Below are 57,671 nucleotides of genomic sequence, written 5' to 3' on the forward strand. Positions count from 1 at the left end.
TGAAGTTCGAGCCGCGCACGATGTGCGTAACGTCCTGAAGCTCCAGCCCGAAGCGGGTGTCCGGCTTGTCCACGCCGTAGCGGGCCATGGCGTCGTCATAGCTCATGCGCGGGAAGGGGGTGGCGATCTCGCGGTCCAGCGCATCGCGGAACACGCGGGCCATCAGGCCTTCGGCCATGGCCATCACCTGTTCCTCGTCCACGAAGCTCATCTCGATATCGATCTGGGTGAACTCCAACTGACGGTCGGCGCGCATGTCCTCGTCGCGGAAGCAGCGGACGATCTGGTAGTAGCGCTCCATGCCCGACATCATCAGAAGCTGCTTGAACAACTGCGGCGACTGCGGCAGGGCGTAGAACTGGCCCTGATTCAGGCGGCTGGGCACCAGGAAGTCGCGCGCGCCTTCCGGCGTGGACTTTGTGAGGTAGGGCGTTTCGATTTCCAGAAAGCCCAGCTCGTCCAGGTAACGGCGGGTGGCCTGGGCGGCCTTGTGGCGCACGATGAAGTTGTTGGCCATGCGCGGGCGGCGCAGGTCGAGGTAGCGGTACTGCAGGCGCAGGTTTTCGCTGGCCTCGGTGCGGTCCTCGATGACGAAGGCGGGCGTTCTGGAGGTGTTCAGCAGCTTCCATTCGGAAACGTACACCTCGATCTCGCCGGTCTTCATGCCGGGGTTGGTCATGCCCTCGGGACGGGGCCGCACCGTGCCGCGAATGGCCAGCACGTATTCAGAGCGGATGACGTGCGCGCGCTCATGCGCGGCGGGATTGACGTCGGGGCTGAACACGATCTGGGTAAGGCCCTGGCGGTCGCGCAGGTCCACGAAAATGAGGCCGCCGTGGTCGCGGCGGTACTGCACCCAGCCCATCAGGCAGACTTCGGCCCCGGTGTCGGCGGCGGTCAGCGTGCAGCAGTCGTGGCTGCGCACCCAGTCGCCCAGGGGTTCGATGTACTGCTGGTGTTCCTGTTGGACGTCAAGTTTCTGATCGCTCATGAACGGTTCCTTTGGATGTTTCCCGAGGATGACAAGTCGGAAAGGGACGGAAACGGGGTAAGAAGAGTACCGGGGAGGGGACCCTTTGGAAAGGGTCTCCCTCCCCGGACCCCTCCCCCCCAAACTTTTCAAAAGGGTAGCGACAGATGCTGTCGGCAACCACGCTAGACGTGGTTCACGGCCTCACCCTGCGGCACGCTGTTCTGTTCGCCGCTGTCCATGTCCTTGATGACCACGGTGCCGTTGGCCATCTCGTCGCCGCCCAGCAGCAGGGTCTTGCGCGCGCCGGTACGACCGGCCTGGCGCATCTGGCCCTTGATGCCGCGCGCGGCAAAGGACACCTCGCCCGCCTTGCCCGCCGCGCGCAGTTCCTGCGCCAGCAACATGGCCGCGTCCGCGGCCGCAGGGTCCAGCACGGCAATGTAGAAATCGGGCCGCTTCTTTTCCAGCGCGGGCAGCATCAGGGCCAGGCGTTCCATGCCGCAGGCAAAGCCCACGCCGGGCACGTCCGGGCCGCCAAGTTGCGCCACGAGGCCGTCATACCGCCCGCCGCCCGCCACCGACGACTGCGCGCCGATGGAGCCGGACACCACCTCGAAGGTGGTGCGGTTGTAATAGTCCAGCCCGCGCACCAGGCGCGGGGTGAGCACGTAGTCCAGCCGCGCGGCATCGAACACGCGCAGCACCGTATCGAAGTGGCTGCGGCATTCCGGACAGTTGTGGTCGATGATGCGCGGGGCGTCGGCAGTCAGCTCGCGGCAGGTGGGCACCTTGCAGTCCAGCACCCGCAGCGGGTTGGTGTCGATGCGGCGGCGGCAGTCCTCGCACAGGGCTTCGCGGTCGATGGAATCCAGAAAGTCGCGCAGCGCGGCCCGGTACACCGGGCGGCATTCGCGGCAGCCCAGCGAGTTCACCTGCAACGAAAGGTCGGTCAGGCCCAGCGCGCGCAGGAAGGTCATGAGCATCAGCACCAGTTCGGCGTCGGCCTGCGGTTCCTGCGGGCCAAGGCATTCGCAGTTGATCTGGTGGAACTGGCGCATGCGGCCCTTTTGCGGGCGCTCGTAGCGGAACATGGGGCCGGTGGTGAACAGCTTGGAAACCGGCTCCTGCGCATGGCGGCCCGCATCGATGAAGGCGCGCATGACGCCCGCCGTGGCTTCCGGACGCAGGGTCAGCGAACGGCCCTTGCGGTCGGGGAAGGTGTACATTTCCTTCTGCACCACGTCGGTCTCGGTGCCGATGGAGCGGCAGAACAGTTCGGTGCGCTCCAGCAGCGGGGTGCGCAGCTCGGCGTAGCCGTAGCGGCCGAACACCTCGCGCGCGGTGTTCTCCATGAAGGTGAACACGTCGCTGTCGGGGCTGAACATGTCGGCAAACCCCTTGATGGTGCCCACCTTGTCGCCCGTAACCTTTTGTGCGGTCTTGTCGGAATTGTTGGTGCTCATGGCTCGCTTCCGGATGCAGGCTTGCGCGGCAGGGGGCATGCGCACGGCACGCCGCGCCCCGCCGGTGCGGAAACAGCCATGGATAGTCCAATGGGCGGGTATTGTCAAAATCGTCGAATATCACGCGCGGGGAAGAGTGCGAGGACGGGGCGCCAACGGGGTGCCGATCGCAACGCGGCTGCCGCCCCCTGGAACCCCTGTTTTCGACGTCAGTCACGATGCAGGGGCGCGCGGCTGTGCGTGGACTGTAATCATGGCGAGAGGGCAGGGAGGAGACGGGAGCGGGTCGTAGCCGTGCCCAGGCTATTCCCCGTGCTTGCGGCGGCAGGAAAAGCCGTCCGTGGCGGGCTGGCGACCGGGCGCCAGGCGGGAGACGGCGGCCTTGCCCGTGCGCAGCATCAGCGGGGTAACCGGCATGCGTTGACCGAAATCCATGCGCATGGCCACGTACGCGCCGAATGGCGAAAGGCTGATCCAGCCGTTGAGCATCTCGAACAGGCGCGATTCGCGCCAGGTGCAGGCCGGGCCGTGCAGCACCGAGCGCATGGTGATGGAGCAGGCCACCCCGGTGCCGCGCACCAGCGTGTACATGGAGGGCACGCTGAACCAGCGGGCCTGCCGCAGCAGGGAGCTGCGCAGCCCCGGCACCGGCAGGCCGTGCGTGGGGTAGTAGGGCGAAATGCGGTTCAGGAATCCCACCAGCACCCCGCGCGAGGCCACCCGGAATGCCTCCGCCAGCGCCGCCGCAGGGTCGGGCATGAATTCCAGGCTGGTCAGCAGGGCCACGTAGTCGAAGGCGTCGTCGTCAAAGGGCAGGTGGTCCGCCACGCCAAGGTGAAAGTCCGCCCGGCAGTTCAGGCGCTCGCGCGCAGCCTCCAGCATGGCCTCGCTGCTGTCCAGCCCCGTGACGTCGAACCCCGCCCCCCAGAACGATTCCAGAAATACCCCAGGACCGCAGCCCACCTCCAGCAGGGTGTGCCCGCGCCGGGGCCAGCCCGACACCAGATGGTGCAGCAGCCGCTGCTCGTGCCGTACCGCAAACGCGCCCATGGGCGTTTCCAGCCACTGCATGTAGCTCCGCACCGTGTCCGCGTCCCACCGTTGGTTCATGCGCCTCCCCATTGCTTCCGGCATCCGGTTTGGGCGCAGCATACGCCAAGACCCCCCGCGCGAAAAGGGTGTGGGGCGGAGGGAGGAGATGGGGAGAGGAGGAAGGAATCGGGGGTGGGGAAACCCACTTTTCCAAAAGTGGGTTTCCCCGCCCCCGGACCCCCACCCCTTCCCACAAAACGTTTCAATTGGGGACTCAATGGGATTTCGCAAGACTTATCCGCAATGCGTATCCCGCCCCAATTAAAAAGTTTGGGAGGTAGGGGGTCCGGGGGAAGGAACCTTTTTCAAAAGGTTCCTTCCCCCGGTTGGTCTTCAATTATTCTATCTTGCTACGCGCTGCCCCGCACCCGTGCGGCAGCGGCCACGAGGTGGGCGAGGCTGGCGCGGGTTTCTGGCCAGTCGCGGGTTTTCAGGCCGCAGTCGGGGTTGGCCCACAGGCGGTCCAGGGGCAGGACGCGGGTGGCCGCGCGGAGCAGGGTTTCCATTTCGTCTATGGAGGGCACGCGCGGGCTGTGGATGTCGTACACGCCGGGCCCGACCTCATTGGGGTAGGCGTGGGTGGCGAAGACATCCAGCAGTTCCATGCGGCTGCGGCTGGCTTCCAGGCTGATGACATCGGCGTCCAGGGCGGCCACGTGGTCGATGATGTCGTGGAAGTCGCAGTAGCACATGTGGGTATGGATCTGGGTGGCGTCCTGCACGCCGGACGAAGCCAGGCGGAACGCGCCCACGGCGGCGTCGAGATAGGCGGCGTGGGCGGCGCGGCGCAGGGGCAGGCCCTCGCGCAGGGCCGGTTCGTCGATCTGGATGACGCCGATGCCGGCAGCCTCGAGGTCGGCCACCTCGTCGCGTATGGCGAGGGCGAGCTGGCGGAATACGGTGGCGCGGGACACGTCGTCGCGCACGAAGCTCCAGCAGGCGATGGTGACCGGGCCGGTGAGCATGCCCTTGACCGGTTTGTCGGTAAGCGACTGGGCATGGGTGATCCAGCGCACGGTCATGGGGCCGGGACGCGAGACGTCGCCGTAGAGCAGGGGCGGCTTGACGCAGCGGGTGCCGTAGCTCTGCACCCAGCCGTTGGCGGTGATGCAGAACCCGCGCAATTGCTCGCCGAAGTATTCCACCATGTCGTTGCGTTCCGGCTCGCCATGCACCAGTACGTCCAGCCCCAGGGCTTCCTGCTCGCGGATGGCGACGGCAATGGCCTCGCGCATGGCGGCATCGTACTGGGCTTCGGTGATCTGGCCGGTGCGCAGCTTGCGGCGCTGCGCGCGGATGTCGGCGGTCTGGGGGAACGAGCCGATGGTGGTGGTGGGCAGCACGGGCAGACGCAACGCGGCGCGCTGGGCGGCGATGCGGGCGGTGTAGGGCGTGGCGCGCCAGCCCATTTCTGGGGTGACGGTACCCGTGCGGACCGCAACGGCGGGGTCGTGGATGGCCGGGCTTGCGGCGCGGGCTGCCAGCGCGGCCCGGTTGCGGGCAAGGGCGGCGGCGGTTTCCGGCGCGTCGGCGCGGCCATTCAGGTCGCACATGTCGGCCACCAGACGCACCTCGGCGCATTTCTGTCTGGCAAAGGCCAGCCACTGTGCCACTTCCGGGTCCAGCCCGGTTTCCGCGTCAAGGTCCACGGGGGTGTGCAGCAGCGAGCAGGAAGGGGCCACCCACACCCGGTCCGGGCCAAGGGCGGCCACAGCGGCGCGCACCGGCGCGGCGGCCTTGTCCGCGTCCGCACGCCACACGTTGCGGCCATTGATGACGCCAAGGGAAAGCGCAATGCCGGATTGCGCCACGGATTGAGGCAGGCCGGAGTCGGCGGGCTGCCGTGCTGCGGTGCGGGTCAGGATGTCCAGCGCCGGGGCCAGGTCTTCCGGCCCGCGCACCAGATCCAGATGCAGCACGTCCACAGGGAGGGACAGTGCCGTTGCCAGATTGTCGCCCACCGGGGCGAAGTAGCTGGCCAGCAGCAGGGTGGCGTCCGGCGCGGCCATGCGCAACCGGGCGTAGGCGGGCACGAAGCGCGAGCGGATGTCGTCCGGCAGATCCAGCGACACGATGGGTTCGTCCAACTGGATCATCGGGCAACGGGCGGCCACCTGCCGCAGCAGCGCGCCGTAGGCGTCGAGCAGGGCGGGCAGCAGCGACCAGCGGGTGCCGCCGTCCACGCGCTTGGACAGCCACAGGAAGGTCATGGGGCCGGGCAGCACCGCCTTGGGGGTGAAGCCTGCGGCCTGCGCCTCGTCGATCTGGGCCAGCAGGGGGGCGGCATCGGCCGCAAAGGTGGTGTCTGCGTCCAGTTCCGGAACCAGGTAATGGTAGTTGGTGTCGAACCACTTGGTCATTTCCAGCGGGGCCACGGGGTGGTCGCCGCCCTGGCCGCGCGCCATGCGGAACATCAGGTCGATGTCGCGCGGGGCATCTCCGTCGCGAAAGCGCGAGGGCACCACGCCCAGCAGCAGGGCGGCGTCCAGAATGTGGTCGTACAGGGCAAAGTCGCCCACGGGCGCGACGTCGATGCCCGCATCGCGCTGGAGGGTCCAGTTGCGCAGGCGGATGGCGCGCGCGGCGTCCTCCAGTTGCTGCCGCGTGGCAGCGCCTTTCCAGTAGTCCTCGACGGCTTTTTTCAGTTCACGGTTGCCGCCGATGCGCGGAAAACCAAGGATGTGAGTACGCATTTCCACCTCCGGAATGCGTGAAGACAGGTGAGAGCGATTCGCGAGCGCGCGCCCGGGTAACGGGCGGACGCATGCCGGGGTCCGGTTCGCGCGGCCTTGGGCTGTGTGCGGAGGGGACGTCTTCCGACTGACGGGCGGTAGGTGAAAGGCTTCGTAACCACGCGAGCGCCCTTGCGAGGGGCATCGCGCGGTACGGAGCCATGGCCCGCGCCCTTCCCGCAGGGCCATGCTCCGGCTGCCGTCGCCCTTGCGGGCGAGGCGGCCGCGATGGCCGAACGGTGGACGCGGGCGGCATGCCCGAACACGGCAGCGCGCCTGTACCGGATTCGCACCGGTTTCCGTTTCCCTTCCACGTCCGAGCATGCAGCGGTCTGCGTTGCTCGGGGATGATAACATCACTAAATCAGCAAATACTGATATAGTGATGTCGTGTCAAGCGTGGGAAGGGACTTTGTCAGCAGATTGCTCTTTGCCGCCACAGGCTGTTGAGAACTCCACATCGCACGAAGGGAAGGACTCCGTTGGAAAAGGAGCCTCTTCCCCGGCCTCCTCCAAAAAATGTTCTGTTGTGTTCATTGGATAGTGCGCAGCCATAAAATATGGGGTTCCAAGGGGCGGCGGCCGCGTTGCGATCGCCAGCCGTAAGGCTCGCAAGCTCGCCTAACGGCTGCCGTCCTTGGCCGCCGGAGGCGTTCAAAAAACAGACGTTGTGGATAAGCTGAAACGGCCCGCCGCACCGGGTGGTGCGACGGGCCGTCAATGAATGCAGCGGAGTGCGGGCGTTTCGGCGGGCTACTTGCGGTACATGGCCCCGGTGGCCGCGCTGGTCACCTGGCGGGCATAGCGGCGCAGCAGGGGCGAGGTGACCGGCTTTTCCAGCGGCACGAAGGTTTCGCGCCGGGCGGCCAGTTCCGCCTCGTCCACCAGCAGGTCCAGCCTGCGGGCGGGGATGTCAATGAGGATACGGTCGCCTTCCTTGACCAGCCCGATGTTGCCGCCGTCGGCGGCTTCCGGCGAAACGTGGCCGATGGCCGCGCCGCGCGTGCCGCCGCTGAAGCGGCCGTCGGTGATCAGGGCCACGTCTGCGCCCAGGCCCATGCCCGCGATGGCGGCGGTGGGCGAAAGCATCTCGCGCATGCCGGGGCCGCCGCGCGGCCCTTCGTAGCGGATTATGATGGCGTCGCCCTTGCTGATCTTGCCGCCCATGATGGCGGCGTGGGCTTCGCCCTCGGAATCGAACACCCGGGCCACGGCCTCGCGCACCATCATTTCCGGCGCCACGGCAGACTGCTTGACCACCGCGCCCTGCGGGGCCAGCGAACCCTTGAGGATGGCGATGCCACCCTGTGCCGAATACGGAGCGTCAACGGAATGTATTACGTCGTGATTGAGCACGCGCGCGTTCAGCTCGGCCAGGTTTTCGGCCAGGGTCTTGCCGGTGACGGTCATGACCGAGGTGTCCACCAGCCCCTTCCTGGTCAGTTCCGCCATCACCGCCGGGATGCCGCCTGCGGCGTGCAGGTCCTGGATGTGGTGGTGCCCGGCGGGGGAGAGCTTGCACAGGTTGGGGGTCTTGCGGCTGACCTCGTCGAAGATGTCCAGCGTCAGGTCCAGCCCGGCCTCGCCGAACACGGCGGGCAGGTGCAGCACCGTGTTGGTGGAGCCGCCAAGGGCCATGTCCACGGCCACGGCGTTAGCCACCGCGCGCGGGGTGACGATGGAGCGCGGGGTGATGTTCTTTTCCAGCAGTTCCATCACCTTCATGCCCGCGTGCTTGGCCAGGCGCACGCGCGCCGCCGTCACCGCCGGGATGGTGCCGTTGCCCGGCAGGGCAAGGCCCATGGTTTCGGCCATGCAGTTCATGGTGTTGGCCGTGAACATGCCCGCGCACGAACCGCAGCCGGGGCAGGCCGTTTCGGTCATCTCGTCCAGTTCGGCCATGGTCATGTCGCCGCGCTGCACGCGGCCCACGGCCTCGAACACGCTGATCAGGTCGGTGCGGCCCGCCAGCGTGCCGCCCGCCAGCATGGGGCCGCCGCTGACCATGATGGACGGAATGTCCAGCCGCAGCATGGCCATGAGCATGCCGGGCACCGACTTGTCACAGTTGGGAATGAACACCAGCGCGTCGAACGGGTGCGCCGTGGCCATGATCTCGATGGAATCGGCAATGATTTCGCGCGACGGCAGCGAAAAATGCATGCCCTCGTGGTTCATGGCCAAACCATCACAGACCGCAATGGCCGGAAATTCCATGGGCGTGCCGCCCGCCGCGCGCACCCCGGCCTTTACCGCCGTGGCAATGGTGTGCAGGTGCACGTGGCCGGGCACCACCTCGTTGGCAGAGTTTACCACGCCCACCAGAGGGCGTTCGATCTCCTCGCGCGTCAGCCCCAGGGCATGCAGCAGCGAACGGTGCGGGGCCTTCTCCAATCCATGGGTCATCTTTTTGCTGCGCATTGTCTGCGTCCTCATTGTGTCGGAATTAGGGATGCGGAGAGCGCGGGGGAGAGGGAGAAAACTTTTGAAAAAGTTTTCTCCCTCTCCTCCGCACCCCCTCTCTCTCTTTCAAAACTTTTTATCACAGGGGATGCTGGCGGCGCGGATTGGTGTGGCGACCGCCGTCAGCTTGCGAGGTGGTGTCCGCAAGACTGTCATTACCCCTAATAAAACGTTTTGGGGAGAAGGGGATGGGGGTTTGGGGGAAGGGGAGGAACCTCTTTTGGAAAAGAGGTTCCTCCCCTTCCCCCAATCTCCATCGGTAAATACGTATCCCTACCGGCTGCGGACGGCAATCCAACTGCCCAGAATGCCCATGAGCACGGGCACGGCCAGCAGCAGGGCGGCCTGGTCCGGCGGGGGCAGGCGCAGTTCCAGCAGCAGGGGCGGTACGTTGAGCGCGGTGCGGAAGCGCCAGTGCACAACAAGCAGCAGCAGGCTGGCCAGCCCCCCGCCCAGCAGCCCCTGCAACGCACCCGCCACCACCAGGGGCAGGCGGATGTACCAGTTGCGCGCGCCCACCAGTTGCAGGATCTCGATTTCTTCCCGCCGGGTGGACAGGGTGAGCCGTACGGTGTTGCCCACCACCAGCGCCAGCACCACGCCCAGAAAGCCCACGGTGGGCCAGATCACGAAGCGGCTGGCCGAGCGCCACGCCTTGCCCAACTCGTCGCGCAGGGGCGAAGCGGCCACCCGTTCAACGCCGGGCATGGCCTTGAGAAAGGACTGGGTGTCGGCGGACCACTTTTCGGGGTCGGCCTCGCGCGGGGCAAAGGTCAGCAGGGCCGTGGGCGGCAGGGGGCTTTTGCCGGACAGAAAGCCCATGTCCGGTTCGTTGCCCGACCCGCCGGTGCCGGTTTCGCTCATGCGCCGGGCCAGGGCATCCAGTGCCTCGTCGGGGCTGTAGGTTTCCAGGCTGGCCAGCCAGGGCATGTGGCGCAGCTCTTCCCACTGGCCGCGCACGTGGGCCATGTCCGTACCGGGGCGCCAGTACACCTGGTACACCGTTTCCCCGCGCGAGGCGCTGAGTTCGGCGTCCACCGTGGCCAGGGCCATCAGGAACAGCCCGGACAGAAAGACCACCAGCGTCACCGCCGCCATGGACAGCAGCTGCGCCCACGGGTGCAGGAACAGGTCGGCCACGCCGCGGCCCAGCAGGCGAAAGAGCGTGCGCATCACAGTGACAGCCTGCCGTCAGGATCGCCGGGCGTATCAGGGCCTTCGGAGCCGCTGCCGCCGTTGCCCGAATTGCCGGAGCTGCCGGAACCGCCGGGAATGCCCGGCGCGTCCAGTCCGCAGGGGTCCACGCCGCCGCGTCTTCCGCCGTCATCACCCAGATGCAGGCCGCCGTCGGCGCAACGGAATACCTCGCCCCCCGGCCAGTTGGCATGGGTGATCATGCCGTCCTCCAGCCGCAGCAGGCGCGCGTCCGGGTGGCGGCGGATGAGTTCCGGGCTGTGCGTGGCCAGCACCACCGTGGTGCCGTAGGCGTGAAACTGCATGAAGATGTCCATGAGCCGCAGTGACAGTTCCGGGTCCAGGTTGCCGGTGGGTTCGTCGGCCAGCAGCACCTGCGGGTTGACCACGATGGACCGGGCCACGGCCACCCGCTGCTGCTCGCCGCCGGAAAGTTCGCCGCCGGGCGTGTCCAGCCGGTTTTCCAGACCCAGCGCGCGCACCACGGCGCGCACCCGCCGCCCGATGTGCTGCGGCGCAAGGCCGCGCACTTCCAGCGGCAGGGCCACGTTGGCGTACACGCTGCGCTCCGGCAGGATCTTGAAATCCTGGAACACCACGCTCACCTGCCGCCGCAGCATCGGTACGGTGCGCCCGGAAAGGCGCGTCAGGTCGAAGCCCGCCACCGAAACCGCGCCGCGCTGCACCGGCAATGCCCCGTGCAACAGACGCAGCAGGGTTGTCTTGCCCGCGCCGGACGGCCCGGAAAGAAACAGGAATTCGCCCTTTTCCAGCGAAAAGGACACGTTCTTCAGGGCCCAGTGGGTGCCGAAGGAATGGGACAGGTGGCTGATCTTGAGCATGCTGGCCGCATCAAAGCAAAGCCCGCGCGACATTGCAAGGGGCAAGGGGCAAGGGGGAGGCAAGAGGGGGGCGGCGTGGCCGGGCAAGAAAACACGGGGGAGAGGAGGGGCGCTTTTACGGCAGCCGTTAGGTGAGCGCAACGCGCGAACCTTACGGATGGCGATCGCATAGCGAAAAGCGCCCCTCCTCTCCCCCGTACCCCCTCACCACCCCGCAAAACTTTTCATTATCAGGGAGTAGCCCGCCAATAGAAAGTTTTGGAAGATGGAGGTCCGGAGGAAGAAACCTTTTCCAAAAGGTTTCTTCCTCCGGTTATTCTTGCCTGATTTTCCCTACCCGCACTTGGTGAACCCGCAGCCGGGGCAGATGTAGCAGCCTTCCTGGAACACCAGGTCTTCGCCGCAATCGGGGCAGCGCTGCTTGTCCAGTTCGTTCACCGGGCCGTGGGGGGGCAGTTCGCCCTTCAGGTAGCGGTTTTCCAGCACCCACGAGATGGCGTCGGGGATGGACAGCAAGAGGCCCTTCTTCTGGAACACCGGGTGCTCGCCGCCAATGCCCTTGAGCTGCTGGACGATGTCGCGCACTTCCACGCCGGAGCGCAGGGCCAGCGACACCAGGCGGCCGATGGCTTCTGCCTTGGCGGTGATGGACCGGCCCGACTTGCCGATGGTGGCGAACACCTCGAAGGGCTTGCCGTTGGCTTCGTTGACGGTCAGGTACATGGCCCCAAGGCCGGTGGGCACCTTCTGGGTGAAGCCGTAGACGATGTCCGGGCGCTGGCGCACGGCGCTCTTGTGGTCGCCGTCGTCCTTGCCGTCGTCCTTCTTTTCGCCCTCGCCGGTGCACAGCACCTGCACGGACTTGCAGCCGTCGCGGTACACGGTGACGCCCTTGCAGCCCTGCTCGTAGGCCATCCAGTAGATGGCCCGGATATCGTCGATGCTGGCCGAGTTGGGCAGGTTCACGGTCTTGGACACGGCGTTGTCGGTGTACTTCTGGAAGGCGGCCTGCATGCGCAGGTGCCACACCGGGGCGATGTCCATGGCGGTCACGTACACCCGGCGCAGGTCTTCGGGCAGGTGGTCCATGGCCTGGATGGAGCCCTTTTCGGCCACGGCTTCCATCAGCTTCTTGCTGTGGCTGCCGGTGTCGCGCAGGGCCGCCTCGAAGTGGGGGTTCACCTCCACCAGCCGCTCGCCGTCCATGACGTTGCGCGAGAAGCACAGCGCGAACAGCGGCTCGATGCCCGACGAGCATCCGGCGATGATGGACAGGGTACCGGTGGGCGCGATGGTGGTCACCGTGGCGTTGCGGTAGGGACCCATGTCGCGTTCGGCAAAGGTCGATTCCGCATAGGCCGGGAAGGGCCCGCGTTCCTTGGCCAGCACCTTGGAGGCGGCGCGGCCCTCGTCCTGCACGAACTGCATCATCCGCTCGCCAAGGCCGATGGCCTCCTGGCTGTCGTAGGGAATGCCCAATTGGTACAGCAGGTCGGCCCAGCCCATGACACCGAGGCCGATCTTGCGGTTGCGGTGCACGGTTTCGGTGATGCGCTCCAGCGGAAAGCGCGAGGCGTCGATGACGTTGTCCAGAAAGCGCACGCCCAGATGGATGACCCGCTTCAGTTCCGCCCAGTCGATGGCCTTTTCCGGCGAGGGGTGCGGCAGGCCGGCGTCCTTGGCCGGAGAGGCCGTGGGGGCGGAGGCGGTGCCGGGCACGAAGAACGCGGAAAGGTTGATGGACCCCAGGTTGCACGCCTCGTAGGGCAGCAGCGGCTGTTCGCCGCAGGGGTTGGTGGATTCGATCTCGCCCTGCTTCGGCGTGGGGTTGTCGCGGTTGATGCGGTCCAGGAACACGATGCCCGGATCGCCGCTTTCCCACGCCTTCTGCACCAGCATCTCGAAGACCTTGCGGGCCTTCAGCCGTTCGCGCACCTGGCCGGAATGCGGGGCCACGAGGTCGTATTCCTCGTCGGCTTCCACGGCCTTCATGAAGGCTTCGGTCAGCCCCACGGACAGGTTGAAGTTGTTGAATTCGCCGTCGCGCTCTTTCGCGCGGATGAACTCGATGATGTCCGGATGGTCGATGCGCAGGATGCCCATGTTGGCCCCGCGCCGCGTGCCGCCCTGCTTGATCTGCTCGGTGGCGGTGTTGAAGATGCGCAGGAAGGACACCGGGCCGGAGGCCACCCCGCCGGTGGAACCCACGCGCGCCTCCTTGGGGCGCAGGCGCGAAAAGGAAAAGCCCGTGCCGCCGCCGGACTTGTGGATCATGGCGGCGTGCTTCACGGCGTCGAAGATTTCCTCAATGGAATCGCCCACGGGCAGCACGAAGCAGGCGGAAAGCTGGCCCAGGTCAGTGCCCGCGTTCATCAGGGTGGGCGAGTTGGGCAGGAACTTCCAGCCGGTCATCAGGTCGTAGAATTCGCGGGCCAGCGCGTCCGCCTTGTAGGGCGACTTCTTGTACTTGCCTTCTTCGGCGGCGATGGCCCCGGCAATGCGCCAGAACAGCGTGCGCGCGTCCTCGAAGGGCTGACCGTCGGGGCCCTTGCGGTAGTACCGCTTGGCCAGCACGATCTTTGCGTTGGTGTTCAGGGCCACATCGGGCAGGGCCTCGGGCATGGGGGGCGGGGTGGGCAGGGGCTGGTTCGCGGGGGATGTCATGTGGCTGTTTTCCGGTGATATTTTTATAATGTGTTGAATTGCAATGTGATTTTTGTCGTGAGCGCAGTTGTGACCAATCCGTGGTGTAACCCGGCCCGGCGGGAAAATCCAGACTCTAGATTTTTTCCACAGTCAGTGTGCGGAATCGGCAAGGTGGCGTGGGCACAGGGCGGACGCATGGAACGACGGAATGATGTCATTTCGTAATACGGCATAATGCGCCGGAATCACGTGCGGAAAAAAGATGCGCGAAATGCCGGGTGGGGAAAACGTAGATGACTTTTGGTTAGGAGTTCTTTGGAGGGCGGCTCTTTAGGGGGATACAGTCTGCGTATATGTCTATGCTTTGGATCGTGGAAGGAGAGCAATATGCGTTATAGACCAATGACTCTGTTCCAGTCTGCAATATACATGTACATTCTGTGAAACTCGCTAGGTAGCAACATTCTATTGTGTGCAATAAAGTTTCTTGCTTTTTCAAGCTCATCCATCCTTTGTTTTAACCAGTGTTGCGAGGGGATGAGGTCCTCAAAGTGCTTCCAATTCTCCAAAATTATTGATGATAAATGTCCAAAGTCTATAAAGCCGAGGATGTCGGCTTTCTCGCCTTCAAGCCATGAATCTGTAAATGCAGATTTTTGGCGTGATTCCGCATAGCTTTTAACATTTCTAGGCAATTTGTCTGCCCAGTTCGGCCCTTCTTTTTCTTCTAGCCGTTCTCTGATTAAGGAGCGAACTTCGTTTTCAAAGCAATGCAGAACAGCATATAGTCTAGCCATCTCGATAGCGTTGTTTCTCCTGCTAACTCCAAAGGGTGTCAACGCCTCAGAGAGTAATCTTTCTTCAGCTTGTCCTTGATCTGCTCCGACCTGTATGCCAGCAGATTGAAATTTGTTTGCTTCGGATTCAAACATGACGCCGCGAAACATAAAATCTCGCAAGTCTTTCAGTGGATTAATCAATGAGATGCTCCTTCAGTGATTTGAATATAGCGTTAAAAACCTCGATGTCTTTGGTGGCAGGAAGATGTATTTGAATGTTGTAGTGTAGGCTTGGGCGAGTATGTTGTCGCGTGCTTTGATCTGTTGTCGTTATTGATGTTGATTTTGTAGATGATTCTTCATGGGGTATCTGCGTGTTGTCATGCTTTTTATCAGATGTAGGAGAGAGGTCTGCAAGGTCAAGGAGGGCATAGAATGTGCTTGCCATTAATTTTGCTGTGTGTGGGCTGGTGTTGTGGGTGCTCTTGAACTTTCCTTCTATAAGCTCTCTGTCTGTCGCTTTTGGCGTTTGTTTAATTGTAAACAGATCTCCATAAGCCTCCTTGAGGGCGTCCGCCATGATTCGTTTTGATTGAGCTGTGTTGCGGTATTCATGGTAGCGAGACGTTGGTGACCCATCTGCGGAAAGAAAGCCTAAAGCTTTAAGTAGCGGAATTACCGCTCTATAGTTTGAAGAATTGTATCCCCAGTCCTTGAGGTGCTGGTTAGTAAACTTGTCGGGCGCAGCCCCTTCAGAGATACGAGTGAAAAGTTCAGGAAGTTGGCCATAAACTTGGACGTATGCGTTCGTGAGTGCCATTTTCCTCTCAACTTTTTTAGATATTATGTAGGGTCTGTTGAGTGCCTGTATGATTTTTGGGTGCGTTGGACTGGTTACACCTGGTCGCGTACCCGCTGCCGCCGGTCGGCGATGACCCTGCCCAGCCAGTCGCGCAACTGGTCCAGGTCCTGCTGGTGAATCTTTTCCGAAGAATCCAGCAGCAGGCGCAGGGTGTCCACATCCTTGCGGATGGCCCCCACCTCGCCCTCGGCGGAGCGGGCAAGGTCGGCCAGAAGGTCCATGGCCGACTGCCGGGCCGCAAGTGTGGACAGGGCGGCGGCAATGGTGTCCAGGGCGCGGGTCTGGTGTTCGATGAGTGCGTACAGCGCGTGCCCCGGTTCCACGCCGCCAACGGGGACGGGCGGGACGGCGGGGGCGTCGTCGGGCACGGGTACCGGCTGTACCGGCTGGGGCGCGGTGCTTGCGGTGGCGCGTGTTGCGGAAGTGCCGTCCGCAGCCCCGGCCCTGCCGGGGGCGGATTGCACGGCGGCATTGCGGGGAAAGCGCCGGGCCAGGATGGCCTCTACCGCGCTGGCGGTGCGGGCGGTGTGCATGGCCTCGATGATGGCCTCGATGATGGTCAGGGTCTCCACGCGGTAGCGGCGGCGGCGCCCGTCGCCCACGGTGGGCATGAATGCCGCGAAGCGCTTGCAGTAGTAGCGCGCGGTGGATTCCGGCAGGGAAAGGCGACGGGCGATGTCGGCGATGGTCAGCAGGCCGTCGTCGGACGGCGGCGCGGACTGTGCGGTATCGCTCGGTGAGGGGCTCGGCATGGTGTGCTCCCGTGGCGTTGTGGCGGATGCGCTGCCCCGGGCGTGCGCATTGCCTGTTGCTCTGGGGCCGTGTGCATCTTTTCTCCTATACGCAATGCGAACCAAGCGCAACAGAACGGGGGGCGGCAGGGGAAAACCGCGTGCTTCCTTGGTTTGCGGGCCGTGAAACGATTGACAAGAAAACGCGGTCACTGCATAGGGTGGGACATGCTGACCGTGGTTCGGTTACGGGGGGAAATCCGCATAGCGCAAGGAGGACATCCTGATGTTGACCAAGGCTGAATTTGTTGCCGCCCTCAAAGAGGCGCTGCCCGATGTGTTCGTGACCAAGGTGAGCGCCGAAAAGGCGTATGACGCGTTCTGCCGCGTGCTCGCCGATGGCGTTGCCAACGGCGCAGGCGTGCGTCTGCCCGGCGTGGGCGCGTTCTCGGTCACCGAGCGGGCCGCCCGCACGGGCCGGAACCCCCAGACCGGTCAGAGCATTTCCATTCCGGCCCGCAAGGCCGTGAAGTTCATGGCCGCCAAGACCCTTGTCGACGGCCTGAACAAGTAGCATTCACGCGTCCGGACGCGAACGGCCGCATCCTTCGGGGTGCGGCCGTTTTCTTTTGGGCATGTGCCGTGCCGCGCGGGGTGTCCGGTTGCGGATCAGGGCATGCCCGGTGCGGGCGGGTCCGCCGGGCGCAGGATGCGCCGCGCGGCAATGAAGGCCCGTTGCCAGTAGTGCACGGTCAGGCTTTCCTCGCGCACGGTGCCGCCGGGCTTGGGGCTGTGCACGAACTGCCCGCCGCCGGTGTAGATGGCCGTGTGCAGGCCAAGCGGGCCGGACCCGGTGCGGAACACGATGATGTCGGCGGGGCGCAGTTCGTTGCCGGGGGGTACCGGGCTGCCGCAGGCGGCCTGTTCCTCGGTGGTGCGGGGCAGGTTCACCCCGTGTTGGTGGAAGGTCCACCACACGAAGCCGGAGCAGTCGAACCCTTCGGCCGGGGTGCGGCCACCGTTGCGGTAGGGCACGCCCAGGGCGGAGCGGGCGGTGCTTACCAGTGCCTGTGACGGCGCGGACGGAGCCTGCTGGCGGACCTGCGACGGGGCTTCCGGCTCCATGATGATCTGCTGCTTGCCCGCGCAGCCCGCAAGTGCCACAACGGACAGCAGCACAAGAGCCAGCGTGGTTCGTCGGATCGTGGTCCGGTTGGCGATGGAAACACCAGGGACCTGGCCGGGGCGGCGGGCGCAATGCGCCGTGCCGCGCGTTCCGCTATGTTGCGGAGTGGCGGTGGTCGTGACGGTGCGGTGCGCGCGTCGATGCATGCCGACGGAGTGTGCGAAGCGCATGGCCGTGCAGTAGCATGAAATCCTGAAAATGCCCATGCATGCGGAGGGGTGATGGCCGACGGGAAGCGGAACGCGCGCGGTGAATGCCGTGACGGCGCCGGGACGGGCCACCGAGCGGACCGGCGGGAGTCACCGGACATGGCGCCAGGCTCCTTTTCTGCCGGGGGTGGTGGCGGCGCCGGGCAGGACGACGGCAGCCGGACCGGGGTCGCACCCTTTCCCCTGTGCGATCTGCTGCCCCTGATGGAGGCTGCGGGCCGGACCATCCTGCACTGGTGCGGCGGGGCCGCTCCGCGCATCCGCCGCAAGGCCGACGATTCTCCGGTCACCGAGGCGGACGAGGCTTCGCAGGCCGTGCTGGCCCAGGGGCTGGCCCGGCTGCGGCCAGGCCTGCCCGTGCTGTCCGAGGAAGGGCGCATTCCCCCGCATGCCGTGCGGGCGGGATGGCCGCGTTTTCTGCTGGTGGACCCGCTGGACGGCACGCGCGGTTTTCTGAACGGCGAAGGGGACTTCGCGGTGTGCATGGCCCTGGTGGAGCACGGCGTGCCCACGGCGGGCATCCTGCATTTTCCCGCGTTGGGGGTGACCTGGTACGGTGGGCGCGGCTGCGGTGCGTGGCGGGTGGAGCATGGCGGCCCGCCGGAGCCGGTGCGCGCCGCCCGCACCTTTCCGCAACGCGCAACAGTGATGCAGGGGCGGGTGCGCCGCACTCCACGGCTGGACGCCTATCTGGCCGCGCACGCGGACATCCGCTCGGCGGCGTTTCCGGGGCGTCCCGGATCACCCGCGCCGGTGCCCATGCCGTCAGACACGGCAATGCAGGACAGGCTGCGCGCCGGGCTGTTTCCACACCGGCGCATGCAGGCGGGCGGGCCCCTGAAATTCTGCCTGGTGGCGGAGGGGGTGGCGCACGTCTTTCCGTGCATGCACCCCACCTGGGAATGGGATACCGCGCCGGGGCAGGCGCTGCTGGAAGGGGCGGGCGGTACGGTCACCCTGCTGGACGGCACGCCGCTGACCTACAACAAGCCGGATATGCGCAACGGGTTCATTCTGGCCGTGGGACCTTCAGACCGTGCGGCGGACGCGCGCGGTGAAAGGCAGGACGCTCCGGCCTGAGCCGCAGTGCGGTATTGCGGTTCGGCTCCACAGGGTGGGCCGGTGATGGGCCGGAATGCGTGGGAAACGCATGGGGGCTGAACGGGGCGCCGGGTGCGCCCTTTTTTGCACGCTGCGCCGGGGCGGTTTCCAGTTCAGAATGGCGCTAACGCTCAGCCCACAAGGCCCGCCCCCCCTTCACGCGCAGCCGGGCCAGGGGCAGGCCGCGCCAGTACAGCAGGGCGGCGTTGGCATTGCGCGGGGCATCTATGCTGCGGCCGGTGAGCAGCCCGGAGATGTCTGCCGGGTCGTCCATGTGCAGGATGGGGACGCCGTCGCCCTGCCCGCCCTGCCCGTCATGCCCGTCATGCCCGTCATGTCCGGCGAGGTCGTGCGGGCCGACTGGGTATGGCATCAGGGTGCGCAGCCGGGGCGAGGGGCGAATGCCGTCCTTGCCCCACTTGCCCAGCGGGTAGCCGCGCCACCGCAATGCGGCGGGCAGCCGTTCCAGCGCGGGCCGGGGCAGGAAATAGGCGGTGTCGCCAAAGGGCGCCACCACGCCGTCGGGCAGCAGGGCCGGATTGAGGCCGGTGTCGGGCCAGGCCGAGGCGGGCAGGGCAGCGGCGCGCACCCGTTCGGCGTCGGACAGGGTCGGGCCGTCGGCAAGGGGGCCTGCGTCGCCGCGTCCGTCCAGCCCCCCGTGGCCGGGCTTGCGCAGGCAGGCGATGAAGAAGCCCTGCGCGCCCGAGCGTTCCGGGTCCACCCGCAAGGTGCCTTCGCAACCGGGCAGTTCCGGTTCGGCGAACACGAAACCCGGCGGCGGGGCCAGCGGCACGATTTCCAGCCCCAGTTCATCGCGGGCGTGCAGCACCTGCGCCTCGTTCTCGTGCACGTTGGTGGTGCAGGTGGAAAAGACCACCCGCCCGCCGGGGGCCAGCAGGCGCGCGGCTTCCGCCAGCAGCAGCCGCTGGATGCCGATGAGCGGCTTGACCTTGTCGCCCTGCCACAGCTTGAGCACCGAGGGGTTGCGCTCCACCGTGCCCCAGCCGGAGCAGGGCGGGTCCAGTTGGATGCGCGTCCACGATCCATCGGGCAGGGGCAGCGCTTCGCCGGGGTGCGAGCAGGCCACCGCGTTGACCAGGTTCAATGTGAAAAGATTCTGGCGCAGGGTGGCAAGGCGGGTGTGGTTGGGCTCGTTGCCCACCACCAGCCCGTGCGGCCCCACCAGCTGGGCCAGGAACCCGGTCTTGCTGCCGGGGCTGGCGCACAGGTCCAGCACGGCGGCGCCGGATTCCGGAGCCAGCGCCAGCGGGGGCAGCATGGACGAGCGGTCCTGGATGTAGATCAGCCCGAAGAACGCGGCCAGGCTGCCGCCCAGGGGGCGCGGTTCTGCCGTGAGGCGGCGGCACCACGGGGAAAACGGCTCCGGGTCGAAGCCGTAGCCCTGGGCGCGGAGCAGGTCCTCCACCAGGGGCACCTGCGCGGGCGGACACACGATGCGGAAGGAGCGGGCGGCGGGTGCGGTCATGGGCGTTCGGGGAAAAGTGATTGATGATGGCTGCGCGGCGGCATGCCGTGATACACGGAAGAAACAGGCCGGACATACGGGAGCAACGGAACCGGGGCATTGTGTCGGGTACCGTGCCGGGCCGACACACCGGGGCCGATGTGCCGGTCGCGCGGCCAGACGCGGCCAGACGCGGCCTGACGGGGTGCGGGCCAGGCCGATCTGCCTCCGGCGCGGGACGTCTCCGCCGCTCCCCGCCAGATGCGACCAAAGGCGGACGGCACAGCGCCGCTCCTACCTTATGGTTGCTTCGGCCATCAAGAGATATTATGAGAGCGTTCAGCGCCAAGGCAATCCCCCTTCCCCTTCCGGGATGCGCGCGGGGATGCGCCCTTGAACCAAGGAGAACCTGATGCAACTGCTCATGCGCTCGGCGGCGCTCGTGCTTGCCCTGCTGCTTTCCGCCGCCACCGCCATGGCCGCACCGGCCCCCAAGAGCTTCGCCGTGCTGCCGTTCAAGGTCAACGGCCCTGCTGGCTACAAGTATCTCGAGCGGGCCATCCCCGAGATGCTCACTTCGCGTCTGTACTGGAAGGACAACTTCCATCCCGTTTCCAAGGAAGCCTCCGCCAAGGTCACCCCGCCGGAAACCGAAACCCAGGCCAGGGCCGCCCAGGCCTCGCTGGGTGCCGATTATGCCGTGTGGGGCAGCGTGACCGTGGTGGGCGAGGATTGCAGCCTGGACGTGCGCGTGCGCGACCGCGACGGCAAGGAATGGCCCAAGTCGGCCAACGCCAAGGTGGCCGGGCTCATCCCCGCCCTGAAGGGCGTGGCCGATTCCATCAACGCCGAGGTGTTCAAGCGCCCCGGCGAGGGTGGCCCCGCCAATGCCGCGCCCAAGGCGGTCAACCAGATGAACCCCGAGCTGGTGCACAACGAGGCCCAGCCCCAGCAGGTCTATCTGAACCCGCAGTTCCGCTACGCGGGCTCGCCGGAAGGCGACAGCCGCATCCGCAGCCAGGCGCTGAACTATTCGGCCGTGGGCATGGTGGTGGAAGATCTTGACGGCGACGGCAAGAACGAAGTCCTCATGCTGGACGACCACGCCGTCTACGCCTACCGCTGGGACAACGGTCGCCTGGTGCCCATGGGCGAATACCGTTCGCCCGGCATGGCCGAATGCCTGAGCATCCGTACCCTGGACTGGAACCGCGACGGCCTGAAGGAAATCGTGGTCAGCGCCTACAACAGCGACGGCGATCCGGAGGCGTTCATCCTCAACTGGAAGGGCGGCCAGTTCACCGAAGTGATGCACCGGGTGCGCTTCTACCTGAACGTGGAAAAGCTGCCCCCGGACTACATTCCCACGCTCATCGGCCAGCGCGGCGATTCCCCCCGCCTGTTCAAGCCCGGCGTGTACGAGATGATGAAGACCGGCGACCAGTTGGTTCCGGGCAAGCGCCTGGACCTGCCCGAAGGCGCCAACGTGTTCAACTTCACCTACCTGCCCGGTGGCAAGGGTGAAGGCGACAAGTGCGTGATCCTTACCGAAAACGAGCGCCTGCGCGTGCACACCGACCGCGGCGCCCGTCTGTCCGAAACCGACGAGAACTACTCCGGTTCGGCCAAGGGCATTCCCGAGGAACCCTCCATGCCCGGTCTCGGCAAGGACCGCGTGCAGCTGAAGAACATCTACTTCGTGCCGCTGCGCATGTATGCCGTGAACCTGGACCGCGACGACAACTGGGAACTGCTGGTCAACCGGCCCATCTCCACCGCGTCGCAGTTCTTCGAGCGCTACCGCTTCTTCCCGCAGGGTGAAATCCACGCCCTGTACTGGGACGGCGTGGGCCTGAACCTGCAATGGAAGACCCGCCGCATCAAGGGCTCCGTGGCCGACTTCACCGTGGGCGACTTCAACAACGACGGCGTGACCGACATCGTGCTGTGCGTGAACACCCACCCCGGTGCCCTGGGCCTGGAAAGCCGCAAGACCATGCTGCTGGCCTACCCCCTCGACCTGTCCAAGGCCGATCCCAACACGGCGCCGGACAAGACCGAGAACGAACAGCAGTAGCCCGGCATCGGGCAGGCCTTCCCCCCTGCGGGAAGCGCCCCTTGCCCCGGTTCGTCCCCGGTTCATCTGATGACCACGCCCGGCGGGATGCCAAGCTCCCGCCGGGCGTTTTCGTAACGGGACAACGGCGTTGCGGGAATGGCGGGTACACGCCCGCGTCCGCCGGGGGGGGCGGCGTCGCCCCCTGTCGTACGTGCCACCCTGTCGTACGTGGCGTTCGCATCACTGGTGCCGTCCGAGCCATTCGGGGCCGCCCGCTGACGCCGCCGACCTCCGGCATGCGGGCGCGGCGCCGTCATCTTCAATCCACGGAATCCATTCATGGCAGAACCGCTCGTGGTCACCGCCGCAGAGGCCGGACAAAAGCTGGTGCAGTACCTGCAACGGCGTTGCGGCGCGCCGCAGTCGGCCATCCAGCGTTGGGTACGCACCGGGCAGGTGCGCATCAACGGGGGGCGCTGCAAGCCCTTCGACCGCGTGGCCGAGGGCGACGTGGTACGGGTGCCGCCCTTTGCGCTGGCGGGCGGTGTGCATGCTCCGGATGCCGGGGCGGACGCAGGGCGGGAGGCCCCGGCAGAGGCGGGCGGAGGAAAAGAGCGGGGCTCCGCCCCGCGCCCGGAGCTTCGGGAATCCCCCTTGCCCGTCGTGGGGCGCGCAGAGGGGCTGCTGGTGCTGCTGAAGCCCGCCGGGCTGGCGGTGCAGCCGGGCACCGGCCATGACGACTGCGTCACCGCCCGGCTTGCGGCGCAGTACGCCGGGGCGGACTTTCTGCCCACGCCCGCGCACCGGCTGGACCGCGACACTTCGGGCCTGTTGCTGGTGGCCACCAGTTATGCCCGGCTGCGGGCGCTGTCCGACGCCTTTGCGGCGCGCGAAGGGCTGGTGAAGGAATACCTGGCCTGGGTGGCGGGGCGCTGGCCCCACGCGGAGGCGCTGACCCTGCGCGACCGTCTGGAGAAACAGGGTGAACCCGGACGCCAGAAGGTGCGCCGGGTGGACGGGGATGGCGCGGCCTTTCGCGCCGCAAGGCCCGGCGGCCATGCCGCGATCTTCGCGGCGTGCGATGAGGGCGCGGTCCACGCGGCCTGCGATGATGTCGCGGGTCGCCACGCGGCCTGCACCGTCACCCCCCTGCGGCCCGGCGATGCGGCATCGCTGCTGCTGGTGCGCCTGCACACCGGGCGCACCCACCAGATCCGGGTGCAGCTTTCGGAGCGCGGGCACCCCATCATGGGCGACCGCAAGTACGGCGGCCCCGCCTGCGGGCAGGGCATGCTGCTGCATGCCGTACGCCTGACCCTGCCCGACGGCGAATGCTTCACGGCCCTGCCGGACTGGTCCGGACGCTGGAAGGTGGACGGCGGAGAACTGCCGGATGCGCCCGCCCCTGCGGATATCGCCCAACCCTGATCTTTTCGCCCGTACACGTCCCCCCGTACACATCCGCCCGTACGGCACGACGGGCTCTTTCGCGCAGGCTTTTCCGCCAAGGACGGTGCACCGGCATTGCGTGGCGCGTGCCGTGGCTCCGGACGTCCGCCGACCCGAGCGGACCGTGCGGGTCGGCACGGCGTCCGCGCCGCCTTGCGGCACAACGAACAGGGGCGGCACGCCGCATGGCGCACCGCCCCCAGGTATCTATCGTACCAGCCTGTAACCCGTCCGCTACTTGGCCGCCTCGATGAGCGCCAGGCACCGCTTGGCCAGCGCCGTGACCTCGGGCTTGGAAATCTGGTCGTCGGCCCCCACCGAATCGCCCTTGTGGCGCAACTTGTCGGTGATCAGTGACGAGAACAGCACCACCGGCAGGTTCTTCAGCGCCGGGTCTTCCTTGACCTGCTTGCACAGGTTGTGACCGTCCATGCTGGGCATTTCGATGTCCGAAACCAGCACCTGCACGTAGTCGGTCACGGGGCGCTTGTCCTGTTCGGCCTTGCGCTTGATTTCGACCAGCCGCTCCCAGGCCTCCCGGCCGTTGTTCACGGCCTCCACCTCGAAGTTGGCCTTCTGCATCAGGTCCTTCAGCATTTCGCGGATCAGGCCCGAATCGTCGGCGATGAGGGCGCGGTAGCGGGTGTTGGCCGACCAGTCCACGGCCTCGTCCAGGCGCAGTCCCAGTTGCGGGTTGAGGTCGGCAACGATCTTCTCCAAGTCCAGGATGAAGATGATCCGCCCCTCCAGCTTGACCACGCCGGTGATGGAGTTGTTGGACAGCGCCGCCACGTACTTGTTCGGCGGCTCCACTTCCTCCCAGCTGATGCGGTGGATGCGGTTGACGCCGGAGACCATGAACGCCGTGGTCACGTTGTTGAATTCGGTAACGATGACCTTGGGCGGTTCGCTTTCGGTGCGCTGCTTGCCCAGCCACTGGCTGAGATCCACCAGCGGGATGATGTGCGAGCGCAGGTTGAACGCCCCCAGTACCGAGGGGTGCTGCACCTCGGGCAGGCCCGTGACCTTGGGCATGCGGATGATTTCCAGCACCTTGGCCACGTTGACCCCGTAGTAGCCCCGGTAATTGGGCGTTGCGGGGTCGGTGGAGCTTTCCTCTAGGTGAAATTCCACGATCTCGAGCTCGTTGGTCCCGGCTTCGAGCAGGATGTTGGTCTGGGACATGGTCCCCTCCGTTGGTGCGTCGCGTCTTTCGGTACGTGCGGTGCGCCTGGCTTCCGAAGCGGGTTCCGCCAGCCGGAAGGGGAGACACTCCGGTTTCGGCTGGCAGGAACGCTCTGGAACAGGATTACAAGGATTCCAGAAACCGCTGCACGGCGTCAATAAGACTTTTCGGCGTAGAGGCCCCTGCCGTTAGTCCAATGACTGATTTTTTTCGCAACTCGTCCACGGGAAGCTGGTCCACGGTCTCCACGTGCACCGTGAACACCCCCTGCGCGCGGGCCACGTCGGCCAGGCGCCGGGTGTTGCCGCTGTCAAAGCCGCCTACCACCACCATGGCCTGCACCCGCCGGGCAATGTCCACGGCCTCCTGCTGGCGCTTGCGGGTGGCGTCGCAGATGGTTTGCAGCACGGGGATATCGCGGCCCAGGCGCTGCCGCAGCCAGGCCACCACGTCCTCGAAGGCCGCGCGGTCCTGGGTGGTCTGGGCGGCCAGGAAATAGTTCACGTCGTCGGGCAGGGCCAGCCCCTTCAACTCGTCCAGCGAGCCGAAGACCGTGGCACCCTCCCCGGCGTAGGACAAAAGCCCGCGCACTTCCGGGTGGTCGGCCTCGCCGAACAGCAGCAGGGTGCCGCCCCGGCCCCGTTCCTCGGCAATGCCGAGCTGGGCGCGCTTGACCTTGGGGCAGGTGGCGTCCACCACCGAGGCGCCGGTGGCGTTCAGGGCCGTTTCCTCGGCCACGGGAATGCCGTGGGCGCGGATGACCACCCGCTGGCCGGGAGTGACCTGCGCGGTGTCGCGCAGGCAGCGCACCCCGCGCTCCTCGTAGTGGGCCATGACCTGCGGGTTGTGGATGATGGGGCCAAGGGTGGCGATGGGCGCATTGCTTTCGGTCACCTCGCGGTCCAGCTTGCGCAGGGCCAGGCTGACCCCCATGCAGAAGCCCGCAGTGCGGGCGCGGACGATCTTCATGGCCGGGCATCTCCGTCGGAGTGGGCGGGGTGGGCGGTGGTGTCGGTGTTGCCGCCGTCTTCGGCGAACGCCTGCTGCGTCAGGTGGGTTTCCAGCAGTTCTTCCAGCAGGTCGCGGTCCAGGCACGAGGCCAGCCGGTTGCGCAGCGCCCGCACGCCGGGAATATGGCGCACGTAGCGCGGCACGAAGGTGCGCATTTTGAGCAGGGCGGTGCGTTCGCCGGAATGGGCCAGGGCCAGTTCCAGATGGCGGCGGATGAGCGCCTTCAGCCGGTCGGCATCGGGCGGCGGCGGCTGGCTCCCGGCCAGCAGGGCGCGATATTCGTCGAAGACGGCGGGGTTGTTCATGGCCCCGCGCGCAAACATCACCGTGGCCACGCCCGCCTCGCGCACGCAGCGCACCGCGTCCGCCGCCGTGAACAGGTCGCCGCTGGCGATGACCGGAATGGACAGCGTTGCCGCAAGCTCTTGCAGGGCGCTCCAGCGTGCCCCGCCGCCAAAGCCCTGCCGCGCGAAGCGGGGGTGCAGGGTGATCCAGCCCGCGCCCGCGTCCTGAAGGCGCAGGGCCATCTCGCGCCAGGTTTCCTCACCCATCTGCCAGCCCAGCCGCATCTTGAAGCCCACCCGGCCTGCACCGGCCACCTCCACCATGGCGCGGGCCACGGCCAGGGCGTTGTCCATGTCGCGGGACATGGCCGAGCCGCAGCCCGTCTTGACCACCTTGGGCACCGAGCATCCCATGTTCAGGTCGAACCAGCGGAACCCCTGTTCCAGAAGCCCCGGCATGACCGTGCGCATGATGTCCGCGTCGGCCCCGAACAGTTGCAGGACAAGCGGTGCGTCTTCCGGCGTTGTCGCCAGCAGGTCGCGCGTGCCGGGGCTGTGGTACAGCAGCCCCTTGGCGCTGACCATTTCGGTGCAGCAGGCAGCAGCGCCGTGTTCGCGGCACAGCAGGCGGAAGGGCAGGTCGGAATACCCGGCCAGCGGGGCCAGCCAGGGGGCGTCGGGCCGCAGGGGCGGGGCCTCGGAAAGGTGGGGTGCGGGGGATGCGGTGTCGGTCATGCGGGGTGCGGGCGGCGCGCCGGGTGGCGGGCAGGTTGGCGTGGTCGGGTTGCGGTGCACGGGGTGGGAAGGGGTTTTGTACGCTTCCGGCGGGCGGGGGGCAACGCCCCCCCGCGCCCCCCCCCATGTCCCACTGTCATGGGCATTTGCGGGCAAGGGGTGGCCAGGGGGGCGCAGCCGGGATGCCCCACAACATTCCGTAAATAAAGCAGAAGAGCGTGAAATTTTTGCCGCAAGGGTATTGCCGATGCCCCGGAATCAGGCCAGCAGGCCGGCCCCCCCGTGCAGCGCGGCCAGCAGCAGCCCCAGCGGGTCGGACGGCCCGGCGGGCAGGGGCCCGGTGGACAACAGGGCGATTTCGGTGTTGCCGGTACCGGACAGACCTTCTGCCAAAGGCTCCAGCAACGCATCGAGCCCGTCGGGATGTTCCGCCATGACCCGGAAGGCCAGACGGGCCGGAACCTGGGGGGTGGCGGGGCGCAGCAGGCCGTGCAGCAGGAAGTGCCCCGGAAAGCAAGGGGGCGATGCGCTGCCGGTGGGGCTGTCCGGCGTGCCGAGGGCACTGGTCGGGCCGCGTGCCCCGCCCAGCAGGATGCGGGTCAATCCGCCCCCCGTGGAACCCGGTTGCGGCGGCAGCACCGCGCAGTCCAGCGCGCGGGCCGTGGGGCACAGCCACGGCAGGTGCAGCAGGGCCACGCCGGGGTGCGCCGCGCGCAGCACGGGCAGCAGGGCCAGCCGGGCGCGCTGGCAGGCCAGGAACAGCCCGGCGGTTTCCGCGTCTTCGGCCACGTGTGCGGCAAGGGCCGCATGGCGCGCGGCGGCGGTGGTTGCGGCAGGGGAGGGGCTGGGTGCGGCCCGCTCCACGACGTCGGCCTGTCCGGTCCCCGTGGCCGATTCGGTCCCCGCCGTCCACTCCGGGAACAACGTAACGGCAAGCCGGGCGTCCAGCCGGTCGCGCGCGGCGGCGTAGTCCGCCGCCAGCCGGGCGGGCGATGGAGGCGGCGTGGCCGCGCCGTTGCCTTCCGCCAGCAGGCGCAGCACGATGTCCGGCTCCGTGCGTTCCACCCGGAACAGCAGTTCCGTGCCGGGCTGTGGAAAGGCAGGCATGGAGGCCAGCAGGGTCTGCCCTTCGATGTCGGCCCAGCCCAATCCGCCGGCGTTGGCTCCCGGCCCGGCAAAGGCCGCCGACTGCGCCGCCGGGCGCAGGAATACGCCGCGCACCGTGTCGCCGGGGCGATGAGCCCGCCGGAAGCGCGCCGCGCGTTCCGGGTCGTGCCCGGCGCCCTGACGGTCGTCGAAGCTGCCGGACAGCCCCGTGGAGCCGGTACCGGGGGTGTGGCGGATGCGCTCGCTCATGCCTGGGCGCCCCCGCCGGGACGCCCTGCATCCGTACCGGCATCCGCCATGGCGCCGGTGCCCGCCATGACCGAGGGAACCGTCGCGTCTTCCGCCCCCGTGCCCGTGCCGCCCGTTCCCCCGGTGCCGTCACTGCCCCCGGCGTGGTGGTCGCGGCGGCAGCGTCCTTCGTTGGAAGACTTGCAGGCGTCGCACACCGCGCCCTTGAGGTAGCGGCGGTAGCACAGGGCCAGGGCGTCGGACAGGGTTTCCGCCATGTTGTCCGCGCCCAGTTGCGGCAAAAGGCCGGATCGTTCGAACACCGCGCGCACGGCGGGCTTTACCCCGCTCAGCACCAGGGCCACCCCGCGCCGCTGGCATTTGCGCAGAAACTGCTGGAAGGCGTGCACGCCCGTGGCGTCCACCCAGTGCACCTGGCGCAAATGCAGGATCACCGCGCGGTGCCCGAAATCCTCGTATTCGTACAGGCGTTGTTCCAGTTCATCCACGGCCCCGAAGAACAGCGTGCCCTCTATGGAATACACGGCCAGGTTGGGGCAGCACGGCCCGGCGGGCAGCCCCTGCAATTCCGGGCTGTCGCAGGTATCCATGCGCGACACCAGCGGATGCGACACCTTGCGCAGAAACAGCACCAGCGACAGCAGCACCCCCACGAACACGGCCTTTTCCAGGTCCAGCAGCAGGGTGGCGGCAAAGGTGGCCAGCAGCACCGTGCGGTCGGCGCGGGTGGCCTTCAGCGCCAGAGCAATGCCGTGCTTGTCGATCATGCCCCAGGCAATGATCATCAGGATGCCCGCCAGCGCGGCAATGGGAATGTACGCGGCCAGCGGGGCCAGCAGCAGTACCGCCAGCAGGGTGATCACGCCGGAAAGCGCCCCGGCGAAGCGGGTGCGCGCCCCGGCCACGAAATTGACGGCGCTGCGGGTGAACGAACCGCTGCCCGGAATGCCGGAAAAGAATCCGGCGGAAATGTTGGCCAGCCCCTGGGCCACGAATTCGCGGCTGCCGTCCACCTGCTCGCCCCGCGCACCTGCCAGGGTCTTGGCGATGGACAGCGCCTCCACCACGCCCAGCAGGGCAATGGCCAGGGCGGGCATGAACAGGTCACGCATCACCTGCGCGTCGGGCGCGGGCGGCAGCGAAAAGGGCGGCAACCCGGCGGGGATGGCCCCGACCACCTTCACCCCGTGCGCGCCAAGGTCCAGCGCCCATGCGGCCACGCCCGACGCGGCCACGGCCAGGAACGCGGCGGGCAGGCGGCGGTGCACCCGCGCGATGCCCAGCGCCACGGCCATGGCGAACAGCCCCGTGCCCAGCGCCCACGGGTTGGTCTGGGGCAGATGACGCACGGTGGACAGCACCAGTTCGAGGAACGTGGGCGCGTTGCCGATGCTGACGCCCAGCAGGTTCTTGAGCTGTCCCACGGCAATGAGCACCGCCGCCCCGGCGGTAAAGCCCACCATCACCGAATGGGAGATGAAGTGCACCAACTCGCCCAGCCGGGCCAGGCCCATGACCACCTGAAGCAGCCCGGCCAGGATGGCCACGCCGAACACGTAGGCCATGCGCGTTTCTTCCGGCAGGGCGGACAGGGGCACGCCGTTGACCACGGTTTCGGCCATGGTGGCGAAAAGCAGCATGGCGATGGCGTTGGTGGGGCCCGCGATGAGGTAGCGCGAGGCTCCCCACAGCGCGGCCACGATCACCGGCACGATGGCCGCGTACAGCCCGTACCTGGGATGCACCCCGGCAATGACCGCATAGGCCATGGACTGCGGCAGGGCCACCACGGCCACGGTCAGCGCGGCCAGCATGTCGGCCCGCAGCGCCTGCATGGAATAGCTGCGCAGGCTTTCCACGAAGGGCAGGGCGGCGCACAGCAGCTTGTCGCCCAGGCCGCGCGGGGGCACCGGGCAGGAAGGGCCGCCGGAAGGCGGGGACGGCGGCGGCGGGGCGGAACTGCCGGGATTGGCGGAACTGGCCGGATCGGCGGGATCGGGGGGGCCACCGGTTGCGTGGGGCGTGCCTGGCGTGTCTGCTGTGTCGGACATGGTCTCACCATTGGGCTTGGGGGCGCCCCCGCCGGAATGCATGGGGGTGCCGAGCATGCCCCCAGAATGCCTCTGAAGGGGGCTGGTGTCCAGCGTGGTGACCGGGGAGGGGAAGCGCCACGGCCAGGGGCGTCCGCGACGGGTTTTTGTCCATGGCCCGCTCCGAAACCGTGCCGTGGCCGCCCCGGTGTCACCCGCCGGTCTCTTCCGCCGCCACCGGGGCCTTGCGGCCCAAGGCTGTCCGCCGCCCGGTCCGGCACCGTGGCCCGCATCTTGCTGTACCGCGCGCATGGATATCTTCGCCTTCGACACCGCCGCCATGCTCAGCTTTGTTCTCACCTTCATGCGGGTGAGCCTGGTGCTGTTCCTGCTGCCCTTTTTCGGGGCCGACGCGGCGCCCATGCAGGTCAAGGTGGCACTGTGCATGGTGTTCACCCTGGCGCTGTGGCCGCACGTGTCCCTGCCGGGCGGGCAGATGCCCACGCACCCCTTTTCGCTCATCGTGTTGCTGGCGGGCGAGCTGATCATGGGCCTGATGCTGGGCATGACCGTGCACTTCCTGTTCGCGGGCATCCAGACCGGCGGCCAGGTGCTGGCCACCCAGATGGGCTTCACCATGATCACCCTGGCCGACCCGCTGACCGGGGCCAGCGTCAGCATCACCTCGCACCTGCTGTACATGGTGGCCATGCTCAGCTTTCTGGTGCTGGACGGGCACCTGTTCATGCTGCGGGCCTTCGTGCGCACCTTCGAGCTGGTGCCCGCTGGCGGGCTGTTGCTTACCCCCCCGCTGATGAAGGAAATCGTGGCCCTGTCCGGTTCCATGTTCGTGCTGGCCGTCAAGATCGCCGCGCCGGTGCTGGTTTCGCTGTTTCTGGTGGAACTGGCCCTGGCGCTCATGGCCCGCGCCGCCCCGCAGATGAACCTGCTGATGATCGGCTTTCCGCTCAAGATCGCCGTGGGCTTCTTCTTCATCGGCATGCTGTTCACCATCATGGCCGACAAGATCCGCGAATTCATCGTGGGCATGGACCCCATGATGTTGCACCTGCTGCAGGCGGCCAGCCCCCTTCTGAACCGCTGAACCGCTGACCACCTGCCGCGCTCCCCTCCGGCCAGGGCGCTGCAGGAACCCTGACGGGAGCTGCCATGGCGCAGAGCGATCCGAGTAAAACAGAAAAAGCAACGCCGAAACGGCGTAACAAAGCGCGCAACAAGGGCAACGTCCCCAAGTCGCAGGAACTCACCAAGGCCCTGACCATTCTGGCGGGCTCGGTGGGCCTTTTGTTCTACATCGACTTCCTGGCCAAGGACATGCAGACCATTTTCCGGCATTTCCTCGGCAACGCCTTCGGGTTCAATCCCAACCAGCAGAACGTCATCAAGCTGCTGATGTGGATTGCCGGAGAACTGGCGGCCATGCTGCTGCCCATCATGCTGTTCATCGGGTTCACCGCGTGGCTGGTGCTGCGGTTGCAGGTAGGCCAGTTGTGGACCACCGAGGTCTTCAAGTTCAACTGGTCGCGTTTCAACGTCCTTGCGGCGCTGAAGCGCATGTTCGCCTCGCCCGAAACGTTCATGCGCCTGGGCAAGAGCCTGTTGCAGGCCCTGTTCATCGGTGTTGCGCCGTACATCATCATCCGGCGCGAGATGCACAACTTTCTGCCCCTGTACTACTCCGACGCCCAGGGCGTTGGCGTGTACATGCTGAAAACCGGGTGGGACATGGTGCGCTATGCCCTGGTGCCCATGTTCATCATAGCCATAGCGGATTTTTGGTATACCCGCTGGAGCTATGAAGAAAACCTGAAGATGACCAAGGACGAAACCAAGGACGAACGCAAGCAGGCCGAGGGCGACCCCGTGATCCGCGCCCAGCAGCGCCGCAAGATGATGCAGATGATGGCCAAGCGCATGTTGCAGGACGTGCCCAAGGCCGACGTGGTCATCACCAACCCCACCCACTTCGCCATCGCCCTGCGCTACGACGCCACCGAGGCCCCGGCCCCCATCGTGCTGGCCAAGGGCGCGGACAACCTGGCCCAGAAGATCAAGGAAGTGGCGCGCGAGCACGGCGTGCCCATCCGCGAGAACAAGCCGCTGGCACAGGCTTTGTATAAAGCGGTGGAAGTCGGCGACATGATTCCCGCCGAACTGTTCCAGGCCGTGGCCACCGTGTTGGCCAGCCTGTGGAAATTCAAGGCGGGGCGGGCATCGTAGGCCCCGCGCCACGAACCTGAAGCGAGACCCGGACAACTCCGGAAGGTGTCAAGAACATGGCTGCCAAACCAGGATACGCACCCAAGATCGACTACCAGCGCTTTGCCAAGCAGGGCGACCTGCTGCTGGCGGGCGGCGTCGTCACGATCCTGTTCGTCATGCTGGTGCCGCTGCCCACGTTTTTCCTGGACATGCTGCTCTCGCTCAGCATCTCGCTGTCGCTGGTGATCCTGGTCACCTCCATGTTCATGCTCTCGCCGCTGGAATTTTCCATCTTCCCGTCGTTGCTGCTGGTCACCACCCTGCTGCGGCTCGCGCTCAACGTGGCCTCCACCCGCCTCATCCTGCTGCACGGCGACGAAGGCACCGACGCGGCGGGCCAGGTCATCCAGGCCTTCGGCGAATTCGTGGTGGGCGGCAACTACGTCATCGGCGCGGTCATCTTCATGATCCTGTTCATCCTGAACAAGATCGTCATCACCGCGGGCACCACGCGCATCGCCGAAGTGGCCGCGCGCTTCACCCTGGACGCCATGCCCGGCAAGCAGATGGCCATCGAGGCCGACCTGAACGCCGGGCTCATCGACGAGGAAGAAGCCACCGCCCGCCGTACCAACATCCGCAAGGAAGCCGACTTCTACGGCGCCATGGACGGCGCGGGCAAGTTCGTGCAGGGGGACGTGAACGCAGGCATGTTCATCACGATGATCAACGTCATCGGGGGCATACTGCTTGGCGTCTTCCAGAAGGACATGGAATGGCGCGACGCGCTGACCACCTACACCCTGCTGTCCATCGGCGACGGCCTGGTGGCCACCATTCCCTCCATCATCGTCTCCACGGCGGCGGGCCTCATCGTCTCGCGCGCGGCGGCGGAAGCGAAGATGGGCGAGGAATTCGTGGGCCAGTTGTCGTACAACTCGCGCGCGCTCAAGCTGGTGTCCGGCGTGCTGATGCTGTTCGCCCTGGTGCCCGGCCTGCCCACGCTGCCGTTCCTTACCTTTGGCGCAGGGCTGTACGGCATGTCGCGCCTGGTGGGCGACAAGCAGGACGCGGAGGCCGCCGCAGATGCCAAGGGCGCCAAGGGCGCCAAGGGCAAGAAGAAGGGCGATTCGCTGGATACGCCGGAAGAAGTGCAGACCCTGCTGCCCCTCGACACCCTGGAACTGGAAGTGGGCTACGGCCTGATTCCCCTGGTGGACGAGGATCAGAACGGCAACCTGCTCTCGCGCATCCGCTCCATCCGCCGCCAGTTCGCCCTGGACATGGGCGTGGTGGTGCCCTCGCTGCACCTGCGCGACAACCTGCAACTGAAGCCCGGCCAGTACTGCGTGCTGGTCAAGGGCAACCAGGTTGCCTCGGCGGAAATTCTCGTGGACCACTATCTGGCCATGGATCCGGGCAACGCCAAGCATCGCATCCGGGGCATCGAAACGCGCGAGCCGGCCTTCAACCTGCCCGCCCTGTGGATACCCGAATCGCAGAAGGAAGAAGCCATGCTGGCGGGCTACACCGTGGTCGACCCTTCCACGGTCATCGCCACCCACCTCACCGAGGTGTTCAAGCGCCACCTGGGCGACTTCCTGGGCCGCCAGGAGGTGCAGGGCCTGCTGGACAACCTGGCCAAGCACGCGCCGAAGGCCGTGGAAGAGCTGGTGCCCGGCATCCTGCCGCTGGGCACGGTGCAGAAGGTGCTGCAAAGCCTGGTGCGCGAGAACGTTTCCATCCGCGACCTGCTGACCATCGCGGAAACCCTGGCCGACTATGGTCCGGCGGTGAAGAACGCCGACACCCTGACCGAGTACGTGCGCGAACGCCTGGCCCGCTCCATCGTCAAGCAGTACATGGACAGCGAGGGCGGCCTGCCCATCGTCACCCTGGACCAGGCCGTGGAAAAGACCGTGCAGGAAGCCATTCGCCAGACCGACGGCGGCAACTACCTGGCCCTCAACCCCGGCATCGCCCAGCGGCTCATCCAACGGGTGAACAACGCGGTGGAGCGCGCCGTGAACACCGACGGGCAGCCGGTCATCCTGGCCTCGCCCGTGTCCCGGCCCCATCTGGCCCAACTGCTGATGCGCTTTCTTCCCAACGTCCCCGTGATCTCGCAGGCCGAGATTCCTTCGGACATCCGGCTGCAATCGGTGGGCAGCGTGGCCTTTGATTAAGGGTAACAGCCCCTGAAAGGGGCAACCCCACGGCGGCAGGGGCGGAACGGGGTTTCGCCAGGCCCGCGGGGCGGGCGGCGCCGTCAGCGCCGAGAGCATTTTTCTGCAACGGTTACAACTTCAAGGTCGAAATGCTCTGATGCAGATCAAGACGTACACAGGTCGGAACGCGACGGCGGTTCTGGCGAAAATCAAGGCCGAACTCGGGTCGGATGCGGTCATCCTGTCTTCGCGCGAATGCCGCGAGGGCGAGCGCACGTGGCACGAGATGAGCGTGGGCATCGAGCATGCGGCCGCGCCCGGCGTTGCCGGGGGCGCGGGGGCGTCCTTTGGGTCCGGTGGGTCCTTTGGGTCCGGTGGGCCTGGCGGGTCTGGTGGCCCCACTCCCCCCGGCTGGGAGGAATGGCACCGCGAATGGAGCCAGATGAAGGAGCACCTGTTCGCGCTGATGAAGCCCGCCCTGCGCATGGAAGACCTGACCCCCCGCCAGCGCGTGGCCCTGGAATACCTGACGCGCGAAGGCGTGGACGACGGCGTGGCCATGACCCTGCACCGCAGGCTGGCGGCCGATTCCGGCGCCTCGGTGCTGGAAGCCCTGGCGGACATCGTGCCCGTGCGCGGCTGGGGTCTTGCGGCATGGCCGCAGCGGGCCCACGTGTTCGCCGGGCCGTTCGGCGCGGGCAAGACCACGGCCATGCTGCGCATGGCGCTGGCCCTGCGCCGCGAAAAGCCGGACCTGAAGATCGTGCTGGTCAACGCCGACTGCGGGCGTGGCCATGGCCGTCTGCTGCTGAAGCACTACGCGGAACTTTCCGACCTTGTGTACCGCGAGGCCTCCACGGCTGCGGAATTCGCGGCCATCCTGCGCGAATGCCCGGATGCGGGACGCATTCTGGTGGACCTGCCCGGCGTCGCGCGCGACGGCAGCCTGGCCCGCCAACTGGCGATCCTGGGGCTTTCGGGCGCGGGGGCCGGAACCGGGGTTGCCGTGCACCTGGTGCTGCCGCCGCACCACGGCCCGGCCCAGATGGCCGCGCTGCTGGCGCGCTATGCCTTCGAGGGGGCGGGCAGCCTTGTCTGGACGAAGCTGGACGAAGCCTGTACCTTCGGGGCATTGGTGAACGTGGCGGCGGCCTGCGGCCTGCCCGTGTCGGCTCTGTCCTACGGCCCCGGCATGCGCAATTCGCTGGTTGCCGCAAGCGATGCGGCGTTGTGGCGCCTGCTGTTCAAACGGCAACTGCCCGGAGAGTCCCCGGCGCAGGCCGAGTCCCGGCCCCCGGTCCGGACTCCGGCCCAAACGGGGGGCCAGACGGCCATCCGCCCCGGCAGCCTCCGGCCAGACGGAATACGGTCTGACGGCATTCCGGCGAACGCCCGGCCCCTGGCTGGCGCAAGGCCCTGAACCAAGGTTCCGGCGCCGGCGGCAGCCCCGACGGCACACGGCATCCACGGGCGGCCGCGCCAGGCGCGCCCGGCACCGCACGCACCCACTGGAGCTTGCATCGAATGAGCCCCGATCTTCCCCTGGTATTCTCCGTCACCTCCGGCAAGGGTGGCGTCGGCAAGACCAACATCGCCGCCAACCTGGCCTGCTGCCTCGCGCAGGAGGGCAAGCGCGTGGTCCTGCTGGACGCGGACCTTGGCCTTGCCAACGTGGACGTGGTGCTGGGCCTGACCCCGCAGCTGAACCTGTTCCACCTGTTCCACGAAGGCGTCGATCTTTCGGAAATACTCTGCGATACGCCCTACGGCTTCCGCATCCTGCCCGCCTCGTCGGGCATGAGCGAAATGCTGTCGCTTTCCACCGGCCAGAAGCTGGAACTGCTGGAGGCCATGGACGCCCTGGAGGGCGCGGTGGACTACCTGATCGTGGATACCGGCGCGGGCATCAACGACAACGTGCTGTATTTCAACCTGGCGGCCCAAGAGCGGCTGGTGGTGCTCACGCCCGAGCCCACGTCGCTCACCGACGCCTACGCCCTGATCAAGGTGATGAAGCTCAACCATGGGGTGGAGCATTTCAAGGTGCTGGTGAACATGGTGCCCGACGCGCAGACCGCGCGCGACATGTTCACCCGGCTGTACAAGGCCTGCGACCATTTTCTTTCCGGCGTGTCGCTGGACCTCGCGGGCTTTGTCCCGCGCGACCCGGCGGTGCGCAAGGCAGTGGTGAACCAGCGACCCTTCTGCGTCATGGCGCCGGACAGCCCGGCCTGCGCGGCGGTACGCGAGGTGGCCCGGACGGTACAAACGTGGGACGTGGCGGCAAGTCTGGATGGAAACATCAAGTTCTTCTGGAAAAAGCTCCTCTTCCGGCACTAACCCTTGGGAGGCGCTGGAATCGGGGGCTGTCGCCTGGGGCGACTTCTCGCGCGCCGACCAGGAACGGATAGTCCGGCACTACGCGCCCAAGGTGCGGTTTCTGGCCTTGCGCCTGAAGGCCAAGCTGCCCCGCAACGTGGAGCTGAACGAGCTCATCAGCGCGGGCACCCTGGGTCTCATGGAGGCGCTGGGCAAGTTCCGGCCGCAGCTTGGCATCCGCTTCGAGACGTATGCCGAAAGCCGCATCCGGGGCGCCATGCTGGACGAGTTGCGGCGGCTGGACTGGTTTCCGCGCAGCCTGCGGCAACGGGTGCGGCAGCTGGACGAGGCAATCCAGCGCATCGAGCACGAAAAGGGACGCCACCCCACCGAAGCCGAATTGCAGGACGCCACGGGACTGGACCAGAAGGATGTACGGCTGGGGCTTGAGGCATTGCAGAACCAGTTGTGCCTCTCGCTCGACGCCATACAGGACTCGCTGGCCCCCGATGCCTCGGTGCAGGGAGAGGGTGAACCGTTCCAGACCACGGCAACGCAGGAGCTCATAGAGCGGGTGGCGGCGCTGATCGACGAATTGACACCCAGAGAGAAGCTGGTATTGTCGTTGTATTATAGCGACGAGCTGAACATGCGCGAAACAGCCGAGGTCATGGGCATTACCGAGGGGCGCGTCTCGCAACTGCACTCCCAGGCGCTCAACAGGCTGCGCAAGGAATTCAGGAACCACTACGGAGAACACGGCACCGTCTGACTGCGGCGTCCGTTGGTCAGGAGTACGCACAATGCCCTATGACACCAATATGCGTGTCCTCGTGGTGGACGACTTTTCCACCATGCGTCGCATCATCAAGAACATCCTGCGCCAGCTGGGGTTCACCAACGTGGTCGAGGCCGACGACGGCACCACCGCGTGGGAAGTACTGAACAAGGACCGCATCGAGTTCGTCATTTCCGACTGGAACATGCCCAAGATGACCGGCATCGAACTGCTGCGCAAGGTGCGCGCCAGCGAGGAATTCGCCGACATGCCGTTCCTGATGGTGACGGCAGAAGCCCAGCAGGAAAACGTCATCGAAGCGGTGCAGGCCAGGGTGTCCAACTACATCGTCAAGCCCTTCACCGCAGAGACCATGAAGCAGAAGATCGACAAGATCTTCCCGTAGACCGTCATTTCCTGCGGGCGCGGGGCCGCCATCCGGCGGGCTTGCGCCCGTTTGCCGTGCAGGACCGCGCGGACGGCGTTCCGCATGCCGTCCCCTTTCCCCCGGTCGGCCAGCCGCTCCGGAACCCCCGGAAGTTTCCGGTGCATGCCGATACGGCGTCTTCCCATGCCGGTGTTCCCCGGCCGGGTCTGATCCGGACGCCCGTTACCCCGGCGCCCCTGCGCGGGCCGTGCGAGGGACCAGACCATGCTGTTCATGCCCATCGTCACCGCTGCCGTACCCGATTCCCCCGCTGCCCCGGGGGCGGACGGCCTGTTGCCCGACGAGGCGGGCAAGGCGGAACTGGACGCCGGGCAACTGGACGTCGATTCGCTGGGGCCCCCGGTGGAAGACAAGGTCGAACTGGACCTTGAGGACGCCCCCTTCCTGCTGCCGGAAGAGGAAAAGCCGCCCCCCCCGCCGCCTCCCGCTGCCCAGTCCCTTGCGCTGTCGCCCGACGGCGACACCCCCAAGAAGAAGAAATTCGGCCTCAACCTTTCCGGGCTGCTGGCCAACAAGAAGCTGCTGCTCATCGTGGTGGCCGTGCTGGTGTTGCTGCTGGTGGGTGGCGGTGCCGCGTGGTTCCTGCTGCGCAAGAAGGCGCCCCCGCCCGCGCCCCCCGAGGCGGCGGTCCAGAAGATCGTGGTGCCCCAGCAGGCCGCGCCGCCCCCGGCGGAACCGGCCAAGCCCGCCCAGACCATCCTGAGTTGGGAACCGTTCTGGGTGGAGCAGAAGGACGCCAAGGGCGCCATCCGTTTCCTGGTCGTCAAATTCTCGGCACCCACGGAAAACCAGAAGCTGGTGTTCGAGGCGCAGGCCAAGAAGGTGGTCATCCGCGATGCCGTGTACTACTATCTGAAGAACAAGTCGTTGACCTACCTCACCGATGCGGCCAATGCGGAAACGCTGAAGAAGGACATCCTGGCCATCATGAATGAATACCTCAGCATCGGTAAGCTGGAGGATTTGCTGATAGAGAATTATCTGGTCAAGTAAGGGAGCCGCAAGGCTCCCCCGGCGAGTGGCCCGTCGTTCCCGACGGCAGGGTGACCCGCCAGAGTACGCCGCCCCCGCCGACAGCCGACCCGCCCGGCAGCGGGTTTTGCCGTCAGCCGCCGCCACCCCTCGCAGGTGCGTCGCGCGGGGCTTCATGCGGCGATGGAGGTCCGCCGTGTCCGTCGACCCGACGCTTCCCATCGTCATCGCCCAGATGGGCCACGCCGAACGCGTGGCGCACGAGGCGCAGGCACACCCGGAAATGGCCCAGGCTGCCGCCCAGCAGGCTGCGGCCCAGGCGTTGCAGCACGACCGCTCGCAGGTTCAGAAGGCCGGCGAGAGCGGCAAGTCCGAGGTGGTGGACGAGCGCGAACGCAACCGCCAGCAGCGGCGCGCCTTGCTGCTGGCCCGGCGCAAGGCCCGCGCTGCCGAGGAGGAAGAGGAAGAATCCCCCGACTCCGACGACGATCCCTGGTCCGGCAACATCCTGAACATCAAGGTCTGACTGGCTTCGCGGGTCTGACCGTCTTGCGCGGTTCCGGCTGGCTTCGCCGGCATGGCCGTACCCCGCGCGGCAACCCCAACCGGAACACCCATGACCGTATCCCTGTGGACCATCATTCTTGTCAGTGTGGTGGAAGTGGCGCTGCTCGGCGTGCTGCTGGCGTTCTTCCTGCGGCTGCGCCGGTCAGAGGCGCTGCTCAATCGCCTGCAGGCCAACCAGACCCAATTGCTGGAGCGGCTGCGCCAGAACGCGGAGCTCGAGCAGGAGTTGGTGGCCACCTTCGCCCAGCGCCAGGAGCAACTGCGCCACCTGGACCAGCGGTTGGAAGAGCGGGCTCAGACACTGCGCCGCCTGCTGGAACAGGCCGAGGGCATCAGCCGCTCGCCGCAGTTCCTGCGAGAGGTGATCCTGAACGGGCACCGCAAGGGCCGCAGCCTGGACCAGATCGCCCGGTCCACCGGGCTTTCGGTGGACGAGGTGGAGCTGATCCTGGCCCAGGGCGGGTAGCCTGGGCCCATCGTCCTCCGGGCGCCCCTGCGGCGCTGGTTGCCTTTTTTCCGTCCGCCTGCCTGCGCCCATAAGCCATGGGTGCCGAGAAGGCCCTGTCACAGCCCCCCGCCGGATTCCGGCGGGGGGCTGTGACGTTTTGAATGCGGTTCGTTCAGAAAAATATACCGCTATATAGAATAGTTATATGCATATCGCAGTGCTGGCGAGCGGAAGGGCGCTAAAGCGTGTTGACAGTCTTGCATAAGACATCATACACATGTTTCCAACAACGCTCCCCAAGGAGGAACTCCATGTCGATTCAATTTCTGGTGCACGAAGACGGCGATTCCGTCGGCGTCGTGGTTGTTGAAGGCGTCAAGGCCGGTCAGGACCTGACCGGCTGGGTGATGGCCGAGGACCGGACCATCACCTTCAAGGTGCTCAACGATATTCCCATCGGCCACAAGCTGGCCCTGAAGGCCCTGTCCATGGGTGATACCGTGATCAAGTACGGTACCGACATCGGCAAGGTCATCTCCCCCATCAAGCAGGGCGAGCACCTGCATGTTCACAACGTCAAGACCAAGAGGTGGTAGGAAAATGACTGCTAATACCTTCCTCGGCTACCGCCGCGAAAACGGCCGCGTGGGCGTGCGCAACCACGTGGTCATCCTGCCCCTGGACGACCTTTCCAATGCCGCCTCGGAAGCCGTGGCCAACAACGTGAAGGGCACCATGGCCCTGCCGCACCCGTATGGCCGCCTGCAGTTCGGTGAAGACCTTGAGCTGCACTTCCGCACCCTGATCGGCGTGGGCAGCAACCCCAACGTGGCCGCCGTGGTGGTCATCGGCATCGAGCCGCAGTGGACCAGCCGCATCGTGGAAGGCATCGCCAAGACCGGCAAGCCGGTGGCGGGCTTCTCCATCGAGCAGAACGGCGACCACAACACCATTTGCGCCGCCTCGCGCAAGGCCAAGGAATTCATGCACTGGGCCACCGAGCTGCAGCGCGTGGAATGCCCGGTGAGCGACCTGTGGGTGTCCACCAAGTGCGGCGAATCCGACACCACGTCGGGCATCGCCTCCAACCCCACCGTGGGCAACGCCTTCGACAAGCTGTACGAGCAGGGCTGCACGCTGCTGTTCGGTGAAACCACCGAACTGACCGGCGGCGAGCACCTGGTGCTGGAACGCTGTGCCAACGATGAAGTGCGCAAGCAGTTCCAGTTCTTCTTCGACCGCTACGCGAAGCTCGTGGACGACCACAAGACCAGCGACCTTTCCGACTCGCAGCCCACCAAGGGCAACATCGAAGGCGGCCTGACCACCATCGAGGAAAAGGCGCTCGGCAACATCCAGAAGATCGGCCGCAAGGCTCCCGTGGTGGGTTGCCTGGACAAGGCCGAAGCCCCCACCGGCCCCGGCCTGTGGTTCATGGATTCCTCGTCCGCCGCCGCCGAAATGGTCACCCTGTGCGCCGCCGCCGGGTACGTTGTGCACCTGTTCCCCACCGGGCAGGGCAACGTCATCGGCAACCCCATCCTGCCCGTGGTGAAGCTGTGCGCCAACCCGCGCACCGTGCGCACCATGAGCGAGCACATCGACGTGGACGTTTCCGGCATCCTGCGCAAGGAACTGACCATGGACGGCGCTGGCGACAAGCTGGTGGAAATGGCCATCCGCACCGCCAACGGCCGTAACACCGCCGCCGAAGTGCTGGGTCACCGCGAGTTCGTCCTTACCCGTCTGTACGAAAGCGCCTAGTCCCCAGGCGCTTCGGTCCCCCTTGCGGCGCACCTCGTCGCAAGGGGGCATATTCTGCGGCAGGCGTGCGCGTCCGGCATTCCCGGCACACACCAGTGGATACCCCGGGGTAATACCCGGAGGAGCGCATGCCGGACCCGCCCGTCCGGCATGATCCGCGTGCGCTTGCCGCAGCCTTTCGTTTCCGGCGGGGTAGGCCGCAAAGGTTTTGCGCTGGTACGCAGTGCCGCCTGTAGCGCGACCATCCGGCATCCTGCCGAGGCGTTCCGTCTTTTCCGTGCCGTGCGGGTTCGGGAACCGCACGGCGCCAGCGGTACAGCGTGGGCCGAGGGCCTTCGCGCGTGCTGCCGTTACATGCGCCTTGATCCTCCATTCGTTTCGTGTGGCAGCTTGCTTGCTGCGCGCCCAGTGCCGACGCGGTTCCCATGAGGGGGCCGCGTCGCGCTTTTGCGCGTCGGCCCGGTGGATTCCGGGGGCCGTCAGGCAGGCAGGCCGTTTGTGAAAAAGCGCGAAAGGACATGTCGCGTTGTGTGCATGTGTGTGATTGCTCACCATGGAAGAGCATGCGACAAAACGCGTAAGGGCATGCAAGGCGGATGGAGCATGCCTGCAAGACAACCGCATTGATTGAACAAGCAAACAGCGCTGTCATATGGCGCCAGGCTTCGTGCTTTATTTCACTGAGCGCTCAAATATGGAGAGGAGAGGTAGGAATACCGCCATGTTGTCGTAACGGAAAGGTCGCGGAGCATGGGGTAATATTGGGGTAGGAGCCTGCTCTTTCAAAAATAGATGCAATATTACAGCATATTGACGTTTTGGTGAAAAGGCTTGGGCAAAAAAGCTCAAGTTTCGCGTTGACAGTCTTGCATAAGACATCATACACATGCCTCAACAACGCTCCCCAAGGAGGAACTCCATGTCGATTCAATTTCTGGTGCACGAAGACGGCGATTCCGTCGGCGTCGTGGTTGTTGAAGGCGTCAAGGCCGGTCAGGACCTGACCGGCTGGGTGATGGCCGAGGACCGGACCATCACCTTCAAGGTGCTCAACGATATTCCCATCGGCCACAAGCTGGCCCTGAAGGCCCTGTCCATGGGTGATACCGTGATCAAGTACGGTACCGACATCGGCAAGGTCATCTCCCCCATCAAGCAGGGCGAGCACCTGCATGTTCACAACGTCAAGACCAAGAGGTGGTAGGAAAATGACTGCTAATACCTTCCTCGGCTACCGCCGCGAAAACGGCCGCGTGGGCGTGCGCAACCACGTGGTCATCCTGCCCCTGGACGACCTTTCCAATGCCGCCTCGGAAGCCGTGGCCAACAACGTGAAGGGCACCATGGCCCTGCCGCACCCGTATGGCCGCCTGCAGTTCGGTGAAGACCTTGAGCTGCACTTCCGCACCCTGATCGGCGTGGGCAGCAACCCCAACGTGGCCGCCGTGGTGGTCATCGGCATCGAGCCGCAGTGGACCAGCCGCATCGTGGAAGGCATCGCCAAGACCGGCAAGCCGGTGGCGGGCTTCTCCATCGAGCAGAACGGCGACCACAACACCATTTGCGCCGCCTCGCGCAAGGCCAAGGAATTCATGCACTGGGCCACCGAGCTGCAGCGCGTGGAATGCCCGGTGAGCGACCTGTGGGTGTCCACCAAGTGCGGCGAATCCGACACCACGTCGGGCATCGCCTCCAACCCCACCGTGGGCAACGCCTTCGACAAGCTGTACGAGCAGGGCTGCACGCTGCTGTTCGGTGAAACCACCGAACTGACCGGCGGCGAGCACCTGGTGCTGGAACGCTGTGCCAACGATGAAGTGCGCAAGCAGTTCCAGTTCTTCTTCGACCGCTACGCGAAGCTCGTGGACGACCACAAGACCAGCGACCTTTCCGACTCGCAGCCCACCAAGGGCAACATCGAAGGCGGCCTGACCACCATCGAGGAAAAGGCGCTCGGCAACATCCAGAAGATCGGCCGCAAGGCTCCCGTGGTGGGTTGCCTGGACAAGGCCGAAGCCCCCACCGGCCCCGGCCTGTGGTTCATGGATTCCTCGTCCGCCGCCGCCGAAATGGTCACCCTGTGCGCCGCCGCCGGGTACGTTGTGCACCTGTTCCCCACCGGGCAGGGCAACGTCATCGGCAACCCCATCCTGCCCGTGGTGAAGCTGTGCGCCAACCCGCGCACCGTGCGCACCATGAGCGAGCACATCGACGTGGACGTTTCCGGCATCCTGCGCAAGGAACTGACCATGGACGGCGCTGGCGACAAGCTGGTGGAAATGGCCATCCGCACCGCCAACGGCCGTAACACCGCCGCCGAAGTGCTGGGCCACCGCGAGTTCGTGCTTACCCGTCTGTACGAAAGCGCCTAGTCTCCGCTGCCGCCTTCGCGACGGTCGCGAAGGCGGCGTCCCGCCCCGGTCGGTGGCACGCCGGGGCGGGACAGCGGAACACGTTGGAAACCTTGGGAGTCCCTGGAACCCTGGGGGGAGCCATGGACCATCACAGGTAGCGCGCGTAGTGATTGAGTTGCATTGCATGACAGCGAACCAGCAAGGGGCGGGACCGCCAGGGGCGTGATTCCGCGGGACGGCGTAGCAGCCGGACAGGCATGCAAGGGGACCGCCGCACCCATCCCCGCCTTTCGTAGGGCCGGTTCGTACGGGCGCTGCCAGAATTTCGCTCCCCCCGAGGGGGAGCCCGACAGGTGCCTTGAACTTCGAAGACCGAAAAAGGAGCCCTACATGAAAGTGCGTTTCCTTGCGCGGCTTGCCCTTGCGGCGCTGCTCGTCCTCGGCCTTGCGGTAGCCGGTGATGCCTATGCCAAGTACCCCGAAAAGCCCATCAACATGATCATCGCCTTCACGGCGGGCGGGTCCAGCGACGTGCAGGCCCGCATCATGCAGAAGTACTGGAGCAAGTACTCCGACCAGCAGTGGGTGTTCGTCTACAAGCCCGGCGCCGGTGGCGCCATCGGCTTCGGCGAAATCGCCAACGCCCGTCCCGACGGCTACACCATCGGCGGCATCAACGTGCCGCACCTGGTGTTGCAGCCCATGGTCCAGAAGGCCATGTTCTCCATCGACAGCTACTCCTACATCTGCCAGGTCGTGAACGACCCGCAGGCCGTGGTGGTGCGCAACGACAGCAAGTTCAAGTCGGTGAAGGACGTCTTCGAGTTCGCCAAGGCCAACCCCGGCAAGCTCAAGATCGGCTTGGTGGGCCCCAACAGCGGCCACCACCTGATGTTCCTGGACGTGAAGGGCAAGTTCGACTTCCCCGTCACTGAAGTGTTCTACAAGGGCGCCGCCGACCAGAACGCGGCCCTGCTGGGCGGCGAGATCGACGTCATGTTCGGCAACCTGAACGACGTCATGCGCAGCCTTGAGGAAATGACCGTGCTCGGCCTTGCGGCGGAAAAGCGCAACGCCTTCCTGCCCGACGTGGCCACCCTGCGCGAACAGGGCTTTGACGTGGTGTCCGACATCCGCCGCGCCTTCGTCGCCCCCAAGGGCATCGAAAAGGCCCAGCTGGACTACCTGCGCGAAACCTTCAAGAAGATCTGCGACGACCCGGAATACGTCTCCGACATGAAGAAGGCGGGCCAGCCCACCGAATACATGGATGGTGATGCCTTTGCCGCGTACGTTCGTACCCAGAACGAATTCGCCAAAACCATGCTGCAAAAGGCCGGCCTGCTGAAGTAGCAGGCCCTGATACCGCCGGGGAGGGGTGCCATCCCTCCCCGGCCCGTACCAAGGAGCTTCACAATGATGGAATTTATCGGACCGGCCATCATGCACCTGTTCGAGCCGCTGAACATCCTGCTGATGGTCGCGGGTCTGACGGGGGGCATCATCGTGGGGGCCCTGCCGGGCCTTACCGCCACCATGGGCGTTGCCCTCATGGTGCCGGCCACCTTCGCCATGGACGCCACCAGCGGCCTGATCATGCTGGGCGCCATCTACGCGGGTGCCATCTACGGCGGTTCCAACTCCGCCTGCCTCATCTGCACGCCCGGCACGCCCTCGTCCGTGGCTACCACCTTTGACGGCTGGCCCCTGTGTCAGGCCGGACGCGCCGACATCGGCCTCATAACCTCTCTGCTGGCGTCCGTGTTCGGCGGCATCGTCGGCACCGTGTTCCTGCTGTTCCTGGCCGCACCGCTGGCCCGGTTTGCCTTGCAGTTCGGCGGCCCCGAGAATTTCTGGCTGTGCATCTTCGGCCTGTCCACCATCGCGGTCATGTCGTCGGGCAACATGGTCAAGGGCCTGCTGTCCGGGGCCATGGGCCTGCTGGTGTCCACCGTAGGCATCGACCCCAACGCCGGTGTGCCTCGGTTCACCTTCGGGTACTATCCGCTGGTGCAGGGGGTCGAAGTCATTCCCGCCATGATCGGCCTGTTCTCCTTCTCGCAGGTGCTGTACCTGATCGGCAGCTACAAGCCGTTCATCGCCGAGTACCGGCCCGCCCCCGGCGCCTTTGGTGAAGTTGTGCGTGCCCTTGCGGGCCGCTGCAAGGTCAACCTGATGCGCTCGTCCATCATCGGCACCCTCGTGGGCATGCTGCCCGGCGCGGGCGGCGAGATTGCCTCCATCATCTCCTACAACGAGGCCAAGCGTTGGGACAAGAATCCCGAACGCTTTGGCACGGGCGTGATCGAGGGCGTGGCCGCCAGCGAAAGCGCCAACAACGCGGTCATCGGCGGCTCGCTGATCCCCATGCTGACCCTGGGCATTCCGGGCAGCGCGGTGGCGGCGGTCATCCTGGGCGCGCTGCTGGCCAAGGGCATCCAGCCCGGCTTCAAGGTGTTCACCGCCACGGGCGACCTGGCCTACACCTTCATCATGTCGCAGTTCGCGGTGAACCTGCTGATGATTCCCATCGGCCTGCTGCTGGCCCGCATCATGACCAAGCTGCTCAGCATCCGCCTGACCTTCGTGGCCATCGGCATCGTGGTGCTGTCGGTCATCGGGTCGTACGCCATCCGCAACAGCATGCTGGACGTGTGGATCGTCATCATCTTCGGCTTTCTGGGCTACTTTTCGGGCCGGGTGGGCCTGGATACCGGGGCCATGGCCCTTGGCATCATCCTTGGCCCCATGATCGAGGAAAACCTCGGCAAGTGCGTGCACCTGTCCAAGGCCTCGGGTGGCTCGGTGATCAACGTGTTCCTCGAAAGCCCCATCGCCGTCCTGCTCATCGTGCTCACCCTGCTTTCGCTGGCCACGCCCTTCCTGCTGGACTGGAAGCGCAAGCGGCGCGACTGCGGCTGCGACATTGCGCAGCCCAAGGAGGAATCGAACCATGCGTAGCAGCGTTGCCGACATCACCTCCGGTCTCGCCGTGCTGGTCATCGCCGGTATGTTCCACGCCCAGAGCGGCGACCTTGAAGGGGTCAGCCTGCTGTTCCCCCGGATGCTCATCATCTTCATGGCCCTTGGCGGCATCTACCTGTGCGGCCTTGGCCTGCTGAAGGGCCGCAAGGGCGAGCAGGCGCCGCAGGATGACGAACCCGTGGCGGTGAGCCGGGTGGTCATGATCTCCGCCGGGGCCATCGCCTATGTGGCCATCATTCCCGTGCTGGGCTTCTACCTTGCCTCCGCCTTGTACCTGTTCGGCATGTCCATGGTGCTGAGCGACGCCGGGGGCAGCACGCGCAAGAAGGCCGTGGCTTCCGCCGCCTTCACGGTGGTGCTGTGCCTGTTCGTCTGGATTGGGTTCGCGATGCTGTTGGGCGTTCCCACTCCAGAAGGCATGCTGTTCTGAACCATCCGCCGCACGGCGCAGCTCGCTCCGTCCCCCCGTCGTGCGCATTCCCGGAAGGGTTGCGTGCGGCGGGGGGCTTCCTGTGTCTGGTAAGGATTTTGTTTTACAGAGGATCACATAAGATGCACATCGACCTGAAGTACGGGCACGGCTACGTGTCCCTGGAATTGCCGGATTCCGTCCATGTGGACGTGTTCGAACCGAATCCCGTCGAACCGCTGGCCGATCCTCTGGCGGCCCTGCACGCCGCCCTGGACGAGCCGCTGGGCTGCCTGCGGCTGGAAGACCGCCCGGCCCCGCGTTCCGTGGCCATCGCCGTGCCCGACGAAACGCGTCCCGTGCCGGTGCGGTTGCTGCTGCCGCCGCTGCTGGACCGGCTGTTCGCGGCCTACCCGGCCCTGAAGCCGCAAGACGTGGTGATCGTGGTGGGCGGCGGCCTGCACCCCCCGGCGGACGAGGCCCAACTGGCCCGCGTGCTGCCGGAAGACCTGCGCGGCTGCCGTGTGGTTGCCCATGACGCGGAGCATTCGCAGTTGGCGCGCTTTGGCGCCACCACGCGCGGCACCCCGGTGGAGGTCAACGCCGCCTATGGTGCGGCGGAACTGCGGCTGGTCATCGGCATGGTGGACGCGCACCAGTTCGTGGGCTTTACCGGCGGGGCAAAGGGTGTGGCCATCGGCTGCGCCTCTGCGGCCATGATCGAGGCCAACCACCGCCTGATGCGCGACCCTGCGGCCACCGTGGGCGCCATAGACACCAACCCCGTGCGCCTCGACCTTGACGAGGCCGGTGAACTGGCCGGGGTGGCCATGGCCATCAATGTGGTGCTGGACGCGGCCAAGCGCCCGGTGGCCGTGCAGGCGGGCTGGCCGCCGCTGGTCATGCGCAGTGCCGCCAAGGTCACGGCGCAGGTGTACGGGCTGGCCTATGACGCGCCGTACGACATCGTCATCGCCTCGTGCGGGGGCACCCCCAAGGACCTCTGCCTGTACCAGGCCCAGAAGGGACTGAACACGGCGGTGCAGTGCGCCGCGCCGGGGGCAAAGGTGCTGCTGGTGGCCGAATGCGGCCAGGGCATCGGCGACGAGGTGTACCACGACTATGTGCGGCGCTTTCCGTGTGCGCACGCGCTGAAGAAGGATTTCGAGTCCGGGGCGTTCCGCATGGGCGCGCACAAGGGCTTTCTGTTCGCGCGGGCCACCACCAGCTTCGAGGTGGTGGTGCATTCCGAACTGGACCCGGCCCGGCTGCGCGAATGCCTGCTGACGCCCGGCGACATGCAGGAAACCGTGAATACCTGGCTGGCGGGGTTGCGGGACCCGCGCGTGGCCGTGGTGAAGAACGCCAACTCTTCGTTCTTTTACCGGAAATAACCCGCAACGCGCGACCGCATCCTCCTGGAACGGCGGGCGGGGGCGGTACGGTTCCGCCATGGGCGGGGCCGCGTACGGAGCCGCTCCGCCCGCCAATCAGGGGCCGGGTACGGGATAACCGTGCGGGATGACGGGACCGGATTGCCGGGGGGCATGCGGTCCCGAGCGGTACGCGCTGCCACTGGGGGACATGCGGCAGCGGGGCAGGGTGGGAGATCTGACGCCGCGTCCGGGAAGGAGCGGCAAGACGAGGGGGGAACGGGTCCGAAGCAGGAGCGGGCCGCGCCGGAACGTGCGGGCGTGCTCCTCTGTTCGCAAGGCAGAACATCAGACACGCTCCGGAGGGTGGCATGCTCCTGAAGACCAAACTGTATCTCGGATTCATGGCAGTGCTGTTGCTGACGGCCATCGTGGGCGCCATCGGCTGGCGGGGAATGCACGAGATGGTCGTGTACGGCAACTATTCCACGGCCATAGAAACGGCCATGCGCCACCTTTCGGCGGCAGAAGCGTCCATGGGGCGGTTCATGCTGCGCGGCGAGCAGACCCACGCCGCCGCCACCGACAAAAGGCTGGATGACGCCCGCGCCATCATCGAGGCGGCGGGCGCGGGCCTTTCGCACGACTGGATGCAGGCCGACGGCAAGGGCCTGTTGGAAAACCTGGAGAACTTCAAGACCGCCTTCGCCCAGTTGGTGAACTCGCAGAACGAGGCCATCGCCATGCAGCAGCGCATCGACGCCAACGCCGCCAAGGTGGTGGAAACTGTGACCGCGCTGGACGGCAGGCTGGCCGGAACGCTGCAAGCCAACCACGACGCGGGACGGATGAAGGGCTACCAGATGCTGCACGCTGGGGCCGCAGCCTTCGCCGAGGTGCGCGTGCTGACGGGACAGTTCCTGGATACCCCCACCGAAGAATTGCGCACGGCCATCCGCGCCCGGCTGACCGAAGCCCGCAAGGCCTTTCAGGCGGCGCGCGACGCCCAGCCCGACGAGCCATCCCAGGACGCCGTGCAGGAGCTGATGGGCTACGTGGGCAACTATTCCGGCCTGTTCGGCATCTTCTCGCGCCAGATGCTGGCCAAGTACGAGGCCCTGGATCGCCAGCAGGAGGTGGTGGCCGCAACCCAGGCAGCCGCGTCCGAGGCGTCGCAACATGCCTCTGCGGCGTCCGATGCCTCGGTGCGCACCGCCACGTGGCTGCTGGCCGGGGTGGCCCTGGCCGCAATGGTCATCGGGGCGGTCATTGCCGTGGCCCTGCCGCGCGGCACCGTGCGCCAGTTGGGCAAGGACCCCGGCGAACTGGCCGACATCGCCCGGCGGGTCACCGAGGGTGATTACGACATTGACGACGGCAGCCCGCACATCGGCGTGTATGGCCGCATCGTGGACATGGTGCAATCGCTGAAGACCCACCTTGCCAGCGCCGAAGAGGAATCGCGCCGCGCCCGCGAGGAATCGGAACGGGCCCGCCTGGCCATGGAACAGGCGGACGAGGCCCGAACCGGGGTGGAAGCGGCCAACCGGACCATGCAGTCGGTGGCGGACGAGGCCCACGCCATTTCCGCGCGCATCGCCGCCGCGGCGGAAGAACTGGCCGCCCAGGCCGAACAGGTGGGCGCCGGGGCAGAGGTGCAGCAGCAGCGCATGGCCGAAACCCTGGCCGCCATCACCCAGATGAACAGTGCCGTGGCAGAGGTGGCCGCCAGCGCTGCCGCCACCAGCCGCAGCTCCGACGATTCGCGCCGCAATGCGGAAGAAGGGGCGCAGGTGGTGGCCCGCACCGTCACCGCCATCGAGAAGGTGGCGGAAGGTTCGGACGCGGTGCGCCGCAACATGCAGGAACTGGGCGTGAAGGCAGAGGCCATCGGCAAGGTCATGGAGATGATTGCCGACATCGCCGACCAGACCAACCTGCTGGCGCTGAACGCGGCCATCGAGGCGGCCCGCGCCGGGGATGCCGGGCGCGGCTTTGCCGTGGTGGCCGACGAGGTACGCAAGCTGGCCGAGCGCACCATGCAGGCCACGGCGGAAGTGGGCGGCAGCGTGCGGGGCATCCAGGACGTGGCCCGGCGCAACGTGGACGCGGTGGAGCATTCCGTGACAGCGGTGGACGAAGCCACCCGGTCGGCCCACGAATCGGGCGAGGCACTTTCGGCCATCGTGCGCATCGTGGGGGACTCCGCCGCGCAGGTCAACGGCATTGCCACGGCGGCGGAGCAACAGTCCGCCGCCAGCGAGCAGATAGGCCGCACGGTGCAGTCGGTCAGCGACATCGCGGCGGAAACGGCGGGCGGCATGCAGCAGTCGGCCGTGGCCATCCGCGAGCTGTCGGAAATGGCCGCGCAACTGGAGCAGGCATTGCACCGGCTGCGCGCGTAGGGGGGTGATCGGATGACCTCCGCGCGCCCGTGGATAGTGAACCTTCAGGAGCAACCGTGACCGTGGTTCTCAGCCCCGACGATCTTGCCGCGGTGTGCCGCGCCGTGCTGGAGCGGGCGGGCGTGCTGCCCGCCGCCGCATCATCCGTGGCCGGGGCGCTGGTGGCCGCCGAGTGCATGGGAATACCCTCGCACGGAGTGGCGCGCCTGCCGCAGTACGCCGACCAGGTGGCGGCGGGCAAGGTGCGCGGCGATGCCGTGCCCCGCGTGGAAACACCGCTGCCCGCCACCGTGCGCGTGGACGCCGGGTGCGGCTTTGCCTATCCCGCCCTTGAGGCCGGACTGGACGTGGCCGCGCCGCTGGCCCTGCGCATGGGCTGCGCGGCGCTGGGGGTGACCAATTCGCACCATTGCGGGGTGGCCGGGCTGCACGTGGAACGGGCCGCCCGGCAGGGGCTGGTGGCGCTGCTGTTCGCCAACACCCCGGCGGCCATGGCCCCATGGGGCGGCAACCGCGCCTCGCTGGGCACCAATCCGTTGGCCTTTGCCTGTCCGGCACCGGTCGTAGACGCTTCCGATGCCGAAGGAGCAGGGACGGCCAGCCGACAGGATGCCGGGCTGGAGCGCGATCCGCTGGTGATGGATCTTTCGCTGAGCACCGTGGCGCGCGGCAAGATCGTTGCCGCCGCGCGCGAGGGCAGGCCCATTCCGGAAGGCTGGGCCGTGGATGCGGGCGGAAGCCCCACCACCGACGCGCGGGCCGCCCTTGGCGGCATGCTGCTGCCCTTCGGCGGTGCCAAGGGCGCGGCCCTGGCGCTGATGGTGGAACTGCTTGCGGCATCGCTTACCGGCAGCAACCATGCGTACGAGGCATCGTCGTTCCTGGATGCGGAGGGCGGTCCGCCCCGCACCGGACAGTGCATGCTGCTCGTTGCGCCGCAGGCCTTCGGCGCGGACTTCGCCGGACGCGCCGCCGCCCTGCTGGGCCATGTGCTGGGCCAGCCGTCCACCCGGCTCCCCGGCGCGCGCCGTTTCGAACTGCAACGCCGGGCGCACCGCGAGGGGGTGACCCTGCCGTGGTCGCTGCATCAGGACCTGTTGCGCCGGGCCGGGCGGGGCGCGGACGCAACCTGACGGGTCGCGCGGCCATCGTCTGCCGACCATCACCGCGCCTTGCACGGGTGAACAAAAACGGGCCTTCCCCCTTGGGAAAGGCCCGTTCCATTTTCTACGCATGCGCGGCGCGTGGCCGCGTCCGGTGAACGCCCGGCGGGAATCAGGAAAGCTTGGTGCGGTAGTGGAAATTGGCGGTCACGCAGCGGGTGTGGCGCAGCTCCACGGGGTTTTCCTCGATGTCCATGGCCACGCGGCGGATGGCCAGCAGCGGATGCCCCACCGGCACGACCAGGCGTTCGGCGTCGATCTTGTCGGCGGCCACGGCGGTGATGCTTTCGTCCGCCTTGGCGATGGTGACGTTGAAGCGCTTCTGGAAGAAGTCGTACAGCGTGTTGGGCAGGGCCCCCACGGGAATGGCCTCGATGCCCGGCATGCGCGCGCAGCTCAGGGTGATGCGCTCGTTCAGCAGCGGCACGCCGTCCAGCGAACGCACGCGTTCGATGCGCAGCACGGGCGCACCCAAGGGAATGTCCAGCGCTGCCGCTTCTTCGGGGGTGGCCTTGCCGGGGGCGGCCCCAAGCACTTCGGAAATGGGCAGGGTGCGCCTGTCCTCGCAGCTGACGATGCGGAAGAAACGGAACAGCGCCTCGTCCGCGTCGAAAGTGGCCACCGCCGTGCCCTTGCCCTGGTACCGCACCACGCGGCGCTCGGCGGTCAGCTCGTTCAGCGCCTTGCGCAGGGTGCCATGGCTGACGCCGTATTCTTCGGCCAGCACGGGTTCGCTGGGCAGGAAGCTGCCCGGTGCCCATTCACCGGCGGCGATGCGGCGGAGCAGCGATTCCTTTACCTGCTGGTACAAGGGGTTGAAGGCGGGCTTTACGGGCATGTGCATCTATGGGTGCTTCTGGAAGCCGGGTGCTTCCTGTTTTCGGGCATGTCTTGCAAAAAATATAAGATAACAGACGTATCTCATCGCTGTCTTGCAACTATCCGAGAAACGGGCGCAACACAAGAGGGTGATACTGCATGAAACCGGCCAGACGCGTGGTGTGGCGGGCTTTTGGCTGATACTGGTTGACCGGACAGTCGCAACCGCCAGCGCGAGAAGCGCAAGATCATGTGTGCGGGCGAGCGCCCCTGCGGCGAAATGACGTGGATACTGACGGCGAAATGGCCGTTCGCCCGCCGTGGTCAGGAAACCTGCGTCTCTATGCGCAGGCCGTACTTTTCTATCTTGGCCAGCAGGGTGGGGCGCGAAAGCCCCAGCAGGCGCGCGGCGCGGGTGCGGTTGCCCCCGGTAAGGTGCAGCGCCTCGCGCACCACCAGCCGCCCCACGTGGTCCATCAGCGCGTCGAACACGTTGTCGCCGTCGCTTTCGCTGAGGGTGCGGCGGATGAGTTCCTGCATGGTCTGGTCGGCGGCCAGCGAAAGGTCGCAGGCCGGGCCTTCGCTGCCGGGGCGAACGCCCCGGCTGGCCTCCAGCGCCTGCTTCAGGTCCGCTTCGCCAAGCGGCCCGCCCCGGCTGAATACCAGGGCCTTGTGCACGGTGTTGCCCAGTTCGCGCACGTTGCCCGGCCACGGCTGCGCTTCCAGGTAGGCCAGCGCCTCGGGGGTGATGCCGGGGTTCTGCATGTCCATCTCGCGCGAGAAGCGGGCCAGAAAGTACCGGGCCAGCGGGGGAATGTCCTCGCTGCGTTCGCGCAGGGGGGGCAGCCACAGGGTGACCACCTTCAGCCGGTAGTACAGGTCCTCGCGGAAGCGCCCGTCGGCCACGGCGGCTTCCAGGTCGGTGTTGGTGGCCGCGATGATGCGCACGTCCACGGGGATGGGCTGGCGGCCCCCCAGCCGTTCGATCTGCTTTTCCTGCAACAGGCGCAGCAGCTTGGCCTGGATGCCCAGCGGCATGTCGCCTATTTCGTCCAGGAACACCGTGCCGCCGCCTGCCTGCTCTATCTTGCCCACCCGGCGGTTGGTGGCCCCGGTGAAGGCCCCCTTTTCGTAGCCGAACAGCTCGCTTTCCAGCAGCGTGTCCGGAATGGCCTCGCAGTTGATGACCAGGAACGGCTTCTTGCCGCGCAGGCTGTGCTGGTACACGGCGCGGGCCACCAGTTCCTTGCCGGTGCCGGATTCGCCCCGCACCAGCACCAGGGCGTCGGTGGGCGCGGCCCTGCCGATGGCCTTGTACACCTGGTGCATGGCCCGGCTGGTGCCCACCAGGGCCTCGCCCAGCGGTTGCTGCCCGGTGCCGTCGCCGTCTTCGCCGTCGGCCACCATGTCCACGCGGGCGCGCATGCGGCGGCCCGCCTCCACGGCCTGCTCGATGAGGGCGAGGATGTCCGGTATCTCGAACGGCTTCAGGATGTAGTCGAAGGCCCCCAGCTTGGTGGCCTCGATGGCGGTCTCGGTGGTGGAAAAGGCGGTCATGATGACCACGGGCAGGCGGGCGTCTATCTCGCGGATGGCACGCAGGGCGGTCAGGCCGTCCATGCCGGGCATGCGCACGTCCATGATCACCAGTTCGGGCAACTCTTCGCGCACCAGCTTGATGCCCTGCTCGCCGGTGGAGGCGGCACGCACGTCGTGCCCTTCCCCGGCCAGCAGGCGCTGGAAGCTCTGGCGCAGTTGCAGTTCGTCGTCGACGATCAGGATCTTAGCCATGAGTCGTCCTTGCGGGCGGGCAGCACGATGACGAAGGTGGCCCCCTTGCCGTGCGCCGAATGCAGGTGCAGCCAGCCGCCGTGCTCCTCGAAGATGCGCCGGGCGATGGGCAGGCCGAGGCCGGTGCCTTCTTCCTTGGTGCTGAAGAACGGCTGGAAGACCTCTTCGCGGATGTGCTGGGGTACGCCGGGGCCGCTGTCCGCAATGCGGATGACCACGGACCGCCCCAACGGATTGATGATGCCCTTTTCTTCCGTGATGTCCAGCGTGCCGTTGTAGCCCATGGCCTCGCACGCGTTCAGGATGAGGTTGACAAGCGCCTCCTTGAGCTGCTCGGCGTCGCCGTCCACCTCGGGCAGGCGTTCGCCGCGATGCACAGAAACCGCCACGTTGAACGATTCCAAGCGGTGCTTGAGCAGTTGCAGGGTCATGTCCACCACGTCGGACGGGCTCACCGGCTGCATGCGCAGGCGCGGACGGCGCGAGAATTCCAGAAAGTTGGTGACGATGGCGTCCAGGTGGCGGATTTCGGCGGCGATGACCTCGAAGTCTTCCTGCTGTTCCTTCTGGTCCGGCCCCAGCTTCAGGCTGCGTTCCAGCGCGAACAGGCGCAGCTTCACCGAGGTCAGCGGGTTGCGGATGGAATGGGCCACCCCGGCGGCCAGCTTGCCCACCAGGGCCAGTTTTTCTGTCTGGCGCAGGGTTTCGTGGCTTTCTTCCAGTTGCACCTGGGTGCGGTGCATGGTGTCCAGCAGGTGGCGCAGGCGGCGGTCCAGCACCTCCACCTCGTTGCCGTAGGCGTCGGCATCCTCCAGCCCTTCCAGCGCCAGGCGGCGGATGGGGCCCAGCACCTGGCGGAACACCACCACGGCCAGCAGCCCGGCCAGGAACAGGACAACCAGCATCAGCCCCAGGGCATCGGTGGCCGGGTCCGCCCTCCAGGTGCCGAAGGGGGTGGGCAAGGACAGCAGCCCGCTGGCCATGAGCAGCGGCAGCGCGGCGGCGGCCATGGACGTGGCCGCCAGCGTGGCCAGCAGCAGGCCGATGCGTACGCGCAGGCTGGGGCGAAAGCGCACCACCCTGGGCAGTATCCAGTTCACCATGCGAAGTCCGTGGGCCGAGTGTGCAGTGGCGGTATCGCCGTGTCAGTGGGTCAGGGTGGTTCTAGCCCAATTCGCGCGCGGGAACAACGAGACGCGCGCATGGGTCGGGGGTGGGCCGCGCGGGATGCTGCGGACGGGCCGGATGCTGCGGACGAGCCGGGTGGGAAGAAGGCAGCACGGCGTGCCGGGCCACTGGTTGCCGGGGATATCGAATGGTTCTGCGGAACATCGGCGCGAGAGCGCCGCTGCCGCATATCCAACCACCTTGTGGCCCATCCCAAAGAGCGATAGGAAGGCAGGGCGGACCTGTCTCCTGCCCCCTTCGCGTGCGGAGGTCAGACCCCGCCACCCTGACGCCGGGAGACCCCATGACCGACACGCCGACCCCAGATGCCCCGTCCGGTGCCCCCCGCCCCGGTTCCGGCAGGCCGCTGCCGCGTATCCTGCTGGTGGACGACGAGCCGGAAAGCACGGAGATGCTGGCCCTGCGCCTGGGCAAGCGCGGCTTTTCGGCAGCGCGCGCGGCCAGCGGAGAAGAGGCGTTGGAATACCTTGCCCGTGAAGGGGCCGACGTGGTGGTCATGGACGTGAAGATGCCGGGCATGGGTGGCATGCGCGCGCTGGAGCGCATCCGCACCGGATTTCCGGGGGTGGAGGTGATCATGCTTTCCGGCCACGCCGACATGGAGGTGGCGGTGGAGGGCATGCGCCTTGGCGCCTTCGGCTACCTGATGAAGCCCACCGATTTCGACGAGTTGCTGTTCAAGATCGAGGACGCCTACACCCAGTGCCAGCTTGACCGCAGGGCGGCTGCGCGCAACGGGGCCTAGCCGCAGGGGCGTCCAAACCCACCCCTACCCGGGAAAACATCATGGGCCTGTTCTGCTGGCTGCCCTTCCGCCGCAAGCGGCGGGACGAGCAACGCGCCGCCGCCGAAGAGGCCTTTGCGGCGCGGTATCACCGCTTCAAGCTGGTGCTCAACGCGTGGGCCAAGTTGCAGGAAGTGATGACCGAGATGGAACTGGCCCTGTGCTGTGTCCATCCCTTCGGCATGCAGACGGTGCGCTCGCTGTGCACCCGCATCACCACCCAGGTCTTCCAGTGCATCCGCCAACTGGACGAACTGGCCCCCGGTCGCTACCCCGAACTTTTCGTCCGTTTCGACGCCATCCAGGCCGAGGTCTCGGCCATCGTCTATGGCCGCCCGACCACCATGGACGGCCCCCTTGCCCTGCCGTTCGGCCATCCGGACCTGGCCCTGCCAGACCTTGCCGACCCGGCCCTGACCCGGCTGGGGGGGCTGCGGAGCCTGACGGGCGTGCCCGAAAGGCCCGACAGTCCTGACAGTTCCGACAGTTCCAACAGGCCCGCACCGCAGGGCGGGGGCGTGCCCGACGGGTTCATCGTCACCGCCGCCGCCTGCCAGCGGCTGTTCCGCCATCAGGGGCTGCAAGAGGAGATCGGGCGGCGGGTGCAGGCATCGGGCGGCATCAGGCCGGCCAATCTGCTGGACCTTTCACCCGCCATCGCCGGGCTGATCCAGGCGGCGGAGGTGCCGGACGAGGTGGCCGACGCGCTCATGGACGCCCTGTCCGCCCTGCGTCAAGGGGTGGCCGCGCGTCCCGGCGTGCAGGGACGCGACATGCGCCTCTTGCTGCGGGGGCGGGTGTGGCCGCAGGGTTCGACGGGCGCTGGCGAGAACACGGACGACGATGCGGGCGGCATGACCCTGTG

The 57,671-nt window shown here is 66.6% G+C and carries 46 protein-coding genes and 1 pseudogene (2 of these 47 cut by a window edge); 26 read left to right on the forward strand and 21 right to left on the reverse strand.

The features are described from left to right. The 11 genes and pseudogenes from aspS to ABWO17_RS14225 form a co-directional block, all read right to left on the reverse strand. Positions 1-991: the 5' portion of an aspartate--tRNA ligase gene (gene aspS / locus ABWO17_RS14175; protein WP_353119631.1), read on the reverse strand. The gene continues 887 nt to the left of window position 1, outside the view; 991 of the gene's 1,878 nt are visible here — the first part of the coding sequence; its start codon is at positions 989-991; its stop codon lies beyond the left edge, outside the window. Positions 992-1,155: 164 nt separating this feature from the next. Next, positions 1,156-2,436, reverse strand: a complete 1,281-nt coding sequence (gene hisS, locus ABWO17_RS14180; RefSeq protein WP_353119633.1) for a histidine--tRNA ligase — start codon at positions 2,434-2,436, stop codon at positions 1,156-1,158. A 303-nt stretch (positions 2,437-2,739) separates the two neighbouring features. After that, positions 2,740-3,546 carry a class I SAM-dependent methyltransferase gene (locus ABWO17_RS14185; RefSeq protein ID WP_353119635.1) on the reverse strand — a complete coding sequence of 269 codons (807 nt, stop codon included), beginning with the start codon at positions 3,544-3,546 and terminating at the stop codon, positions 2,740-2,742. Positions 3,547-3,878: 332 nt separating this feature from the next. Then, the gene (gene metE, locus ABWO17_RS14190; RefSeq protein ID WP_353119637.1) at positions 3,879-6,221 is read right to left on the reverse strand and encodes a 5-methyltetrahydropteroyltriglutamate--homocysteine S-methyltransferase; all 2,343 of its coding nucleotides are present in this window, start codon (positions 6,219-6,221) and stop codon (positions 3,879-3,881) included. A gap of 792 nt (positions 6,222-7,013) precedes the next feature. Then, entirely contained in the window at positions 7,014-8,681 is a 1,668-nt protein-coding gene (gene ilvD, locus ABWO17_RS14195) for a dihydroxy-acid dehydratase (RefSeq protein ID WP_353119639.1), read from the reverse strand. A 315-nt stretch (positions 8,682-8,996) separates the two neighbouring features. After that, complete coding sequence (locus ABWO17_RS14200) at positions 8,997-9,896, reverse strand: cell division protein FtsX (RefSeq protein ID WP_353119641.1); 900 nt, start codon at positions 9,894-9,896, stop codon at positions 8,997-8,999. 173 nt (positions 9,897-10,069) lie between these two features. Beyond that, positions 10,070-10,759, reverse strand: a pseudogene (gene ftsE, locus ABWO17_RS14205) (cell division ATP-binding protein FtsE); the annotation flags it as partial. 333 nt (positions 10,760-11,092) lie between these two features. Further along, positions 11,093-13,423, reverse strand: a complete 2,331-nt coding sequence (locus tag ABWO17_RS14210) for a vitamin B12-dependent ribonucleotide reductase (protein ID WP_353119643.1) — start codon at positions 13,421-13,423, stop codon at positions 11,093-11,095. 374 nt (positions 13,424-13,797) lie between these two features. Next, positions 13,798-14,385, reverse strand: a complete 588-nt coding sequence (locus ABWO17_RS14215) for a Swt1 family HEPN domain-containing protein (RefSeq protein WP_353119645.1) — start codon at positions 14,383-14,385, stop codon at positions 13,798-13,800. After that, positions 14,378-15,004 (reverse strand): DUF5343 domain-containing protein, encoded by a 627-nt coding sequence (locus tag ABWO17_RS14220; RefSeq protein ID WP_353119647.1) that lies wholly within the window; start codon positions 15,002-15,004, stop codon positions 14,378-14,380. Before ABWO17_RS14220 ends, ABWO17_RS14215 begins: the two co-directional genes overlap by 8 nt. Before the next feature lie 74 nt (positions 15,005-15,078). Further along, positions 15,079-15,798, reverse strand: coding sequence for a MerR family transcriptional regulator (locus tag ABWO17_RS14225; protein WP_353119649.1), 720 nt, complete (start codon positions 15,796-15,798; stop codon positions 15,079-15,081). Between the two features lie 265 nt (positions 15,799-16,063). Between ABWO17_RS14225 and ABWO17_RS14230 the strand changes: the two genes are divergently transcribed. After that, positions 16,064-16,351: an HU family DNA-binding protein gene (locus tag ABWO17_RS14230; protein ID WP_167122055.1), complete on the forward strand. Its 288-nt coding sequence runs from the start codon at positions 16,064-16,066 to the stop codon at positions 16,349-16,351. A 95-nt stretch (positions 16,352-16,446) separates the two neighbouring features. Here the strand turns inward: ABWO17_RS14230 and ABWO17_RS14235 are convergent, their stop codons facing one another. Further along, entirely contained in the window at positions 16,447-16,956 is a 510-nt protein-coding gene (locus ABWO17_RS14235) for a C40 family peptidase (RefSeq protein WP_353119651.1), read from the reverse strand. Between the two features lie 315 nt (positions 16,957-17,271). Here ABWO17_RS14235 and ABWO17_RS14240 point away from each other — a divergent pair, with 315 nt between their 5' ends. Beyond that, positions 17,272-18,252, forward strand: coding sequence for a 3'(2'),5'-bisphosphate nucleotidase CysQ family protein (locus ABWO17_RS14240; RefSeq protein ID WP_353119653.1), 981 nt, complete (start codon positions 17,272-17,274; stop codon positions 18,250-18,252). A 145-nt stretch (positions 18,253-18,397) separates the two neighbouring features. Here ABWO17_RS14240 and ABWO17_RS14245 read toward each other — a convergent pair whose 3' ends face one another. Next, positions 18,398-19,759, reverse strand: coding sequence for an NOL1/NOP2/SUN domain family protein (locus ABWO17_RS14245; protein WP_353119655.1), 1,362 nt, complete (start codon positions 19,757-19,759; stop codon positions 18,398-18,400). A gap of 391 nt (positions 19,760-20,150) precedes the next feature. Here ABWO17_RS14245 and ABWO17_RS14250 point away from each other — a divergent pair, with 391 nt between their 5' ends. After that, on the forward strand, positions 20,151-21,815 hold the full coding sequence (locus tag ABWO17_RS14250; protein WP_353119657.1) for an FG-GAP-like repeat-containing protein: 1,665 nt from the start codon (positions 20,151-20,153) through the stop codon (positions 21,813-21,815). 321 nt (positions 21,816-22,136) lie between these two features. Next, a complete protein-coding gene (locus tag ABWO17_RS14255) occupies positions 22,137-23,225 on the forward strand; it encodes a pseudouridine synthase (RefSeq protein WP_353119659.1) in 1,089 nt (362 codons plus the stop codon). A gap of 255 nt (positions 23,226-23,480) precedes the next feature. On the opposite strand, the gene ABWO17_RS14260 is transcribed toward ABWO17_RS14255, so the two are convergent. From ABWO17_RS14260 to ABWO17_RS14280, 5 genes are all read right to left on the reverse strand, one after another. After that, positions 23,481-24,431: a chemotaxis protein gene (locus ABWO17_RS14260; RefSeq protein ID WP_353119661.1), complete on the reverse strand. Its 951-nt coding sequence runs from the start codon at positions 24,429-24,431 to the stop codon at positions 23,481-23,483. A 124-nt stretch (positions 24,432-24,555) separates the two neighbouring features. After that, entirely contained in the window at positions 24,556-25,401 is an 846-nt protein-coding gene (gene ispH, locus ABWO17_RS14265; RefSeq protein WP_353119663.1) for a 4-hydroxy-3-methylbut-2-enyl diphosphate reductase, read from the reverse strand. After that, the gene (locus ABWO17_RS14270) at positions 25,398-26,462 is read right to left on the reverse strand and encodes a tRNA dihydrouridine synthase (protein WP_353119665.1); all 1,065 of its coding nucleotides are present in this window, start codon (positions 26,460-26,462) and stop codon (positions 25,398-25,400) included. Before ABWO17_RS14270 ends, ispH begins: the two co-directional genes overlap by 4 nt. 258 nt (positions 26,463-26,720) lie before the next feature. Next, positions 26,721-27,818, reverse strand: coding sequence for a hypothetical protein (locus ABWO17_RS14275; protein WP_353119667.1), 1,098 nt, complete (start codon positions 27,816-27,818; stop codon positions 26,721-26,723). Further along, positions 27,815-29,869, reverse strand: coding sequence for a SulP family inorganic anion transporter (locus ABWO17_RS14280; protein WP_353119669.1), 2,055 nt, complete (start codon positions 29,867-29,869; stop codon positions 27,815-27,817). Before ABWO17_RS14280 ends, ABWO17_RS14275 begins: the two co-directional genes overlap by 4 nt. Before the next feature lie 289 nt (positions 29,870-30,158). On the opposite strand from ABWO17_RS14280, the gene fliR reads away from it, so the two are divergent. The 20 genes from fliR to ABWO17_RS14380 all read left to right on the forward strand — a co-directional run bounded on the left by fliR (position 30,159) and on the right by ABWO17_RS14380 (position 52,194). After that, on the forward strand, positions 30,159-30,953 hold the full coding sequence (gene fliR / locus ABWO17_RS14285; RefSeq protein WP_353119671.1) for a flagellar biosynthetic protein FliR: 795 nt from the start codon (positions 30,159-30,161) through the stop codon (positions 30,951-30,953). Between the two features lie 65 nt (positions 30,954-31,018). Continuing rightward, a complete protein-coding gene (gene flhB / locus ABWO17_RS14290) occupies positions 31,019-32,089 on the forward strand; it encodes a flagellar biosynthesis protein FlhB (RefSeq protein ID WP_353119673.1) in 1,071 nt (356 codons plus the stop codon). A gap of 56 nt (positions 32,090-32,145) precedes the next feature. Beyond that, the gene (flhA, locus tag ABWO17_RS14295; protein ID WP_353119675.1) at positions 32,146-34,257 is read left to right on the forward strand and encodes a flagellar biosynthesis protein FlhA; all 2,112 of its coding nucleotides are present in this window, start codon (positions 32,146-32,148) and stop codon (positions 34,255-34,257) included. 139 nt (positions 34,258-34,396) lie between these two features. Continuing rightward, positions 34,397-35,659 (forward strand): flagellar biosynthesis protein FlhF, encoded by a 1,263-nt coding sequence (locus ABWO17_RS14300; protein ID WP_353119677.1) that lies wholly within the window; start codon positions 34,397-34,399, stop codon positions 35,657-35,659. Positions 35,660-35,763: 104 nt separating this feature from the next. Continuing rightward, positions 35,764-36,579: a MinD/ParA family protein gene (locus ABWO17_RS14305; protein ID WP_035067501.1), complete on the forward strand. Its 816-nt coding sequence runs from the start codon at positions 35,764-35,766 to the stop codon at positions 36,577-36,579. Next, positions 36,533-37,330, forward strand: a complete 798-nt coding sequence (locus tag ABWO17_RS14310; protein ID WP_353119680.1) for a FliA/WhiG family RNA polymerase sigma factor — start codon at positions 36,533-36,535, stop codon at positions 37,328-37,330. Before ABWO17_RS14305 ends, ABWO17_RS14310 begins: the two co-directional genes overlap by 47 nt. Before the next feature lie 31 nt (positions 37,331-37,361). Beyond that, the gene (locus ABWO17_RS14315) at positions 37,362-37,742 is read left to right on the forward strand and encodes a chemotaxis response regulator CheY (RefSeq protein WP_353119682.1); all 381 of its coding nucleotides are present in this window, start codon (positions 37,362-37,364) and stop codon (positions 37,740-37,742) included. A 246-nt stretch (positions 37,743-37,988) separates the two neighbouring features. Then, positions 37,989-38,777 carry a flagellar basal body-associated FliL family protein gene (locus ABWO17_RS14320; RefSeq protein ID WP_353119684.1) on the forward strand — a complete coding sequence of 263 codons (789 nt, stop codon included), beginning with the start codon at positions 37,989-37,991 and terminating at the stop codon, positions 38,775-38,777. A 175-nt stretch (positions 38,778-38,952) separates the two neighbouring features. Next, positions 38,953-39,282, forward strand: coding sequence for a hypothetical protein (locus ABWO17_RS14325; RefSeq protein ID WP_353119686.1), 330 nt, complete (start codon positions 38,953-38,955; stop codon positions 39,280-39,282). 90 nt (positions 39,283-39,372) lie between these two features. Next, positions 39,373-39,789, forward strand: a complete 417-nt coding sequence (locus ABWO17_RS14330; RefSeq protein ID WP_353119688.1) for a hypothetical protein — start codon at positions 39,373-39,375, stop codon at positions 39,787-39,789. A 293-nt stretch (positions 39,790-40,082) separates the two neighbouring features. Beyond that, positions 40,083-40,367 (forward strand): UxaA family hydrolase, encoded by a 285-nt coding sequence (locus ABWO17_RS14335; RefSeq protein WP_353119690.1) that lies wholly within the window; start codon positions 40,083-40,085, stop codon positions 40,365-40,367. Positions 40,368-40,371: 4 nt separating this feature from the next. After that, on the forward strand, positions 40,372-41,535 hold the full coding sequence (locus tag ABWO17_RS14340; protein WP_353119692.1) for a UxaA family hydrolase: 1,164 nt from the start codon (positions 40,372-40,374) through the stop codon (positions 41,533-41,535). Between the two features lie 919 nt (positions 41,536-42,454). Beyond that, a complete protein-coding gene (locus ABWO17_RS14345) occupies positions 42,455-42,739 on the forward strand; it encodes a UxaA family hydrolase (RefSeq protein ID WP_353119690.1) in 285 nt (94 codons plus the stop codon). 4 nt (positions 42,740-42,743) lie between these two features. Then, positions 42,744-43,907, forward strand: a complete 1,164-nt coding sequence (locus tag ABWO17_RS14350; RefSeq protein WP_353119692.1) for a UxaA family hydrolase — start codon at positions 42,744-42,746, stop codon at positions 43,905-43,907. Positions 43,908-44,279: 372 nt separating this feature from the next. Further along, on the forward strand, positions 44,280-45,242 hold the full coding sequence (locus tag ABWO17_RS14355) for a tripartite tricarboxylate transporter substrate binding protein (protein WP_353119694.1): 963 nt from the start codon (positions 44,280-44,282) through the stop codon (positions 45,240-45,242). 63 nt (positions 45,243-45,305) lie between these two features. After that, positions 45,306-46,850, forward strand: coding sequence for a tripartite tricarboxylate transporter permease (locus ABWO17_RS14360; RefSeq protein ID WP_353119696.1), 1,545 nt, complete (start codon positions 45,306-45,308; stop codon positions 46,848-46,850). After that, positions 46,843-47,304, forward strand: coding sequence for a tripartite tricarboxylate transporter TctB family protein (locus ABWO17_RS14365; RefSeq protein ID WP_353119698.1), 462 nt, complete (start codon positions 46,843-46,845; stop codon positions 47,302-47,304). Before ABWO17_RS14360 ends, ABWO17_RS14365 begins: the two co-directional genes overlap by 8 nt. A 122-nt stretch (positions 47,305-47,426) precedes the next feature. Further along, on the forward strand, positions 47,427-48,677 hold the full coding sequence (gene larAH5 / locus ABWO17_RS14370; protein ID WP_353119700.1) for a nickel-dependent malate racemase, LarAH5 family: 1,251 nt from the start codon (positions 47,427-47,429) through the stop codon (positions 48,675-48,677). Between the two features lie 350 nt (positions 48,678-49,027). After that, positions 49,028-51,061: a methyl-accepting chemotaxis protein gene (locus ABWO17_RS14375; RefSeq protein WP_353119702.1), complete on the forward strand. Its 2,034-nt coding sequence runs from the start codon at positions 49,028-49,030 to the stop codon at positions 51,059-51,061. Positions 51,062-51,117: 56 nt separating this feature from the next. After that, complete coding sequence (locus ABWO17_RS14380; RefSeq protein ID WP_353119704.1) at positions 51,118-52,194, forward strand: Ldh family oxidoreductase; 1,077 nt, start codon at positions 51,118-51,120, stop codon at positions 52,192-52,194. A gap of 142 nt (positions 52,195-52,336) precedes the next feature. Here ABWO17_RS14380 and ABWO17_RS14385 read toward each other — a convergent pair whose 3' ends face one another. The 3 genes from ABWO17_RS14385 to ABWO17_RS14395 all read right to left on the reverse strand — a co-directional run bounded on the left by ABWO17_RS14385 (position 52,337) and on the right by ABWO17_RS14395 (position 55,937). After that, positions 52,337-53,068 (reverse strand): GntR family transcriptional regulator, encoded by a 732-nt coding sequence (locus ABWO17_RS14385; protein ID WP_353119705.1) that lies wholly within the window; start codon positions 53,066-53,068, stop codon positions 52,337-52,339. Positions 53,069-53,367: 299 nt separating this feature from the next. Continuing rightward, positions 53,368-54,834, reverse strand: coding sequence for a sigma-54-dependent transcriptional regulator (locus ABWO17_RS14390; RefSeq protein WP_353119706.1), 1,467 nt, complete (start codon positions 54,832-54,834; stop codon positions 53,368-53,370). Next, positions 54,819-55,937, reverse strand: a complete 1,119-nt coding sequence (locus ABWO17_RS14395; protein ID WP_353119708.1) for a sensor histidine kinase — start codon at positions 55,935-55,937, stop codon at positions 54,819-54,821. The genes ABWO17_RS14390 and ABWO17_RS14395 overlap by 16 nt, the downstream gene beginning before the upstream one ends. Positions 55,938-56,305: 368 nt before the next feature. On the opposite strand from ABWO17_RS14395, the gene ABWO17_RS14400 reads away from it, so the two are divergent. Together ABWO17_RS14400 and ABWO17_RS14405 are read left to right on the forward strand one after the other, a co-directional pair. Further along, positions 56,306-56,767, forward strand: coding sequence for a response regulator (locus ABWO17_RS14400; protein WP_353119710.1), 462 nt, complete (start codon positions 56,306-56,308; stop codon positions 56,765-56,767). Positions 56,768-56,808: 41 nt separating this feature from the next. Next, on the forward strand, positions 56,809-57,671 hold the start of the coding sequence (locus ABWO17_RS14405; RefSeq protein ID WP_353119712.1) for a PEP/pyruvate-binding domain-containing protein. It continues 1,987 nt past the right edge of the window; 863 of the gene's 2,850 nt are visible here — the first part of the coding sequence; its start codon is at positions 56,809-56,811; its stop codon lies beyond the right edge, outside the window.

It is taken from the genome of Nitratidesulfovibrio sp. (assembly GCF_040373385.1).
In the GTDB taxonomy this organism is placed as follows: Bacteria; Desulfobacterota; Desulfovibrionia; order Desulfovibrionales; family Desulfovibrionaceae; genus Cupidesulfovibrio.

Excerpts from the sequence above, each read along its gene's own strand:
- hisS (WP_353119633.1), bottom strand. The coding sequence starts at position 2,436 with ATGAGCACCAACAATTCCGACAAGACCGCACAAAAGGTTACGGGCGAC.
- ABWO17_RS14185 (WP_353119635.1), bottom strand. The coding sequence starts at position 3,546 with ATGAACCAACGGTGGGACGCGGACACGGTGCGGAGCTACATGCAGTGG.
- metE (WP_353119637.1), bottom strand. The coding sequence starts at position 6,221 with ATGCGTACTCACATCCTTGGTTTTCCGCGCATCGGCGGCAACCGTGAA.
- ilvD (WP_353119639.1), bottom strand. The coding sequence starts at position 8,681 with ATGCGCAGCAAAAAGATGACCCATGGATTGGAGAAGGCCCCGCACCGT.
- ABWO17_RS14200 (WP_353119641.1), bottom strand. The coding sequence starts at position 9,896 with ATGCGCACGCTCTTTCGCCTGCTGGGCCGCGGCGTGGCCGACCTGTTC.
- ABWO17_RS14210 (WP_353119643.1), bottom strand. The coding sequence starts at position 13,423 with ATGACATCCCCCGCGAACCAGCCCCTGCCCACCCCGCCCCCCATGCCC.
- ABWO17_RS14220 (WP_353119647.1), bottom strand. The coding sequence starts at position 15,004 with ATGGCACTCACGAACGCATACGTCCAAGTTTATGGCCAACTTCCTGAA.
- ABWO17_RS14225 (WP_353119649.1), bottom strand. The coding sequence starts at position 15,798 with ATGCCGAGCCCCTCACCGAGCGATACCGCACAGTCCGCGCCGCCGTCC.
- ABWO17_RS14230 (WP_167122055.1), top strand. The coding sequence starts at position 16,064 with ATGTTGACCAAGGCTGAATTTGTTGCCGCCCTCAAAGAGGCGCTGCCC.
- ABWO17_RS14240 (WP_353119653.1), top strand. The coding sequence starts at position 17,272 with ATGGCGCCAGGCTCCTTTTCTGCCGGGGGTGGTGGCGGCGCCGGGCAG.
- ABWO17_RS14245 (WP_353119655.1), bottom strand. The coding sequence starts at position 19,759 with ATGACCGCACCCGCCGCCCGCTCCTTCCGCATCGTGTGTCCGCCCGCG.
- ABWO17_RS14250 (WP_353119657.1), top strand. The coding sequence starts at position 20,151 with ATGCAACTGCTCATGCGCTCGGCGGCGCTCGTGCTTGCCCTGCTGCTT.
- ABWO17_RS14255 (WP_353119659.1), top strand. The coding sequence starts at position 22,137 with ATGGCAGAACCGCTCGTGGTCACCGCCGCAGAGGCCGGACAAAAGCTG.
- ABWO17_RS14260 (WP_353119661.1), bottom strand. The coding sequence starts at position 24,431 with ATGTCCCAGACCAACATCCTGCTCGAAGCCGGGACCAACGAGCTCGAG.
- ispH (WP_353119663.1), bottom strand. The coding sequence starts at position 25,401 with ATGAAGATCGTCCGCGCCCGCACTGCGGGCTTCTGCATGGGGGTCAGC.
- ABWO17_RS14270 (WP_353119665.1), bottom strand. The coding sequence starts at position 26,462 with ATGACCGACACCGCATCCCCCGCACCCCACCTTTCCGAGGCCCCGCCC.
- ABWO17_RS14275 (WP_353119667.1), bottom strand. The coding sequence starts at position 27,818 with ATGAGCGAGCGCATCCGCCACACCCCCGGTACCGGCTCCACGGGGCTG.
- ABWO17_RS14280 (WP_353119669.1), bottom strand. The coding sequence starts at position 29,869 with ATGTCCGACACAGCAGACACGCCAGGCACGCCCCACGCAACCGGTGGC.
- fliR (WP_353119671.1), top strand. The coding sequence starts at position 30,159 with ATGGATATCTTCGCCTTCGACACCGCCGCCATGCTCAGCTTTGTTCTC.
- flhB (WP_353119673.1), top strand. The coding sequence starts at position 31,019 with ATGGCGCAGAGCGATCCGAGTAAAACAGAAAAAGCAACGCCGAAACGG.
- flhA (WP_353119675.1), top strand. The coding sequence starts at position 32,146 with ATGGCTGCCAAACCAGGATACGCACCCAAGATCGACTACCAGCGCTTT.
- ABWO17_RS14300 (WP_353119677.1), top strand. The coding sequence starts at position 34,397 with ATGCAGATCAAGACGTACACAGGTCGGAACGCGACGGCGGTTCTGGCG.
- ABWO17_RS14305 (WP_035067501.1), top strand. The coding sequence starts at position 35,764 with ATGAGCCCCGATCTTCCCCTGGTATTCTCCGTCACCTCCGGCAAGGGT.
- ABWO17_RS14310 (WP_353119680.1), top strand. The coding sequence starts at position 36,533 with ATGGAAACATCAAGTTCTTCTGGAAAAAGCTCCTCTTCCGGCACTAAC.
- ABWO17_RS14315 (WP_353119682.1), top strand. The coding sequence starts at position 37,362 with ATGCCCTATGACACCAATATGCGTGTCCTCGTGGTGGACGACTTTTCC.
- ABWO17_RS14320 (WP_353119684.1), top strand. The coding sequence starts at position 37,989 with ATGCTGTTCATGCCCATCGTCACCGCTGCCGTACCCGATTCCCCCGCT.
- ABWO17_RS14330 (WP_353119688.1), top strand. The coding sequence starts at position 39,373 with ATGACCGTATCCCTGTGGACCATCATTCTTGTCAGTGTGGTGGAAGTG.
- ABWO17_RS14335 (WP_353119690.1), top strand. The coding sequence starts at position 40,083 with ATGTCGATTCAATTTCTGGTGCACGAAGACGGCGATTCCGTCGGCGTC.
- ABWO17_RS14340 (WP_353119692.1), top strand. The coding sequence starts at position 40,372 with ATGACTGCTAATACCTTCCTCGGCTACCGCCGCGAAAACGGCCGCGTG.
- ABWO17_RS14345 (WP_353119690.1), top strand. The coding sequence starts at position 42,455 with ATGTCGATTCAATTTCTGGTGCACGAAGACGGCGATTCCGTCGGCGTC.
- ABWO17_RS14350 (WP_353119692.1), top strand. The coding sequence starts at position 42,744 with ATGACTGCTAATACCTTCCTCGGCTACCGCCGCGAAAACGGCCGCGTG.
- ABWO17_RS14355 (WP_353119694.1), top strand. The coding sequence starts at position 44,280 with ATGAAAGTGCGTTTCCTTGCGCGGCTTGCCCTTGCGGCGCTGCTCGTC.
- ABWO17_RS14360 (WP_353119696.1), top strand. The coding sequence starts at position 45,306 with ATGATGGAATTTATCGGACCGGCCATCATGCACCTGTTCGAGCCGCTG.
- ABWO17_RS14365 (WP_353119698.1), top strand. The coding sequence starts at position 46,843 with ATGCGTAGCAGCGTTGCCGACATCACCTCCGGTCTCGCCGTGCTGGTC.
- larAH5 (WP_353119700.1), top strand. The coding sequence starts at position 47,427 with ATGCACATCGACCTGAAGTACGGGCACGGCTACGTGTCCCTGGAATTG.
- ABWO17_RS14375 (WP_353119702.1), top strand. The coding sequence starts at position 49,028 with ATGCTCCTGAAGACCAAACTGTATCTCGGATTCATGGCAGTGCTGTTG.
- ABWO17_RS14385 (WP_353119705.1), bottom strand. The coding sequence starts at position 53,068 with ATGCACATGCCCGTAAAGCCCGCCTTCAACCCCTTGTACCAGCAGGTA.
- ABWO17_RS14390 (WP_353119706.1), bottom strand. The coding sequence starts at position 54,834 with ATGGCTAAGATCCTGATCGTCGACGACGAACTGCAACTGCGCCAGAGC.
- ABWO17_RS14395 (WP_353119708.1), bottom strand. The coding sequence starts at position 55,937 with ATGGTGAACTGGATACTGCCCAGGGTGGTGCGCTTTCGCCCCAGCCTG.
- ABWO17_RS14400 (WP_353119710.1), top strand. The coding sequence starts at position 56,306 with ATGACCGACACGCCGACCCCAGATGCCCCGTCCGGTGCCCCCCGCCCC.